This is a genomic window from Halomonas sp. YLB-10 (assembly GCF_003856855.1).
GTDB classification, from domain to species: Bacteria; Pseudomonadota; Gammaproteobacteria; order Pseudomonadales; family Halomonadaceae; genus Halomonas; species Halomonas litopenaei.
Genome location: NZ_RRCU01000005.1, coordinates 54673 through 110778, shown reverse-complemented (window position 1 = coordinate 110778; position 56106 = coordinate 54673). Strand labels below are relative to the sequence as shown.

General features: G+C 63.9%; 51 protein-coding genes and 1 other RNA gene (2 of these 52 cut by a window edge). 28 read left to right on the top strand and 24 right to left on the bottom strand.

Translation table 11 applies throughout. The features are described from left to right. On the bottom strand, window positions 1-213 hold the beginning of the coding sequence (locus tag EBB56_RS12565; RefSeq protein WP_124804523.1) for a LysR family transcriptional regulator. Its footprint begins 747 nt before the window's first position; only the first 213 of its 960 coding nucleotides appear in the window; the start codon lies at window positions 211-213; its stop codon lies beyond the left edge, outside the window. Window positions 214-574: 361 nt separating this feature from the next. On the opposite strand from EBB56_RS12565, the gene EBB56_RS12560 reads away from it, so the two are divergent. Next, the gene (locus tag EBB56_RS12560) at window positions 575-1741 is read left to right on the top strand and encodes an NAD(P)-dependent alcohol dehydrogenase (RefSeq protein WP_045990968.1); all 1167 of its coding nucleotides are present in this window, start codon (window positions 575-577) and stop codon (window positions 1739-1741) included. A 707-nt stretch (window positions 1742-2448) separates the two neighbouring features. Here the strand turns inward: EBB56_RS12560 and glyS are convergent. Beyond that, window positions 2449-4515, bottom strand: coding sequence for a glycine--tRNA ligase subunit beta (gene glyS, locus EBB56_RS12555; protein WP_045990969.1), 2067 nt, complete (start codon window positions 4513-4515; stop codon window positions 2449-2451). Window positions 4516-4517: 2 nt separating this feature from the next. Further along, a complete protein-coding gene (gene glyQ, locus EBB56_RS12550; RefSeq protein ID WP_045990970.1) occupies window positions 4518-5480 on the bottom strand; it encodes a glycine--tRNA ligase subunit alpha in 963 nt (320 codons plus the stop codon). 92 nt (window positions 5481-5572) lie between these two features. On the opposite strand from glyQ, the gene rfaD reads away from it, so the two are divergent. Both rfaD and waaF read left to right on the top strand, forming a co-directional pair. Next, window positions 5573-6529, top strand: a complete 957-nt coding sequence (gene rfaD, locus EBB56_RS12545) for an ADP-glyceromanno-heptose 6-epimerase (protein ID WP_045990971.1) — start codon at window positions 5573-5575, stop codon at window positions 6527-6529. Further along, entirely contained in the window at window positions 6522-7595 is a 1074-nt protein-coding gene (waaF, locus tag EBB56_RS12540; protein ID WP_409360211.1) for a lipopolysaccharide heptosyltransferase II, read from the top strand. The genes rfaD and waaF overlap by 8 nt, the downstream gene beginning before the upstream one ends. A 111-nt stretch (window positions 7596-7706) precedes the next feature. Here waaF and EBB56_RS12535 read toward each other — a convergent pair whose 3' ends face one another. From EBB56_RS12535 to EBB56_RS12525, 3 genes are all read right to left on the bottom strand, one after another. Further along, complete coding sequence (locus EBB56_RS12535; RefSeq protein ID WP_045990972.1) at window positions 7707-9341, bottom strand: sulfatase-like hydrolase/transferase; 1635 nt, start codon at window positions 9339-9341, stop codon at window positions 7707-7709. Between the two features lie 40 nt (window positions 9342-9381). Continuing rightward, complete coding sequence (locus tag EBB56_RS12530; protein WP_124804522.1) at window positions 9382-10140, bottom strand: glycosyltransferase family 2 protein; 759 nt, start codon at window positions 10138-10140, stop codon at window positions 9382-9384. An 87-nt stretch (window positions 10141-10227) separates the two neighbouring features. Continuing rightward, window positions 10228-11340, bottom strand: coding sequence for a glycosyltransferase family 9 protein (locus EBB56_RS12525; RefSeq protein ID WP_045990974.1), 1113 nt, complete (start codon window positions 11338-11340; stop codon window positions 10228-10230). 38 nt (window positions 11341-11378) lie between these two features. Here EBB56_RS12525 and EBB56_RS12520 point away from each other — a divergent pair, with 38 nt between their 5' ends. Beyond that, the gene (locus EBB56_RS12520) at window positions 11379-12524 is read left to right on the top strand and encodes a glycosyltransferase family 4 protein (protein ID WP_260425356.1); all 1146 of its coding nucleotides are present in this window, start codon (window positions 11379-11381) and stop codon (window positions 12522-12524) included. Window positions 12525-12636: 112 nt separating this feature from the next. Here EBB56_RS12520 and EBB56_RS12515 read toward each other — a convergent pair whose 3' ends face one another. Continuing rightward, window positions 12637-13359 carry a 3-deoxy-D-manno-octulosonic acid kinase gene (locus EBB56_RS12515; RefSeq protein ID WP_045990975.1) on the bottom strand — a complete coding sequence of 241 codons (723 nt, stop codon included), beginning with the start codon at window positions 13357-13359 and terminating at the stop codon, window positions 12637-12639. Here EBB56_RS12515 and EBB56_RS12510 point away from each other — a divergent pair. Genes EBB56_RS12510 through waaA form a run of 3 tightly spaced genes read left to right on the top strand, consistent with a single transcriptional unit; the run spans window position 13358 to window position 17188 of the window. Further along, window positions 13358-14467, top strand: coding sequence for a glycosyltransferase family 9 protein (locus EBB56_RS12510; RefSeq protein WP_045990976.1), 1110 nt, complete (start codon window positions 13358-13360; stop codon window positions 14465-14467). The two genes, EBB56_RS12515 and EBB56_RS12510, sit on opposite strands and share 2 nt — an antisense overlap. Then, the gene (hldE, locus tag EBB56_RS12505; RefSeq protein WP_045990977.1) at window positions 14457-15887 is read left to right on the top strand and encodes a bifunctional D-glycero-beta-D-manno-heptose-7-phosphate kinase/D-glycero-beta-D-manno-heptose 1-phosphate adenylyltransferase HldE; all 1431 of its coding nucleotides are present in this window, start codon (window positions 14457-14459) and stop codon (window positions 15885-15887) included. The genes EBB56_RS12510 and hldE overlap by 11 nt, the downstream gene beginning before the upstream one ends. A gap of 2 nt (window positions 15888-15889) precedes the next feature. Further along, the gene (gene waaA / locus EBB56_RS12500; RefSeq protein ID WP_124804521.1) at window positions 15890-17188 is read left to right on the top strand and encodes a lipid IV(A) 3-deoxy-D-manno-octulosonic acid transferase; all 1299 of its coding nucleotides are present in this window, start codon (window positions 15890-15892) and stop codon (window positions 17186-17188) included. 6 nt (window positions 17189-17194) lie between these two features. On the opposite strand, the gene rpiA is transcribed toward waaA, so the two are convergent. Beyond that, window positions 17195-17869 carry a ribose-5-phosphate isomerase RpiA gene (gene rpiA / locus EBB56_RS12495; protein WP_045990979.1) on the bottom strand — a complete coding sequence of 225 codons (675 nt, stop codon included), beginning with the start codon at window positions 17867-17869 and terminating at the stop codon, window positions 17195-17197. A gap of 204 nt (window positions 17870-18073) precedes the next feature. Between rpiA and ilvA the strand changes: the two genes are divergently transcribed. Beyond that, window positions 18074-19636: a threonine ammonia-lyase, biosynthetic gene (gene ilvA, locus EBB56_RS12490; RefSeq protein WP_260425355.1), complete on the top strand. Its 1563-nt coding sequence runs from the start codon at window positions 18074-18076 to the stop codon at window positions 19634-19636. Between the two features lie 387 nt (window positions 19637-20023). Here ilvA and EBB56_RS12485 read toward each other — a convergent pair whose 3' ends face one another. From EBB56_RS12485 to EBB56_RS12475, 3 genes are all read right to left on the bottom strand, one after another. Next, window positions 20024-20644: a 5-formyltetrahydrofolate cyclo-ligase gene (locus EBB56_RS12485; protein WP_260425354.1), complete on the bottom strand. Its 621-nt coding sequence runs from the start codon at window positions 20642-20644 to the stop codon at window positions 20024-20026. A 36-nt stretch (window positions 20645-20680) separates the two neighbouring features. Next, a non-coding RNA gene (gene ssrS, locus EBB56_RS12480) (6S RNA) lies at window positions 20681-20865 on the bottom strand. 210 nt (window positions 20866-21075) lie between these two features. After that, window positions 21076-21387: a cell division protein ZapA gene (locus EBB56_RS12475; protein ID WP_045990982.1), complete on the bottom strand. Its 312-nt coding sequence runs from the start codon at window positions 21385-21387 to the stop codon at window positions 21076-21078. A 232-nt stretch (window positions 21388-21619) separates the two neighbouring features. Here EBB56_RS12475 and EBB56_RS12470 point away from each other — a divergent pair, with 232 nt between their 5' ends. From EBB56_RS12470 to EBB56_RS12455, 4 genes are all read left to right on the top strand, one after another. Continuing rightward, window positions 21620-22204 (top strand): UPF0149 family protein, encoded by a 585-nt coding sequence (locus EBB56_RS12470; RefSeq protein WP_045990983.1) that lies wholly within the window; start codon window positions 21620-21622, stop codon window positions 22202-22204. Window positions 22205-22278: 74 nt separating this feature from the next. Continuing rightward, complete coding sequence (locus EBB56_RS12465; RefSeq protein WP_045990984.1) at window positions 22279-22467, top strand: hypothetical protein; 189 nt, start codon at window positions 22279-22281, stop codon at window positions 22465-22467. Window positions 22468-22689: 222 nt separating this feature from the next. Next, entirely contained in the window at window positions 22690-24018 is a 1329-nt protein-coding gene (gene ubiH, locus EBB56_RS12460) for a 2-octaprenyl-6-methoxyphenyl hydroxylase (RefSeq protein WP_083970168.1), read from the top strand. A 229-nt stretch (window positions 24019-24247) separates the two neighbouring features. After that, window positions 24248-25510, top strand: coding sequence for a UbiH/UbiF/VisC/COQ6 family ubiquinone biosynthesis hydroxylase (locus EBB56_RS12455; RefSeq protein WP_045990985.1), 1263 nt, complete (start codon window positions 24248-24250; stop codon window positions 25508-25510). A gap of 39 nt (window positions 25511-25549) precedes the next feature. Here the strand turns inward: EBB56_RS12455 and EBB56_RS12450 are convergent, their stop codons facing one another. The 3 genes from EBB56_RS12450 to gpmI all read right to left on the bottom strand — a co-directional run bounded on the left by EBB56_RS12450 (window position 25550) and on the right by gpmI (window position 29771). Continuing rightward, entirely contained in the window at window positions 25550-26854 is a 1305-nt protein-coding gene (locus EBB56_RS12450) for a S41 family peptidase (protein ID WP_083970169.1), read from the bottom strand. A 71-nt stretch (window positions 26855-26925) separates the two neighbouring features. Beyond that, on the bottom strand, window positions 26926-28032 hold the full coding sequence (locus EBB56_RS12445; protein ID WP_045990986.1) for a murein hydrolase activator EnvC: 1107 nt from the start codon (window positions 28030-28032) through the stop codon (window positions 26926-26928). A gap of 167 nt (window positions 28033-28199) precedes the next feature. After that, window positions 28200-29771 carry a 2,3-bisphosphoglycerate-independent phosphoglycerate mutase gene (gene gpmI, locus EBB56_RS12440; protein WP_045990987.1) on the bottom strand — a complete coding sequence of 524 codons (1572 nt, stop codon included), beginning with the start codon at window positions 29769-29771 and terminating at the stop codon, window positions 28200-28202. A gap of 494 nt (window positions 29772-30265) precedes the next feature. Here gpmI and EBB56_RS12435 point away from each other — a divergent pair, with 494 nt between their 5' ends. The 3 genes from EBB56_RS12435 to EBB56_RS12425 are packed head-to-tail and all read left to right on the top strand — an operon-like array spanning window position 30266 to window position 32014. Beyond that, on the top strand, window positions 30266-30688 hold the full coding sequence (locus EBB56_RS12435) for a rhodanese-like domain-containing protein (RefSeq protein ID WP_045990988.1): 423 nt from the start codon (window positions 30266-30268) through the stop codon (window positions 30686-30688). 43 nt (window positions 30689-30731) lie between these two features. Next, window positions 30732-31274: a protein-export chaperone SecB gene (gene secB, locus EBB56_RS12430; protein WP_045990989.1), complete on the top strand. Its 543-nt coding sequence runs from the start codon at window positions 30732-30734 to the stop codon at window positions 31272-31274. After that, a complete protein-coding gene (locus EBB56_RS12425) occupies window positions 31274-32014 on the top strand; it encodes a 16S rRNA (uracil(1498)-N(3))-methyltransferase (protein ID WP_045990990.1) in 741 nt (246 codons plus the stop codon). The genes secB and EBB56_RS12425 overlap by 1 nt, the downstream gene beginning before the upstream one ends. Window positions 32015-32141: 127 nt before the next feature. Here EBB56_RS12425 and EBB56_RS12420 read toward each other — a convergent pair whose 3' ends face one another. Beyond that, window positions 32142-32654 carry a helix-turn-helix domain-containing protein gene (locus tag EBB56_RS12420; protein WP_124804519.1) on the bottom strand — a complete coding sequence of 171 codons (513 nt, stop codon included), beginning with the start codon at window positions 32652-32654 and terminating at the stop codon, window positions 32142-32144. Between the two features lie 154 nt (window positions 32655-32808). Here EBB56_RS12420 and EBB56_RS12415 point away from each other — a divergent pair, with 154 nt between their 5' ends. After that, entirely contained in the window at window positions 32809-33297 is a 489-nt protein-coding gene (locus EBB56_RS12415; protein WP_239452491.1) for a DUF2938 domain-containing protein, read from the top strand. A gap of 402 nt (window positions 33298-33699) precedes the next feature. On the opposite strand, the gene EBB56_RS12410 is transcribed toward EBB56_RS12415, so the two are convergent. The 6 genes from EBB56_RS12410 to EBB56_RS12385 all read right to left on the bottom strand — a co-directional run bounded on the left by EBB56_RS12410 (window position 33700) and on the right by EBB56_RS12385 (window position 41288). Next, entirely contained in the window at window positions 33700-34752 is a 1053-nt protein-coding gene (locus tag EBB56_RS12410; RefSeq protein WP_124804518.1) for an Ldh family oxidoreductase, read from the bottom strand. Then, window positions 34749-36263: a tripartite tricarboxylate transporter permease gene (locus tag EBB56_RS12405; protein ID WP_045995208.1), complete on the bottom strand. Its 1515-nt coding sequence runs from the start codon at window positions 36261-36263 to the stop codon at window positions 34749-34751. The genes EBB56_RS12410 and EBB56_RS12405 overlap by 4 nt, the downstream gene beginning before the upstream one ends. A gap of 3 nt (window positions 36264-36266) precedes the next feature. Continuing rightward, window positions 36267-36737 carry a tripartite tricarboxylate transporter TctB family protein gene (locus EBB56_RS12400; RefSeq protein WP_045995209.1) on the bottom strand — a complete coding sequence of 157 codons (471 nt, stop codon included), beginning with the start codon at window positions 36735-36737 and terminating at the stop codon, window positions 36267-36269. Between the two features lie 10 nt (window positions 36738-36747). Further along, window positions 36748-37728 carry a tripartite tricarboxylate transporter substrate binding protein gene (locus tag EBB56_RS12395; protein WP_045995210.1) on the bottom strand — a complete coding sequence of 327 codons (981 nt, stop codon included), beginning with the start codon at window positions 37726-37728 and terminating at the stop codon, window positions 36748-36750. 600 nt (window positions 37729-38328) lie between these two features. After that, a complete protein-coding gene (locus EBB56_RS12390) occupies window positions 38329-39387 on the bottom strand; it encodes a GntR family transcriptional regulator (RefSeq protein ID WP_239452634.1) in 1059 nt (352 codons plus the stop codon). Window positions 39388-39758: 371 nt separating this feature from the next. Continuing rightward, the gene (locus tag EBB56_RS12385) at window positions 39759-41288 is read right to left on the bottom strand and encodes a UxaA family hydrolase (RefSeq protein ID WP_045995212.1); all 1530 of its coding nucleotides are present in this window, start codon (window positions 41286-41288) and stop codon (window positions 39759-39761) included. 187 nt (window positions 41289-41475) lie between these two features. Here EBB56_RS12385 and EBB56_RS12380 point away from each other — a divergent pair, with 187 nt between their 5' ends. From EBB56_RS12380 to ruvX, 10 genes are all read left to right on the top strand, one after another. After that, window positions 41476-42492 carry a TRAP transporter substrate-binding protein gene (locus EBB56_RS12380; protein ID WP_083970693.1) on the top strand — a complete coding sequence of 339 codons (1017 nt, stop codon included), beginning with the start codon at window positions 41476-41478 and terminating at the stop codon, window positions 42490-42492. A 72-nt stretch (window positions 42493-42564) separates the two neighbouring features. Beyond that, complete coding sequence (locus EBB56_RS12375; RefSeq protein ID WP_045995214.1) at window positions 42565-43068, top strand: TRAP transporter small permease; 504 nt, start codon at window positions 42565-42567, stop codon at window positions 43066-43068. Window positions 43069-43075: 7 nt separating this feature from the next. Further along, window positions 43076-44338 (top strand): TRAP transporter large permease, encoded by a 1263-nt coding sequence (locus tag EBB56_RS12370; protein ID WP_052704569.1) that lies wholly within the window; start codon window positions 43076-43078, stop codon window positions 44336-44338. A 14-nt stretch (window positions 44339-44352) separates the two neighbouring features. Next, a complete protein-coding gene (gene araD1 / locus EBB56_RS12365) occupies window positions 44353-45342 on the top strand; it encodes an AraD1 family protein (protein WP_045995215.1) in 990 nt (329 codons plus the stop codon). Between the two features lie 22 nt (window positions 45343-45364). Continuing rightward, on the top strand, window positions 45365-46945 hold the full coding sequence (locus tag EBB56_RS12360) for an aldehyde dehydrogenase (NADP(+)) (RefSeq protein WP_124804517.1): 1581 nt from the start codon (window positions 45365-45367) through the stop codon (window positions 46943-46945). Between the two features lie 146 nt (window positions 46946-47091). After that, window positions 47092-47436: a hypothetical protein gene (locus tag EBB56_RS12355; protein WP_083970522.1), complete on the top strand. Its 345-nt coding sequence runs from the start codon at window positions 47092-47094 to the stop codon at window positions 47434-47436. A 381-nt stretch (window positions 47437-47817) separates the two neighbouring features. Continuing rightward, window positions 47818-48477 (top strand): S1 RNA-binding domain-containing protein, encoded by a 660-nt coding sequence (locus EBB56_RS12350; RefSeq protein ID WP_045993845.1) that lies wholly within the window; start codon window positions 47818-47820, stop codon window positions 48475-48477. Between the two features lie 127 nt (window positions 48478-48604). Further along, entirely contained in the window at window positions 48605-49570 is a 966-nt protein-coding gene (gshB, locus tag EBB56_RS12345; RefSeq protein WP_045993846.1) for a glutathione synthase, read from the top strand. Window positions 49571-49721: 151 nt separating this feature from the next. After that, complete coding sequence (locus EBB56_RS12340) at window positions 49722-50279, top strand: YqgE/AlgH family protein (RefSeq protein WP_045993847.1); 558 nt, start codon at window positions 49722-49724, stop codon at window positions 50277-50279. Beyond that, entirely contained in the window at window positions 50279-50734 is a 456-nt protein-coding gene (gene ruvX, locus EBB56_RS12335; RefSeq protein WP_045993848.1) for a Holliday junction resolvase RuvX, read from the top strand. Before EBB56_RS12340 ends, ruvX begins: the two co-directional genes overlap by 1 nt. Window positions 50735-50826: 92 nt before the next feature. Here the strand turns inward: ruvX and EBB56_RS12330 are convergent, their stop codons facing one another. Both EBB56_RS12330 and EBB56_RS12325 read right to left on the bottom strand, forming a co-directional pair. Continuing rightward, the gene (locus tag EBB56_RS12330; protein WP_045993849.1) at window positions 50827-52149 is read right to left on the bottom strand and encodes an APC family permease; all 1323 of its coding nucleotides are present in this window, start codon (window positions 52147-52149) and stop codon (window positions 50827-50829) included. Window positions 52150-52246: 97 nt separating this feature from the next. Next, a complete protein-coding gene (locus EBB56_RS12325; RefSeq protein ID WP_045993850.1) occupies window positions 52247-53059 on the bottom strand; it encodes a carbon-nitrogen hydrolase family protein in 813 nt (270 codons plus the stop codon). A 116-nt stretch (window positions 53060-53175) separates the two neighbouring features. On the opposite strand from EBB56_RS12325, the gene EBB56_RS12320 reads away from it, so the two are divergent. After that, entirely contained in the window at window positions 53176-53982 is an 807-nt protein-coding gene (locus EBB56_RS12320) for a helix-turn-helix transcriptional regulator (protein WP_052704441.1), read from the top strand. Between the two features lie 43 nt (window positions 53983-54025). Here EBB56_RS12320 and pyrB read toward each other — a convergent pair whose 3' ends face one another. Continuing rightward, window positions 54026-55054, bottom strand: coding sequence for an aspartate carbamoyltransferase (gene pyrB, locus EBB56_RS12315; protein ID WP_124804516.1), 1029 nt, complete (start codon window positions 55052-55054; stop codon window positions 54026-54028). 273 nt (window positions 55055-55327) lie between these two features. Here pyrB and EBB56_RS12310 point away from each other — a divergent pair, with 273 nt between their 5' ends. Then, window positions 55328-56106: the 5' portion of a PhzF family phenazine biosynthesis protein gene (locus tag EBB56_RS12310; RefSeq protein ID WP_045993853.1), read on the top strand. 118 nt of this gene lie beyond the right edge of the window; 779 of the gene's 897 nt are visible here — the first part of the coding sequence; it begins with the start codon at window positions 55328-55330; its stop codon lies off the right edge, out of view.

Sequence of the window (56106 nt, the reverse complement as noted above, 5' to 3'; positions counted from 1 at the left end):
CAGGTAGGTGCGGCCCGCCAGGGTCAGGGAAACCTCACGGGTGGACCGGTGCAACAGCTTCGTCCCGAGCCGAGACTCCAGCGCATCGAGGCGACGGCTGACCGCGCCGCTGGTGAGGTTGAGTTGCTCGCCAGCCGCACGCAGTGAGCCATATCTTGCCACTTCAACCAGGGCAAGCAGTCCAGCGACCAGTGTGTCGTGATGGGATGGCATGGTACACCCTCGTCCAGAGGCAGGGGTCGGTCATTGCACGAGTCGCCATGGAGCCAGGGGCGATGGGCGCCGGTGCGGCGACAGATACTTCTTTCCAGCGCTTGTCACCACAAGGCCCATGCAGCGACTCACTCGGCAATCGATCGGAAGCTGCCAATGACTATGCTTCAGCGGATCTTGCCGTGGGGTTGGCGCGGGCAATGCCAGAGCCGGAGCCAGTGCCAGAGCAGCGCGGCGAGAGACGGCTCTGACTCGGGGCCTTATTGTTGAGTCTAGCGCAAGACAGTACTCCGTGAGCTTCGCTACTGCGCTGGTCTCGGACGGGCCAGGATAGGGGAAGACCAACGAGGAGGTTGTTCCCATGTTACTGGAAGCTCGTCTACGCCCATTGGTATCGCTACGTCACTTTCGTCAATTCCGCTCTGACAGGGTGGGGCCTGAAGGAATCAATGAGTACCAGGTAGCACGTCGCGATCTGGCCAGCGAAGAAGTGCGTGTCAGGGTCGCTGCAGTGGGGCTGAACTACCGCGACAGGGCGCTGCAGGACGGCAGCTATCTGCCGCAGATGCCACGCCCCTTCGTGCCGCTGTCAGAAGGCTCCGGGGTGGTGCTGGAAACGGGAAGGGATGTCGTTGATCTCGAGGTGGGACAACCGGTGCTCGGCCACTACACCATCGATTGGATATCTGGAGCTTTCAAGGAGTCGTATCACGCCTCAAAGCTGGGCGGCCCTGGTGATGGCTGGTTGTCGGAGGAGGTCATCGTTCCGCGTCGTGCGCTGGTTGCCGTGCCAACTGGCTGGCGGCTCGAGGAAGCCGCTGCATTGGCGATCTCCGGCGTCACGGCCTGGAAGTCGCTTGGCGACCTGGATGAGCTGAAAGGCCGTTACCTGCTGTTGGCGGGAACCGGCAACGTGTCGCTGCAGGCCCTGCAGATGGCGGCTGTGGCTGGTGCTCGGCCTATTGTGGTGACGTCGCGACCCGCTCTGGCATCACGGTTAAGGGATTTAGGCGCGGTAGCGGTGATCGGTCGGGAGGGCGGGGCGGCCGACGTGGCGTCCCAGGTGATGGCCATCACCGAGTCTGTGGGCGTAGGGCGTGCCATCGATGTGGTGGGCGGGCAGTTTCTGGTCGATGCCATTCTGCCGTCAATGGCTACCAATGGGCATATCGCCCTGGTGGGCTTTCTCGAGAGTGGCCGTGTCGAGGGTGATCTGGTGGGACCGGCGATTCGCAAGCTGCTGCATCTGGAAGGGCTCAGCGTCGGCAGCCGTGACGCCCTGGAGGCCATGCTCCGCTATATGGATCGCCACGGACTCAGGCCCGCTATCGGACGTCGCCTGAGCGCCGACGACTTGCCTGAGTGGCTCGCCAACGGCGCCGCGGTCAGTGGCTTGCGTTCGGGCACTATGGCCGACCGTCACCCGAGCGTGGGCCTGTCGGCAACTGACCCGCAAGACAATGATCTCGAACTGGGCAAGACGCTGGTGATCATGGATCAGCGGCTGGCGGAACGTATCGCTGAGTAAAGCGGCGGAGTCGGGGCTCAGAGTAAGGCGGTGGAGGCGGGGCGCAGAGTAAAGCGGCAGAGGCGGGGCGCTGAGTAGAGCGGTGGAGGCGGGGCGCTGAGTAAAGCGGCGGAGGCGGGGCGCTGAGTAAAGCGGCGGAGGCGGGGCGCTGAGTAAAGCGGCGGAGGCGGGGCGCAGAGTAAAGCGGCGGAGGCGGGGCGCTGAGTAGAGCGGCGGAGGCGGGGCTCAGAGTAAGGCGGTGGAGGCGGGGCGCAGAGTAAAGCGGCGGAGGCGGGGCGCTGAGTAGAGCGGTGGAGGCGGGGCGCTAAGTAAAGCAGCGGGCGTGAGGCTGTGGGAAGGCACCGGGTACAAGCTCCAGGCGGCGTACTGGGGGGAGATCAAGCAGGGCGGGTTTCACGTGAAACACGAGAGCCTGCCCTTGCTTGTACTCCTGTATGTTCCACGTGAAACATTGTCGCCGCCGGCGCCTTCTATCTGGGCAATGTTCCACGTGAAACGTCGGTGGCGAGTGCCAGTCTGCATCGCCAGGTTCGACTCTCCAGGCGACATCCCAACGGCTCTCTCCTGCGTTCGTAGCGGATGTGGCATCCGGGTGAAGGGTTCAGGAGCTTTGGCGCCGTGGGGTAGCGTGCCGGGCGGGCCCAGCCTGTCGATATAAAAAAGGCCGGCCCCTTGTGGGACCGGCCTCGTTGCCACCTGGGGCAGGATTACTGCTGCAGTTCGGCGATATCCGCTACTTCGAGGAACAGCGCCTGGAGGCTTGCCAGCAGGGCCAGACGATTGGCACGAACGGCTTCGTCTTCGGCCATGACCATCACCTGGTCAAAGAAGGCATCCACCGGTGCCCGAAGGCTTGCCAGCACGTCCAGGGCGTCGCTGTAGCGGGCTTGCTGGAACAGCGGAGCGACCTGCTCCTGGCAAGCTGCCACGGCGTTCTTGAGGGCCTTCTCGGCGTCCTCGGAGAGCAGGCTCTCATCAACCTCGGTGCGTCCATCGTGATCCTGCTTGGACAGGATGTTGCCGACACGCTTGTTGGCGGCGGCCAGGGCGGCGGCTTCATCACGCGTGGCGAATTGCGCCACGGCGCGCAGGCGACGGGCGAAGTCCAGCGGGCGGGTCACCGGGCGTGCACGCACCGCCAGGTAAACCTCGGCACCGATCCCTTCATCCTGGGCCCAGGCTCGGAAGCGATCGAGCATGTAGCCAAGGACGTCATCGACCAGGCCGTCTGCCTTGGGCAGCGCCTCATGCTGGGCCACGGCCAGCTCGAGCAGCTCGCGCAGGTCCAGATCCAGCTCACCCTTGACCACGATATTGAGCACGCCGATGGAAGCACGGCGCAGGGCGAAGGGGTCCTTGGTACCGCTGGGGCGCTGGCCGATGCCGAAGATCCCGGTAATGGTATCCAGGCGATCGGCGATGGCCAGGGCCTGTCCGGTCAGGGTCTGGGGGATGGCGTCGCTGGCAAACCGCGGCAGGTACTGTTCTTCCAGCGCGCGTGCGACCTCGGCGTCTTCGCCATCGTGCTCGGCGTAGTAGCGCCCCATGATGCCCTGAAGCTCCGGGAACTCGAGCACCATTTCGGTGACCAGATCACACTTGGCCAGGGCCGCAGCACGGCGAGCGCGGGACTCGTCACCGCCGGTGCGGCTGGCGATGTGCGCGGCCACGTTGGCACTGCGTCTGGCCTTGTCGGCGAGGGTCCCGAGCTGCTTCTGGAACACCACGCTCGAGAGGCCCTCGATGCGTTCGGCGAGCGGGCGCTTGCGGTCGGTCTCGTAGAAGAAGGCGGCATCGGCCAGACGAGGGCGAATCACCTTCTCGTTGCCGGCGATGACCTTGTCCGGCTCGCGGCTGTCGATATTGGACACGGTAATGAAGGCGGGCTTGAGCTTGCCGTCCGCATCCAGCAGGTGGAAGTACTTCTGGTTGGCCTTCATCGACGAGATCAGGCATTCCGCCGGCACCTCGAGGAAACGCTCGTCGAAGCTGCCGGTCAGCGCCACCGGCCACTCGACCAGACCGCTGACTTCTTCCAGGAGGTCCTCGTCGATGACGGCGGTGGCTTCGAGCAGTTCTGCCTCGGCCAGTACCTGTTCGCGAATGCGCTCGCGACGCTTGCTGCGATCGGCCAGCACCCAGGCATCCTCCAGGGCACCGAGGTAGTCGTCGGCATGTTTCAGGGCGATGGCCTCGGGGGCGTGGAAGCGGTGTCCGCGGGTCTCGCGGCCGGCCTCAAGGCCCAGCACCGTGGCGGGTACGATCTGGTCGCCGTAGAGCGCCGCCAGCCAGTGAACAGGGCGGGAGAACTCGATGCGGGAAGCGCCCCAGCGCATGTTCTTGGGCACCGGCAGGGCCGCCACAGCCTTGTCGATGATGGCGGGCAGCAGGGCGACGGTGGCCTCGCCCTGTTGCTGTTCGCGGTAGCCGAGCCAGGTGCCCTTGTCGGTCTCAAGATGGATCAGGTCGTCGACGCTGACGCCGCAGGAGCGAGCAAAACCCTGGGCTGCCTTGGTTGGCTCGCCATCCTTGAAGGCTGCCGCCAGGGCAGGACCGCGTTTCTCGACGTCGCGGTCGGGCTGCTTGTCGGCCAGTGCCTCGACGCGCACCGCCAGCCGGCGGGGGGAGGCGTAGGCGGTAACGCCCTGGAAGTCGACGCCGGCATCGGCGAGGCCGCGACGCACGCCCTCGGCGAAGGCGTCGGAGAGAGTGTCGATGGCTCCCGGCGGAAGTTCTTCCACGCCGAGTTCAAGCAAGAGGGTGTGGGCGGCCATGCTTATGCGTCTCCCTGTGCGGCAAGGGGTTCGTCGTCGAGAAGTTCACGTCGCAGCGCTTCCGGGGCCAGCGGGAAACCGGCCGCCTTGCGTGAGGCGTAGTAGGCGTGGGCCACGTCGCGGGCCATGGTGCGCACGCGCAGGATATAGCGCTGGCGTTCGGTGACCGAGATGGCGTGACGCGCGTCGAGCATATTGAAGGTGTGGGAGGCCTTGAGTACCTGCTCGTAGGCTGGCAGCGGCAGGTTGGCGGTGAGCAGCTTCTGGCACTCGCTTTCCTGGTGGTCGAAGTTGCCGAACAGGGCGTCCACGTCGGCATGCTCGAAGTTGTAGGTGGACTGCTCGCGCTCGTTCTGCAGGTAGACGTCACCGTAGGTAACGCGGGAGCCGTCGGGCGCGATGGTCCATACCAGGTCGTAGACGCTGTCCACGTCCTGAAGGTACATGGCGATACGCTCGAGGCCGTAGGTCAGCTCACCGGTGACCGGGAAGCACTCGATACCGCCGGCCTGCTGGAAGTAGGTGAACTGGGTCACCTCCATGCCGTTGAGCCAGACCTCCCAGCCGAGTCCCCAGGCACCCAGGGTCGGTGACTCCCAGTTGTCCTCGACGAATCGGATGTCGTGGACCAGCGGGTCGATGCCGAGACGCTCAAGCGACCCCAGATACAGTTCCTGGAGGTTGGCCGGGGAGGGCTTCATGACCACCTGGAACTGGTAGTAGTGCTGCAGGCGATTGGGGTTTTCGCCGTAGCGGCCATCGGTGGGACGGCGAGACGGCTGAACGTACGCCGAGTTCCAGGTTTCGGGTCCGATGGAGCGCAGGAAGGTGGCCGGGTGAAAGGTGCCCGCACCGACTTCCATGTCCAGCGGCTGCATGATCACGCAGCCCTGTTCGGCCCAGTACTGTTGCAGGGCGAGGATCAGGCCCTGGAAGGTTGCCACGTCTGGCGTCGACTGTGTCATTGGGAAGCACCGTTGGCCATGAATTCACGAGCCGTCAAGTATACAATCACAGGCAATTCGGTTATAGGCACAGCGCCAACAGAGGTTTTCCCATGATCGTAGTGACAGGCGGAGCCGGCTTCATCGGTTCAAATCTGGTCAAGGCCCTCAATGACCGGGGGCGCACCGACATCCTGGTGGTGGATGACCTGCGGGACGGCACCAAGTTCGTCAACCTGGCGGACCTGACCCTCGGGGACTACATGGACAAGGACGAGTTCCTGTCCCGGGTGAAGGCCCACATGCGCGGCGAGCCGAACCAGCTTCCGCCCATCGAGGCGATCTTCCACGAAGGTGCCTGCTCGGACACCACCGAGTGGGATGGACGCTTCATGCTGGAGAACAACTTCACCTACTCCAAGGAGCTTTTGCACTTCTGCGAGCAGGAGGGCATTCCCTTCCTCTACGCCTCGTCGGCGGCCACCTACGGCGGCAGCGAGGTGTTCGTGGAGTCCCCCGAGCACGAGAAGCCGCTCAACGTCTACGGCTACTCCAAGCTGCTGTTCGACCAGTACGTGCGCTCGCGCCAGGCCGAACTCAAGACCCAGGTGGTGGGCTTTCGCTACTTCAACGTCTACGGCCCCCGCGAGCAGCACAAGGGCAAGATGTCCAGCGTGGCCTTCCATCACCACACCCAGATCAGCGCCGGCGAGAACCTGCGCCTGTTCGGCGCCTGGGACGGCTACGACGCGGGCATGCAGAGCCGTGACTTTGTCTATGTCGGAGACGTGGTCGACGTCAATCTGTGGTTTCTGGACAACCCCGAGGTGTCGGGAATCTACAACCTCGGTACCGGCCGCGCCGAGCCGTTCAAGACCATCGGCGAGACGGTCATCGACTTCTACGGCAAGGGCCGCATCGACTACATCGACTTCCCGGAAGAGCTCAAGGGGCGCTACCAGAGCTACACCCGTGCCGATATCTCGCGGCTGCGCGAGGCCGGCTACGATAAGGAATTCCACACCGTGGCCGAGGGTGTGACCCGCTACCTGGAGTGGTTGAATGGCTGAAGCTGCGCCGGTCATGGCGCAGCCGCGGCTGGCGGGCCAGCGGCTGCTGGTGGTCGGTCCCAGCTGGGTCGGTGACATGGTCATGGCCCAGGGGTTGTTCAAGGCGCTGAAGCAGCAGGGCGCCGCCGCCCTGGCGGTGGTGGCACCTGCCTGGTCGAGGCCGATCCTCGAGCGCATGGATGAGGTCGACGAGGTCGTCGAGCTGGCCGTCGGACACGGCGTCTTCGGCTTTTCCGCCCGACGACGGCTGGCCAGGTCGCTCAAGGGACGCTTCGATCATGCCATCGTGCTGCCGCGTTCCTGGAAGTCGGCACTGGTGCCTTTTCTGGCGCGGATACCCAGGCGAACCGGCTTCACCGGGGAGCACCGTTTTGGCCTGTTGAGCGAGCGCCGTGAGCTGCAGCGCGACGTGCTCGACCAGACCGTCAAGCGCTTCGTCTCGCTGGGGCTGCCGGCGGACGCTGCCGCTGCCGGCGACTTCGAGATTCCCCAGCCACAGCTGCGTCAGGATGCGATCAACCTGGCGCGGTTGCATGATGAACATCGACTCGGCGTGCGTCCTGCCATTGGCCTGATGCCAGGGGCGGAATATGGCCCCGCCAAGCAGTGGCCGCTGGCCTACTTCCATCGCCTGGCCGGGGAGCTGATCGCTCAAGGCTTCGAGGTAAGGGTGCTGGGTGGGCCCAAGGATCACGCTGCGGGCGAGGAGATCGTGACCGGTCTCGAGCATGCCCACAACCTGTGTGGCGAGACCCGCCTGGAGGATGCCGTCGACCTGCTTGGCGACTGTCGCCAGGTGGTGACCAATGACTCCGGGTTGATGCATGTGGCCGCCGCGGTAGGGACGCGTATCCAGGCGATCTATGGCTCCTCGTCGCCGGCCTATACGCCGCCGCTGACCGACAACGCCCGGATTCACTATCTGGCTTTGTCCTGCTCGCCCTGCTTCGAGCGACATTGCCCGCTCGGGCATACCAACTGCCTCAAGCAGATCACTGTGGACAGCGTGCTGGAGGCGATCCTGACAGACGAGGCCCCGAACCGGATCGACGTCAGCAACGAGTGATCCGGGGCAAGGTGTCGTCGGTGAAGCCTTGTCCAGCCGTCCTGGTCGTCATCCAGGCGCCCTGTCGCCAGCTACTCTTCATATGGGCGCCCAGGCAGGTAGACGCCAAGGTCAAGGCTGCTGGGGCGCCTCGGGCGGGGCGTCGGGCTGTCCGTCGTTGCGATACGCCGGGGCCAGGCCTTGCCACAAGCGCTGCTGCAGCGCGGTTTCTTCACGCATGTACCCGTTGAGTGCTTCCAGGCCGTAGCGTTCGGCCAGGGTCGGATCGTTCGAGAACAGCGAGACGCCCAGTCCGGCGCGGTGCCAGTCGATGGTGAAGCCCATCGCCTCCAGCAGCGTCGGCAGGGTGTCCATGGTGGTGGCGGTGGTCGAGATGCGTTGGGGCGTCAGCGCATTGCCCATCATCATCAGGGTGTTGGTGCGTGGCGTCTGAATCAGCTGATCCCAGGCCGAGACACGCATGGTCAGATGGTCACTGGCAATCACCACCAGGGTGTCCTCCAGCAGACCCTGGTCGCCAAGGCGCTGGATCAGCCGGCGGGTCAGCCAGGCCGAGCATTTCACCGCGTACAGGATATCCACACCGTCGTGCTCACCCTGATTGGCCTGGCAGGCCCTGGCCGGATAGCCCGCCGGGGCGTGGGCGGTCAGATTGAGCACGGTCAGGTTCCAGGGACCGTCCTGACGATCCAGGCGCTTTGCTTCCTCTTCCGCCATGGCGTACAGACTGTCGTCGTAGAGGCCCCAGCTATTGAGATAGTCCGGGTCGTCGAGGCGGCCAGCGAGCTGCTCGCGCCCCAGCACGCGGTCGTAGGCGTGGTCTTCGTAGAACAGCCCCTTGCCGGCGAATTCAGTACTGGCGCCGCCCATGAAGGTCTGACGGTAGCCAAGCCCCGCGAGCAGATCTCCCAGGCAGGCGACTCCGGGTACCACGTGGTGCAGCGGCTCGAACTGGCTGTCGTGGAGCAGACCGGCGGGCATCAGCGGCGTGCCGCACTGGCTGGCGATCATGCCGGCCATGGTCCAGCCGGTGTTGTCGAGCTGGCGAACATTGTCGAACACCACTGCATCCGCTTCCAATGCGGCCAGGTCGGCGTAGGCGTCGCCGAAACGGGCCTCGTCGGCGTAGGTACGCTCGAGGCTCTCCAGGTAGATCAACAGCAGGTTGGGGGGCTGCGGTGGCGCCTTGAGGATCACCGGCTCGACGTAGCGACGCTCCAGCCAGGTGCCGGGGTCGGTGACCACCGCCGCGCCGCGCTGGCCCATGGAGTAGAACATCGGATTGGCGACCAGCAGCACGAAGGCCAGCCAGTGGTCCCAGCGTTGCCAGCGGTAGTCGGCTCGCACCAGCCAGGTGTAGGCCGCCAGAATCAGCAACATGGCTGCGGTGTACAGTATCGCCGCCACGCTGCGCTCACTGCCGCCGTGCTTGGCAATGCCCGCCTGCAGGTGGAAATAGACCGCGCCCATGTCCACCTGGCCGAAGCTGTTGGCCAGGTAGACGTAGATGCCCCAGAAGGCCAGTGGCGCCAGCGCCCAGGGGATCACCTGCACCCGCAGCCGTGGCGGAGGTGGCGCGCCCCAGCGTTTCCATCCGGCCAGGGCACACCACACCAGTGCCGGCAGCGGCAGGCACCAGCCGGGCAGTCGGGTGACCATGACCAGGGCATGGCCCACGGACAGGCCGAGAATCAGATGGACGGCCCAGCGAAGCCAGGTCGAGGTGGCGGGGCGGTGCAGGGGCATGATCGAGGCGCCAGGTGTCGTTCCGTGAAACCGATACGAATCAGCGATCGGCTCGCTCGTTCTCGTACAGTTCGTTCAGCTTTGCATACTTCATGTACGCATGGAATGCCGTCGTGATGGCGACGGTCATGCCATCCTGGCCCTGCAGCAGCCCGCCCTTGAGCACCAGCTTGCGCAGCATGGCGGTCATCGCGTGCAGCGTGGGACGAGTCGACGAGGGGGTGACACCACGTTCCTTCATCGCCCAGGCGTCGCGGGTCGACAGTTGATCGATGCGCTGAATCCAGTGGGACAGGTCACGGTAGGTGAAGTGACGCAGATGGGCGTCCACGTCGACCACCTCCGGTGCCTGGACCGAGGAGTGCGCCTTCTTGGGCAGATAGCCCGAGGTGGTGCGGTTGTACAGCCGGGTCACCGGGTCCGGGTAGAAACCCGCCGCGCGAATCCAGTGGCGGCCGGCGAAGTTGCGACGCTTGAAGCGGTAGGCCTTGCGCGGGTCGTCCAGCGACAGCTCGCGAATCGCCGCCACGGCGTCGTCGTCCAGGCGCTCGTCGGCATCCAGCGCCAGGATCCAGTCATGGGACGCCTGGGGGACGGCGAAGGCCTTTTGCGGGCCATCGCCCAGATAGGGCTGATGGATCACTCTAGCGCCGGCGGCCTCGGCCAGGGCAACGGTGTCATCGCTGCTGCCGGAATCGACCACGATCACCTCGTCGCACACCGGGGCCAGCGAAGCGATGGCCTCCTCGACGTTGTCCTGCTCGTTGAGGGTAATGATGATGCCGGTAATCGGGGTCATGGGGCCTGCCTATACGAAGGGCTTTATGGGGTGCTGGTGCCAACAACCGATGCGCTGTGGCGAGTGGGATGCGCCGATACGCTGTTGCTATGCCGTCGACCGATGGTGGTTGACCTTCCTCAGGCGCGCTGCAGTGGCGGCGGCGGCGGCCTCCAGGTCGATGGCCGACATGTCCTGGTGAGCTGCATCCGTCGGTGGATGAAACGCCAGTCGCCGATCGGCGTCGTTGCAGGTCTGCCAGCGCAGCGGGGTGGCCGAGCGATGGGACGGGTAGAAGCCGACGGTGATCAGGTTGAGACAGCCTGCCACGTGCAGCGGGCCGGTGGAACCCGCGATAAAGGCGTCGCCCGCCGCCAGACTGCGGGCGAAGTCGGCGAGTCCTGCGCAGGCCGGCTGTCGGTAAGCACTGAGCCCAGCCTCGTCCAGCGTCTTGACCAGGGCCTCGGCCACGGCTTCTTCGCCGGGGCCGGCGGTAAGTATCCAGTGGGGCGGACGCTCACCCGACTCGGCCAGGCGCCGATCGATACCCTGTGCAAGCCCGGCGTAAGCCTCGGGAGTCAGGTTGACCGCCGAGCCGCCGCTGCCCGGGTGCAGGAACACCCAAGGGCGCGTGTCGTCGAGTCCCAGCGCCTGGCCCAGCGCGCTACGCTGAGCGTCACGTTGTTGCGGGGCCAGGGGCCAGTAGGGGGGCGCGGGGTGCTGTTGCGACGGCTGTCCTGACGAGAGTCCCAGCGCCTGAATCATGGCCTCGGCCAGTTCCAGGTTGTAGATGTATTCAGGCTTGGCCGAACGGGATCTGCGCTGGGTGACGCGACGGTTGTAGAATAGCTGGGCCCACTTGGTGGCTGGCGCCATGCGCAGGGGGATCCCCGAGCGAAGGCCGAGCCAGCCGATGCGGGTGGTGGAGTAGAGCGTCAGCATCGCCGTGAAACCGCCCTGGCGCAGCGTCGCCAGCAGGGCGCGCTGGGCATCCTTCGGCGCCTGTTCACCCGGGTCGATGACGACGTCGTCGATCCACGGACAGAGCCTTGCCATCGGCGCCGTATAGGCGGGTACCAGCACGCTGACATGAGGGGCGGGCTTGGCCTTCTTGAGGGCGGCGAGTGCTGGCCAGGCGAGCATGAAATCGCCAAGCTTGTCGTTGCGTACCACCAGCAGTCGAGGGGCACGAGCGTCGGCCGAGGCCGTCGTTGCTGTCATTTGGGCTCCCGAGCCCCGCTATCGGAAAGGAGACCACCTTGAGTCACAAGGTCATGCACATCTGCCTGTCGGACGGCTGGGGCGGACTGGAAATGTATCCTTCGAGGATTATACCGGAGCTTGCCGCTCAGGGGTGGCAGGTGCATGCCCTGGCACTGGGCGACTCGCGGGTGGCCAGGAGCCTCGATGATGCCGGGGTGGCGACGCTGACTACCCGCTCCAGAGGCTCGGCGCTTTTCGGTGTGCGCCGGTGGCTTGAGTACCTGGCCCGTCACGACATCCGCCTGTTGCACTGCCACAAGTCCAGCGACCTGCGCCTGGCAGCCCTGCTGGCGACCTTGCGGCCGCGGCTAAAGGTGGTGTTCACCGACCATATGGGGGTCACCCGGCCGAAGAAGGACCTGTATCACCGCTGGGCCTACGGACGGGTGTCGCGGCTGTTGTCCATCAGCGAGGCGACCCGGCGACGTAACGTCAAGGCCTTCGCCCTGCCGGCCGAGCGTATCCAGCGGCTGTATCTGGGGATCGACCCGGCGCCGCTGGCGCCGCGTCTGGACGCCGGCGAGCGGCGCGCCCTGCGCACAAGCCTCGGGCTGCCGGCGTCGGCCACCACCATCGGGGTGGCGGGGCGACTGACGCCTGGCAAGGGCCAGCGGGTGTTCGTCGAGGCCCTGGCGAGGCTGATCGCCGAGCATCCGACGCTCGATGTCCATGGGGTCATCATCGGTGGACTCAGCGCCGAGGAGGGCAGTCGTGAGGAGTACGTGGCCGAGCTCGAGGCGCTGGTCGCCGAGCAGGGACTGTCGCAGCGCATCACCTTTACCGGCTTTCGGCGTGACCTGGCGCGGTTGTTCGAGGTGCTCGACGTGGTCTGTGTGCCGTCGCGCAACGAGGCCTTCGGCCTGACCGTGATCGAGGCCATGGCCGCCGGCAAGGCGGTGATCGGTTCGCGTAGTGGCGCCATCCCCGAGTTGATCGACGCTCACAGTGGCCGCCTGGCAGACCCCGAATCCGCCTCCGAGTGGGCCGCCGCCATGCTGGAATTGGCGCAAGATGGCGAGCTCAGGCGACGTCTGGGCGAAGAGGCGCGACGTCGGGTCAAGCAGCACTTCCTGCTGTCGCAGCATGTTGAGGGGCTGACTCAGGTCTATGACGACGTGCTCGCTGGCCGGCCTGCCGTCTGACGAGTGACACCGCTTGCTCAGAGAGGTGAGTAAGCGGCCGCTATCGCTGTAGACGTTGCTGTAAAAGTGTTCTGGAGCCGAGAATCGATTACAGGCCGCTATCGGTCACAGGCTAGGCGTCGCTATAGCCGCGGCGGATCTCTTCGAGTGCCTGCTGGGCCGACCTCTCGTCGACGCAGAAGCGGGCCAGCGAACGTCCCAGTCGCGCCAGATTGCCCTCGCGCCATTTGCCAGGGGCGCGCAGGCGACAGCGGTCCAGGTCGATCAGCCAGACCCGGTCGCTGTCGTCGACCAGCAGGTTGCGGGCGTTGAGGTCGACATGGTCGAGGCCATGATCGTGGAAGCGTCGGATGACCTGGCCCACTTCATGGAGCAGGCCCGGGGCCAGATCACCGCTGCCGAGATGCTCTGCCAACGCTCGGGTGGCCGGCAGGCGCTCGGTGATCAGCGCGGCCTCGTAGCTTGGGCCATGGCGAACGACGCCTCCCAGCACCGGCCGCGGCACCGGCAGGCCGGCCTGGTAAAGCCGCGCCGTCAGACGCACTTCGCGAAAGGCGCGACTGCGTTCGAGCCCGGTCCACAGGTAACGGGAGGTCGATAGCCGGGCGACGAGACCGCCGCGGCGGTAGGGTCTCAGCACCCACTGACGATCGCCCACCTCGAGAAACAGACTCTGGCCGCGACCCGGCGCCTGTCCGGTCACCAGGCCTGCCTCGCGCCAGTATTCTGGCGCCAGCAGAGCGGGTCCGATTTGTGGCCGTGGTACAGCGTCACATAAACTGGTGGCATCGTATAAAATGCCCACCTTTCCTGACTGATACGTTGCCAACCGCATGAAGCATCCTCTGCCCGCTCGACCTGCCCACATCGGCGTGCTGCGTCTCTCTGCCCTGGGAGACGTGTGCAATCTGGTGCCCACGGTTCGAGCCCTGCAGCGCCAATGGCCCGAGGCGCGGATCACCTGGATCGTCGGCAAGGGCGAATACAGTCTACTGACCGGCCTGTCAGGGGTCGAGTTCGTCGTCTATGACAAGTCCACCGGCCTCAAGGGCATGCGGGCGCTGTGGCGCGAGCTGGCCGATACCCGCTTCGACGTGTTGCTGCACATGCAGCAGGCGCTCAGAGCCAGCGTGCTGTCGCTGGGACTCAAGGCCAAGGTGCGGGTGGGCTTCGATCCGGCCCGGGCCAAGGACCGCCAGTACTGGTTCACCCATCGTCAGCTGGCCCCGCGTGAGCGAGCCCACGTGCTGGAGTCGTTCATGGACTTCGCGCGCCTGCTGGGGGTCGAGGATACGTCGCTGGAGTGGCGACTGCCGGTGCCGGACAGCGCCTACGCCGAGGCCAGGGAGCTCACCGGCGACAGCGCCTATCTGTTGATCAGTCCTTGTGCCAATCCGCGCCTGCGCAACTTTCGCAACTGGTCGGCGGAAGGCTACGCCGCCGTGGTGGAGCACGCCTGGACCCAGTTTGGCCTGAAGACGGTGATGACCGGGGGCGGCAGTACCCAGGAGCGCGAGATGGGCTCGCGCATTCAGTCGCTGTGTCACCCCGAGGCGGTGATCGACGCCATCGGCGCCACCTCGCTCAAGGGTCTGCTGGCGCTGATCGATCGCGCCCGGCTGGTGATCGCCCCGGATTCTGGCCCGGTGCACATGGCCAACGCCCTGGCTACCCCGGTGGTGGGCCTGTTTGCCACCACCAACCCCGATCGCGCCGCGCCCTACCTGTGGCGCGACTACGTGGTCAATCGCTACCCTGACGCCGTCCGGGAGTTCCTCCAGGCGGATCCCGACACCATCACCTGGGGCCAGCGGGTCCGCCATCCCGATGCGATGTCGCTGATTCGCGCCGACGACGTGATCGAGCGACTCGATACCCTGCTCGCCGACACCGCCTCGCAACACCGCTCCGACCTCGATAGGGAGTCACCCGATGAAGCTTGATCTGACCGCGCTTGAGCGCTCCCGCGTGCTGGTGGTGGGCGACGTCATGCTGGACCGCTACTGGCACGGCGGCACCTCCCGGATATCGCCGGAGGCCCCGGTGCCGGTGGTGCGCGTGGAAGAGTGCGAGGATCGTCCGGGCGGCGCCGCCAACGTGGCGTTGAACATCGCCTCCCTGGGTGCCCACGCGGCGTTGGCCGGACTGGTCGGTGACGACGACAATGCCGACCGTCTGACCGCGCGCCTGGAGGAGGTGGGGGTGAGCACTCACTTTCACCGTACTCCCGGCATGCCCACGATTACCAAGCTCAGGGTGATGAGCCGTAACCAGCAGTTGATCCGGCTGGACTTCGAGGATGGACTCGACAAGATCGACACCTCGGAGCTGGCGCCCAGGCTGATCGAGGCCACCGACAACTTCGACCTGATCATCCTGTCCGACTACGGCAAGGGCACCCTGGCCAACGTCGAGATGGTGATCCCGGAAATGCGCCGGGCCGGCAAGCGGGTGCTGGTGGACCCCAAGGGCAGCGATTTCCGGCGCTATCGTGGCGCCAGCGTAATCACCCCCAACCTGGCCGAGTTCGAGGCGGTGGTCGGGCCCTGCCCCAGCGACGACATCCTGGCCACCAAGGGCGAGGCGCTGCGCGAGGAGCTCGAGCTCGAGGCGCTGTTGATCACCCGCAGCGAGAAGGGCATGACGCTGATTCGCGAAGGCCATGACCCCTTGCACCTGCCGACCCGGGCCCGTGAGGTCTACGACGTCACCGGCGCCGGCGACACCGTGATCGCGGTGCTCGGCCTGGCGCTGGCCGCCGGCCACGGCTTCGCCGAGGCCATGACCCTGTCCAATCTGGCGGCGGGTCTGGTGGTGGCCAAGCCCGGCACCGCAACGCTGTCCATCGCCGAGCTCTACACCGCGCTGCACGGCGACAAGCTGGCCGAATTCGGCGTCATCGAGGAATCACCGCTGGTGCTGGCGGTGCGCGCCGCCCAGGCCCGTGGCGAGCGGGTGGTGATGACCAACGGCTGCTTCGACATTCTTCATGCCGGCCACGTGGCCTACCTGGAGCACGCCCGCCAGCTCGGTGACCGGCTGATCGTGGCGGTCAACGACGACGCCTCGATCCGTCGGCTCAAGGGCCCCAAGCGGCCGATCAATCCGCTCAATCGCCGCATGCAGGTGCTGGCCGGGCTCGGCGCGGTGGACTGGGTGGTGCCCTTCGCCGAGGATACGCCGGCTCGCTTGATCGAATCGGTGCTGCCGGACGTGCTGGTCAAGGGCGGGGACTACCGGCCCGAGGATATCGCCGGCGGCGAAGCGGTGCGTGACGCCGGGGGCGAGGTCAAGGTGCTCGGCTTCGAGGATGGCGTCTCCACCACCGCCATGATCTCGACCATCCTCGATCGCGAGAGTTGAGGGTGAGCTGGCCACGGCTCGCCTATTCAGGTGCCATCGGACTGCTGTCGCCGCTGATCTGGCGACGGGTCTGGCGCGAACAGCTGCCGGATCGCGCTCGTGGCGAGCGGATGGGCTGTCTGCGGCCCTTCGCCGACGAGCGTCCGCGGCTATGGCTGCACTGCGCCTCGGTGGGCGAGGTGGTGGCGGCACGCCCGCTGATACGCGCCCTGCGCCTGCGCCATCCTGATCACCGACTGGTGGTCAGCACCATGACCGCCACCGGTGCCGAACGAGTGCTCTCGCTGGTGGACGACGTTCCCGAGGCGGAGGCGGCCGCTCCCCTGAGCCATGTCTTCGTGGCGCTCGACTTTCCCGGCGCCGCGCGCCGCTTTGTCCAGCGTCTGGCCCCTCGCCAGGCGATCTTCTTCGAGACCGAGCTGTGGCCGAACCTGCTGAGAGCCTGCGCCAGGCGGGGTATCCCGGTGGCGGTGGTCAATGGCCGCCTGTCACCCCGTGCCTTTCGTGGCTACCGGCGCCTGAGACCGCTGATGGCCGAGTCGCTGGCCTATGTCGACTGGCTGGCGGCCAAGTCCGGTGAGGATGCCGAGCGTTTCGTCGAACTGGGCATGGCGTCCGACCACATCCAGGTCGTCGGTTCGATGAAGTTCGATATGGCCCTTGATGATGCTTCTCTAAAGGTGAGTGAGCGCTTGCACGCAGCCATCGGGCATCGCCCGATCTGGGTCGCCGGGTCCACCCATCCCGGTGAGGATGAGCTGCTGCTCGGGGTCCAGCGCCGCCTTCAGGCGCGCTTTCCCGATATCCTGCTGGTGCTGGTGCCGCGCCATCCGCAGCGCTTCGAAGAGGTCGCCAGGCTGTGCCAGGAGGCCGGCTTCGAGACCGTCAGGCGCTCCCGGGGACGCGTCCCCAGCGCCAGGGCAGAGATCTATCTTGGCGACAGCATGGGTGAGCTGCAGGCGCTTTACGGTACCGCGGACCTGGCCTTCGTCGGCGGCAGTCTGGTGCCCATCGGCGGCCACAATCTGCTCGAACCCGCGCTGATGGGTGTGCCGGTGGTGACCGGCCCGCATCTCGACAATTTCGAGGACGTGGCCCAGCTGCTGAGAGACGCCGGCGCCCTGGTCGAGATCGCCGACGCCGACGAGCTGGTCGAGCGTGTCGCCGCGCTGCTCGAGGATGCAGAACAGCGCAAGCGGCTGAGCGAGGCCGGGCAAGGTGTCATCGACACCCACCGGGGTGCGCTGGAGGCCACCCTCGCTGGCCTGGACCGGCTGCTTGGCCACAGCCAAGGCAGGTGACCGGGCTCAGGCGGGTAGATGCCGGCTGATGCCGTCGGCGCCGCCGATCAGCAGGATATCCGCCGGACGAGCGGCGAACAGGCCGTTGGTCACCACCCCGACGATCGCGTTGATGCGGGTCTCCAGGGCGACGGGGTCATCGATGTCGAGGCCGTAGCAGTCGATGATCTGATTGCCGTTGTCGGTGACCACGCCCTCGCGATAGACCGGATCGGCGCCAAGCTTGACCAGTTCCCGGGCGACGTAGGAACGGGCCATGGGAATCACCTCGATGGGCAGCGGGAAGTCGCCCAGTCGCTCGACCCGCTTGGAGGCGTCGGCGATGCAGATGAAGGTCTTGCAGCAGGCCGCCACGATCTTCTCGCGGGTCAGCGCGGCACCCCCACCCTTGATCATCTGTAGGTGAGCGTTCACTTCGTCTGCGCCGTCGACGTAGACCGGCATGGTGCCGACTTCATTGAGCTCGTAGACGTCGATGCCGTGCCCCTTCAATCGTTGGGCGCTGGCCTCGCTGCTGGCCACCGCTCCGCGGAAGTCCCCGCGCAGCTCTGCCAGGCGGTCGATGAAGCAGTTGGCGGTGGAGCCGGTACCGACACCGATCACGATGTCACGGCCGAGCATCGGGCGGACCTCGTCGATGGCGGCGGCAGCGACGGCGTCCTTGAGTTCGTCCTGGGTCATGGAATACCTGCGATGGGGAGCGTGAGAAGAGGAAAGCTGCGGCCATTATAGGGCATCGCGAAAGGCGGAAGAAACGCTGTGTGGCGTGTCACTGTGGTGCCTGGGCTCCGCCCGTTTCCGCCTTCATCGCGGTCGCGGCAGCTCGGCACTGAGGCAAGCAATGTCTGCCTGGGGTGGCTGGCGCTGGACGTTGGGCGTGAGGCGATGCTAACAATAGGGGTTTTGCCCGCCTCCCTCACGCTGGATACCAGAATGCTCGAAGCTACCGTCAAGAAGATTCTCCAGGCCCGGGTCTACGAAGCCGCCCGAGAAACGCCGATCTCACCTGCGCCCATGCTGTCGCGACGGTTCAACAACCAGATTCTGATCAAGCGTGAAGACCTTCAGCCGGTGCACTCCTTCAAGGTGCGCGGTGCCTACAATCGCATGGCTCACCTGACCGATGAGCAGAAAGCCAAGGGCGTGATCGCCGCCTCCGCCGGGAACCATGCCCAGGGCCTGGCGCTGGCGGCCAAGCAGATGGGCGTCAAGGCGGTGATCGTGATGCCGCGCATCACCCCGGAGATCAAGGTGGCTGCGGTACGCGGCTGGGGCGCCAAGGTCATCCTCAAGGGCGACGCCTTCGCCGCCGCCGCAGAGCACGCCCAGGAGCTGGTCGAGGCCCACGGCTACACCTATATCCCGCCGTTTGACGATATCGATGTGGTCGCCGGACAGGGCACCGTGGCCATGGAGATCCTGCGTCAGCACAGCGGCCCCATCGATGCGGTGTTTATTCCGGTGGGCGGTGGTGGCCTGATCGCCGGCATGGCGGCCTACATCAAGTACCTGCGCCCGGAGATCAAGGTGATCGGGGTGGAAGCCGAGGACAGCGCCTGCCTGAAGGCCGCGCTGGAGGCCGGTGAGAGGGTCATCCTTGAACAGGTCGGCGTGTTCGCCGAGGGCGTGGCGGTAGCGCAGATCGGCGAGATTCCCTTTTCCCTGATGCGTGACCTGGTGGACCAGGTGATCACCGTCAACACCGACGAGATGTGTGCGGCGGTGAAGGATATCTTCGAGGATACCCGGGCGGTGTCCGAGACCTCCGGCGCGCTGTCGCTGGCCGGTCTCAAGAAGTATATCCAGGAGACCGGGGCCGAGGGCCAGACCCTGATATGCATCAACTCTGGCGCCAACACCAACTTCGATCGGCTCCAGCACATCGCCGAGCGCACCGAACTCGGCGAGCAGCGCGAGGCGATCCTGGCGGTGACCATTCCCGAGCGACCTGGCAGTTTCAAGAAGTTCTGCCGCACCATCGGCAAGCGCATGGTCACCGAATTCAACTATCGCTACGCCGATGCCGACCAGGCCCACATCTTCGTCGGCATACAGGTCAAGCCGGGCGGCGAGGATCGCCAGGCGCTGATCGGCAAACTGATCGAGGCGGGCTACCCGGTCGAGGATCTGACCGACAACGAATTGGCCAAGCTGCATATCCGTCATCTGGGCGGTGGCCGGCCCCGTACCGAGTTCACCGAGGAAGTCTATCGCTTCGAGTTTCCCGAGCGCCCCGGCGCGCTGATGAACTTCCTGACCCACCTCCCCCAGGACTGGAATATCTCGCTGTTTCACTACCGCAACCACGGTGCTGCCTATGGTCGGGTGCTGGTCGGCATGCAGATTCCCAACGGGGATCGTTCCCACGTCGAGGAACATTTTGACGCCATTGGCTATCGCTATTGGAAGGAAAGTGACAATCCCGCCTACCAACTGTTTATGGCATAGCCATGGCGGGATGACGTCTTGGAAGTCGAGGCAAAGCGGCGTATCCTGCGCGCGCAAGCGCTGACTTACTTGCTGGGCATGATGACGCCTGGCTGACGGGCTTCATCGTGGAAGCGTGATGATTGCCATACATGGGTGATCACCCTATAGTCTGAGTCAGTCGCTTTGACCACAACATCAAGACAATACGGCAAGCGGCCGTATGAAGGGAGTCAGGAATGAAACGCAAGCCCGATCTGATCATGTCACTGGTGCTGGTGTTCGGCCTGGGAGTCGTGGCAACCGGCTACGCCCAGGCGCTGGTGGGAGGTTGAGGCACCAGGCACCATGGTCACGACATCGGCATAGATCCAACTCCGGCCGCCCTCAGGGGCGGCCGGAGGCGTTTCAGGCAGGGCGGATCACTCTGCGATCACTGACGATGGCGTTCAGCGGCACGTCCCAGGAGGCCACCGGCAGGCGTTCGACGCGCTGGACGTCATGGGCCAGGCCGATCAGGCGTGGCCTGGGGCCGCCCTGCCCGCTGTCGGGATGGGCGAAGGCCAGGGTGCGATCGTAGAAGCCTCCACCCATGCCCAGGCGCTGGCCGGCGTCGTCGAAGCCCACCAGCGGTAGAAGGATGGCGTCCAGCGCCCAGGGCGGCAGACGACGCGACGGATGGGCGCCGTGACGGCTGCAGGGTTCGCTGATGCCGAAGCGATTGGCGACCATGGGGGTGTGCTCGTCGTAGCGGACGAACCACAGGCGATTGTCGCTCAGGGGGCGCAGCACCGGAAGATAGGCCTGGGCGCGGCGCTGGCGTAGCCAGTCGAGCAGGGGGCGAGGATCGATCTCCCCGTCATTGGGCAGGTAGAGCGCCACGCGACGGGCACTCAGCAGTTCTGGAAGGCGACGCAGGCGAGCCAATAGTGACTGGCTGGCGGCCTGCTGCTGGCGCGGGCTCAGGGCCCGGCGGCGGCGTCGCAGTTCGCGTCGAAGCTCGGTACGTGACAAGTGTCCGAGCGTCATCTGTGCGTCAATGGAAGAGCGCAGATCGTTCATTCGAGGTTCCCCAGAGTGCCGCTGTCGTTCTGGCCCTTGAACCCATAGGTTCAAGGTGGGTGGCCGCAGCCGAGCCGTCAGGCTTTCCGTCGCACGGACTTGCACACGGGCCCGGCTAGCATTTGGCCCCCTGGGTACTGCGCATAGGCTCGAGGGACTGTAACGACTGGCGCACACCCCAGGGAACTCCTCCATGCTACCAGACCGGGGCCTGGCGCCAAAGTGAAGATGCCTTCGAGTGCTTGGGGAGGCAGTGTCGACCAGGCGCGCTGGTCGCGAGACAGCAGCAAGGGGATGAGGTGCTGGCACGGCTCTCGCAGATGAGGCGGGGCGCGGACCACCGGGGCGGTACGGGACGTGATGCGGGCTCAGGTACCGAAAGCCCTGATCAGCCTTGATCAGACGTCGGAATCGCGACTCGGCGCCTTGGCGAGCGCCTGTTCCAGGCGGGTGTTCAGCTCGCTCAGACTGGCTTCGCCTGCACGCTTCTCGTCACGCAGGCCCAGCAGTTCGTGGGCTAGGTTGAGTGCAGCCATGATGGCGATCTTCTCCCGATCCACCACCTTGCCCTGGGCGTGGATCCCCTGCATGGCCTGGTCCAGATAGCGGGCAGCACGCTCCAGTCCCTCCTGCTCCTCGGGGGCACAGGCGATGGTGTAGGGGCGTTCTAGCAGCGTAATGTCGGTGGTATGCCGCTTGGTGTCATTCATGGGCCTGGCTCCGGGGCGGGCCTTGGCTAACGCAGCGCCGAACGGGCAGGATGCGTTACCATCGGGGATCGATTGCGAGTCACTATAAGAGAGCCTTCAGCGGGGGGTCAACGCGACACCTCAAGACGGGAGCACCGACGGCGCTTGCCGATGCCATGGGCAAGCGGCTTCTGGTCACCCCGGGGGCGCCGCGGTATTGCCACCCTGAACCTCTTCTTCAGCGGATATCATCATGTCTTTGATCAACGAACGCCAGGACTTCTCCACCATCGCCGACACCTTTTTGCTGCATGGCAGCATGCAGTCGCCGGCCTTTCTCGACGGGCGCCTGTGCGCGGCACTCGGCCTGCACGACCTCACCGCCGAGGCCTGGCTCGAGGAGGTCTGCCTGACCCTCGGGGTCGACCAGCCCAGAGACGAGCCCAGCGCCGAACGCCTGCTCGGCTGGCGCCGCCAGACCCTGGACGCCCTGGCCAGCACTGAGCTGAACTTCGAACCGCTGCTGCCTGACGAGATGTTCTCGCTGGCCGAGCGTGCCCAGGGCCTCAAGGAATGGACCCTCGGCTTTCTCGAAGTGGTGGAGGATGCAGGCGACGCGCCCAGAAAGAAGTGGTCCGAGCCGCTCAGGGAGGCCATCGAGGATCTCGCGGGTTTGGCCGCCATCGAGACCGATATCGACGACAGCGCCGAGAACGAAAACGACCTCTTTGCCCTGACCGAACACGCCCGCATGGCGGCGATGCTGCTCTATACCGAACAGCACCCTGGCACCCCGCAGGTCGAGCAGGTCGACGAGACGCCTCCCACCACCCACTGACGCTTGCCAAAGTCCCGAACGATGCCTGCAAAGTTCGGGATTTTTCCCTCCTTTTCCCGTCGCCAGAGCCTGCTATGCTGGATGGTGTGATCGATCCGGCAGCGCGCTTCTGGGCTCGGGTCGCCGGCGAATCGGCCGCCTACCTGTCCTTGGCGATCATGCCTTTCTCGGCGATCACACCTTTCTCATCGGTGCGTGCCTCTGGTGTGGTGGACTCTTCTCGCCGCCGCCCGGGGCGCCGCCGCTGGTCGACGACCGGGTAGTCGAGGATCGGGTCGTTGTGGACCGGATGATCGTCGGATTACCGCGCACATGGGTGCGCCAATTTTCCAGAAGAGTGTCGTGTCACAGGTCCTGTAAGGGAGGGATGCTGGTGGTTGAGGTATAAATCAGGGTGCTGTTTCGCCAGGGCAGTTGGTGGTTTTATAGCCAACTAGCACGCTAATAAATGTTTGATTACGTAAAGTTATTACAGGAATACAGTAATGCCGCAAGACACCCCCGAGAGCACTGTGGAACCAACGGCAAGCCGCCTTTCAGCGAACGCCCCTCAGGCGTCTTGCCAGGAAGGTGGCCATGCGGTCGAGCGGGTCGACGTGGCGATCATCGGCGGGGGGCTGGTGGGGGCGAGCCTGGGGGCGGCCCTGGCGGAATTGATCGAACACTCCGGCCTCAAGGTCGCGGTGGTCGAGGCCGCACCGATGGCACCGCTCGCACCGTCGCCGCAGGAAGCGGCGCCTTCGGCGGGAGAAGACGACGCCTGGCAGCCAAGCTTCGACGCCCGCGCCAGCGCCATTGCGGCGGGGTCCGCCGCGCACTTTTCGCGCCTCGGGGTGTGGTCGGCCATGGCCGCGAAGGCCAGCGCGATCTCGCTGATCCATGTCAGTGAGAAGGGGCGCCTTGGTGCGACGCGCCTGCGTGCCGACGAAATGGGCGTCGAGGCGCTCGGCTACGTGGTACCCAACGCCTGGATGGGGCGGGTGCTGCATCGCCGCCTGGCCGAGCTGCCGCTCGACTGGCACTGTCCGGCTCGGGTGGAGCGTATCGAACCCGTGGCCGCAGGCCATCGTCTGTGGTTGTCCAGCGGCAGCGTGCTGGAGGCCGGCCTGACCGTGCTGGCCGACGGCGGTCGCTCTGGCCTCAAGGAGGCGCTGGGGATCGAGAGCGACGCGGCCCCCTACGATCAGGTGGCAATGATCGCCAATGTCGCGGTCGGGCGCCCCCACCAGGGCGTTGCCTACGAGCGCTTCACACGGCAAGGCCCGATGGCGCTGCTGCCGCTGCCGGGACAGGCCATGGAGCTGGTGTGGACCCATGAAAAGGGCAGCGAACAGCGCCGACTGGCATTGTCGGACCGCGCCTTTCTCGAAGAGCTGCAGGCCGCCTTTGGCGATCGAGCCGGCGCCTTCGTCAAGGTCGGCCAGCGTCACGTTTACCCGCTGTCGCTGGTCACCGCGCGGGAGACGACACGGCCGGGGCTGGCGGTGCTGGGCAACGCCGCACATGCCCTGCACCCGGTGGCGGGCCAGGGCTTCAACCTCGCGCTGCGAGGGGTGATCGACCTGGTCGAGGCCATCGAGCAAGGGCTCGAGGCCGGCCAGGCGCCTGGCAGCGCGGCGACCCTGGCCTCCTTCGAGCGACGCCGCGAAGCGGACCAGCGCAATGTGGTGCGCTTCAGCGACGGCCTGATTCGGCTGTTCGGCATCGACCAGCCACTGCTGTCCCACGCCCGCGCCGCGGGACTGATTGGCCTGAACCTCGCAGGGCCGCTGAGGCGGGGCCTCGCCAGGCGGGCCATGGGCAGCGAACGATAACTGGGTAGGGGCAACCCTGGCCCGTTGGTGTCATCTGGCCCACAGGGCCTTCCCATGGCGTCAGGCAGACTTCAGGCACTGCCTCTGAAACTCTGGCGGTCGAGCATAGGATTGCCCTTGGCGGTACACTGGGTGCGCTGCGTTGCCGGGACCCTGAGGGCGAATCCGCAAAGGCACGTGGTGCAAGCGAGTCAGTGATTGTCAGGAAGACTGGGAGAGCGAGACGCCGATGAAGGAGCAGGCAGAGGGTTCAGCCGCCAAGGCAGCGCCGACGGGAGTCGATGTGGTGATCGCCGGTATCGGCATGGTAGGTGCCGTACTGGCCGTGCTGCTGGCACGGGAAGGCTGGACGGTCGCCATGGTGGACCCGCGTCCGGGCCCGCTGGACTCGGATGACCTGCCGGGCAGTGTGCCGGCCCCCCGCGTCAGCGCCCTGACCCCGGTGTCTCGACGGTTGCTGGAAGGCCTCGGTGCCTGGCCGCGCATCGACGCCTGGCGCGCCACGCCCTACACCGCCATGCAGGTGTGGGACGCCGACGGCTCCGGCGAGGTCGGCTTCCGCGCCGATCAGGCCGGGGTGCCGGTGCTTGGCCATATCGTCGAAAATGATGTGATTCTGGCGGCGCTGGAAGCCGAACTGTCGAGGCTGCCGCAGGTGCAGCGCCTGCATGGTCGCAAGGTGGTGGCGCTGGACGACGGCGCCGTTCGTCGGCGGGTGACCCTGGATGATGGCAGCGTGCTGGCGGCCCCGCTGGTGGTCGGCGCCGACGGTGCACGTTCACCGCTGCGCGAGCTGGCCGGGATAGCGGTACGTGAACAGGACACCGGGCAGTGCGCGCTGGTGACCACGGTGAAGACCGAGCGGCGTCATGGCGGTGTAGCCCGTCAGGCCTTTCTGGCCACCGGCCCCCTGGCCTTCCTGCCGCTGACGGTGGCGGGAGACAGCCACTACTGCTCGATCGTCTGGTCCACCACCCCGCAGGAAGCCGAACGTCTTGCGACACTCTCGCCAGCAGCGCTGGGCCAGGCCATGGCCGAGGCGCTGGATCATCGCCTGGGGGCGGTGGAGGTGCTGGATGAGGCCAGGAGTTTCCCGCTCAGCCAGCGCCACGCCGAGCGCTACCACCTGCCGGGGCTTGCGCTGATCGGCGACGCCGCTCACAGCATTCACCCCCTGGCCGGCCAGGGGGTGAATCTGGGCTTTCTCGATGCGGCGGTACTGGCCGAAGAGTTGCTGAACGGGCGCAGTCGCGGTGTGGCACCTGGTGGCTTGAGCCTGCTGGCCCGCTATGAGCGACGTCGGCGTGGTGATAACGCCATGATGCTGGTGCTGATGGAAGGCTTTCGGCGTCTGTTCGGCAGCCGCCACCCGGGCCTGACGCTGGCGCGCAACCTGGGGCTTTCCGGCGTCGACCGGCTGTCTCCGATCAAGCGCCTGATCATGCAGCAGGCCACCGGCTCACGCGGACGCCTGCCGCTTAGCTGTCGCTAGGGGGCAGGCCGAGTGCGGGCCAGGGCCTAGTCGCCCGGCCTAGCGCGTGTCGCGCTGACTGATCACGTTCAGCGCCTTCAGCAGATTCAGTGCCTCGCCCAGCTGGTAGTCGCCGTCCAGCCGATCGCTGCGGCGGCTGCCGGCGCGATCTCCACCATCGCCAAGATGTCCTTCCAGATCAGACTCGCGAATGCGCAGGTTGCTGGTATCGGCGACCTCGAGCCGGCCGCGCACGACCTCGACGTCGGGCTCGATACCCTGGGCCTGGATCGAGCGACCGTTAGGGGTGTAGTAGAGCGCGGTGGTCAGCTTGAGCCCTTCACCATTGCCCAGCGGCATGATCTGCTGCACCGAGCCCTTGCCGAAGCTTTCGGTACCCATCACCACGCCACGGCGCTGGTCCTGCAGGGCGCCGGCGACGATTTCTGCGGCGGAGGCGCTGCCGCCGTTGATCAACACCACCAGCGGCACGTCCGGCGCCGCGGTGCGTTGGGTCGCCGAAAAGCGCATGTCGCTATCGGACAGGCGCCCCTCGGTGTAGACGATCAGGCCACGGTCGAGGAAGGCGTCGGCCACGTCCACCGCCGACTGCAGTACGCCGCCGGGGTTGTTGCGCAGGTCCAGCACGATGCCTGACAGGGCCCCCTGGTCGCGCAATTCGGTCAGGGCATCCTCTACCTGCTCGCCGGTGCGGGCCTGAAACTGACTGACGCGCAGATAGCCGTAGCCGGGCTCGAGGATGTCGCTCTTCACGCTGTCGGTACGGATGATTTCCCGGGCCAGGGTGACCTCACGTGGAGCACCATCGCCGGCGCCGACCACGGTCAGGCGAATCTCGGTGCCTGGCTCGCCACGCATCATGTCCACCGCTTCCTGCAGGGATAGCCGATCGGTGGGGGTCTCGTCGATGCGCAGGATGGCGTCCTGAGCCTGTAGTCCCGCGCGCTCGGCCGGGGTGTCGTCGATCGGCGAGATCACCGTCAGCTGGCCGTCGTCGAGCCCGACCTCGATGCCGATCCCGCCAAACTCGCCTTCGGTGGTCTCCCGCAGGTTGCGATAGGCTTCGGCGTCGAGGTAACTGGAGTGGGGGTCCAGCTCCGAGAGCATGCCGCGCATGGCGTTCTTGAGCAGGGTCGCATCATCGACCTCTTCCACGTAGCCGCGCTTGATCCGCTCGAACACCTCGGAGAAGGCCTGGATCTCGCTGATCGGCAGATCATCGTCGGTCGCCTGGGCGCTGGCCAGCGAAGGCCAGGCCAGGGTCGCGGCGAGGCACCACGCAAGGCAAGTCCCGGTCAGTGTCTTGAGGCGCGAGGGACGGTGGGCGGCTCGGGGTTCGGTCATGCGGTCTCCGCTCGACGTAGGGGCAAGGTTCAAGCATAGCCTTAGGCCGGATGGTTGAAAATGGCGTGTGCTCAGCGCCGCGCGATCCAGCCACCAGGATCGATGGGGTCTCCGCCTCGGCGTACCTCGAAATACAGCCCCGGAGCGTCGCGGCCTCCGCTGACGCCGACGCGGCCCAGTGTCTGGCCACGCTCCACACGGCTGCCGACCTCCGTCTCGAAGCGTTGCAGGTGGGCGTAGAGGGTCATCACCTGGTCGCCGTGGTCGACGATCAGCAGATTGCCGAAGCCGCGCATCCAGTCGGCGAACACCACCCGGCCGGGGTGAACCGCTTCGACCGAAGTCCCGGATGGCGCCTGAATCAGGATGCCGTTGCGGTGGACGCCGCGGGATTCGCGAAAGCGCGACAGCATCATGCCCTGCACCGGCCACGGCAGGTCGCCTCGGGTGCGCTCGATGGCGGTGGACGGCGGCGGGCGCTCGAGCCGTGCCATGGTTTCCTGCACTTCGCGCAGCACCCGCTCGGCGTGGGCCCGGTCCTGGTCCAGCGAGGCCAGCTTCGAGGCCTCGGTGTCGTAGCGTTGGTCGAGCTGCGCCACCAGCGCCTGGCGCTCGCGGCTCTGCCTGGCCAGGGCCTGGCTACGGGCCGCCACATCGGCCTCCAGGGAAGCCAGCTCCTCGCTGCGGTGTTCGAGCTCGCGGCGGTTGTCATCCAGACGCTGGTCCAGTTCAGCGAGCAGATCGAGGCGCTCGTTGCGGGCGTCGGCAAGATGGTTGAGATAGGCCTGCAGGCGGTCCAGTCGTGCAGGGTCGTCCTGATTCAGCAGCAGCTTCAACTGTGGTGTCAGGCCCATGCGATAGAGCGCATCGAGTTGACGACCCAGGGCTGCCCGCTGCTCCCGGCGTTCGGCTTCCATCAGTTCTCGGCGATGCGCAAGCTCGGCCATCTCCTGATCGAGCCGGCGGCGTTCGGCCTGCAGCGTATCCAGGCGCTGGTGGGTCTCGGCCAGTGCCGTTTCCACCTCGCGCAGGGCCTCGCTGGCCTGGTCGCGGGCGCTATCGGTGCTGGCCAGGCGCTGACTGGCCTCTTGAATACGCTCGCCGATGGCGTCGAGCCTTTGCCTGGCCTGCTGCTCGCTGGGACTGGCCTGAGCGAGCGGCAGGCCGGCCTGTGTCACAGGAGTGAGCGGCAGGCCACCCAGCCACAGGACCGCTGCGCCCAGGGCGACAGCCGCGCGGACAAACCCACAACGCCGCCCCGGGCGGGGCGGCGTCGTACGTGGTGGTGGGCAGCTGCCGGGCTGGCGCCTCGATGGCGCGACTGGGGCTGCGGTGCGCAGAGGTCTCACGACAGCTCGATCAGTACCTCGCCGGTCATCTCCTCCGGCACCGACTCGCCCATCATGGTCAGCAGGGTCGGCGCCAGGTCGCACAGGCGACCGCCGTCCTTTAGCCGGGCCTCGCGGCTGCCCACGTACACCAGCGGCACCGGGAAGGTGGTATGCGCAGTCTGGGGGTTGCCGGTCTCGGGGTGCACCATCTGCTCGGCGTTGCCGTGATCTGCGGTGATCAGGCAGGCACCGCCGGCGCGCTCGATCGCTTCGACCACCCGACCCACGCACTTGTCTACCGCCTCGATGGCTGCCTTGGCGGCGTTGAAGTCACCGGTATGGCCGACCATGTCGCCGTTGGCGTAGTTGCAGATGATCAGGTCGAAGCTGCCGCCGTCGATGGCGTCGACCAGGGTGTCGGTGAGCTCGAAGGCGCTCATCTCGGGCTTCTCGTCGTAGGTCTTGACGTCCTGGGGTGAAGGAATCAGCTCGCGCTCCTCGCCCTCGAATTCCTTCTCGCGGCCGCCGGAGAAGAAGAAGGTGACGTGGGCGTACTTCTCGGTCTCGGCGATGCGCAGCTGGGTCTTGCCGCGCTTCTCCATGACCTCGCCCAGGGTGTTGTTCAGGTCGGCAGGCGGGAAGGCCGAGGGCGCGGGAATATCCGCGGCGTACTGGGTCAGCATGACCAGGCCGTCGGCGGCCAGCGTCGGCTGTACTTGACGGTTGAAGCCGTCGAAGTCCTCGAGCACGAAGGCACGGGTCAGCTCGCGGGCGCGGTCGGCGCGGAAATTCAGGAACAGCACGGCATCGCCGTCTTCGGCAGCGACCGGCTTGCCGTTCGGGCGCACGCTGGTGGCGGCGACGAATTCGTCGGTCTCGCCACGCTCATAAGCGGCGTCGAGGCCGGCTTCGGCGCTTTCGGCCTGGTGCTCGCCATGGCCCTCGGTGATCAGGCGATAGGCCTTCTCGACGCGGTCCCAGCGGTTGTCGCGGTCCATGGCGAAGTAGCGGCCGATGATCGAGGCGACGAAGCCATTGTCCTGACCCACCAGCTCGGCAAGCTTGGCGTTGGCGCGCTCGATGGAGGCTCTGGCGCTCTTGGGCGCGGTGTCGCGGCCGTCGAGGAAACCGTGCAGGTAGATGCGCTTGGCGCCACGCCGTGCGGCCATCTCGGCCACCGCCAGCAGGTGATCCTCGTGGCTGTGAACGCCACCGGGGGACAGCAGGCCGAGCAGGTGGACCGCCTTGTCCGCCTTCACCGCCGCGTCGATGGGCGCGGTCAGCACGGCATTGTCGTCGATCTCGCCGTCTTCGATGGCCTTGGTGATGCGGGTGAAGTCCTGGTAGACGATGCGCCCGGCGCCGAGGTTCATGTGACCGACCTCGGAGTTGCCCATCTGACCGTCCGGCAGGCCCACGTGGCGGCCATCGGTGTGGATCAGGGTGTGCGGGCGTTGCTGCCACAGGCGGTCCATGTTGGGGGTGTCGGCGGCGGCGACGGCGTTGGACGCGGCGTCTTCATTGTGTCCATAGCCGTCGAGGATGATCAGCGCCACCGGGCGCGGTGCGGTCGCAGTATCCGTCATGAGGAATTGCCTCTAGCTCAAGATGACCTCGCCCGGCATCCTTTTGTTGGCGCTCGACGCCTGGCGTCGTCGCCGGATGTCCTGGGGTGTCGTGGGTAAACGCTGGTGCCTGGCGGTTCGGGAAGCGCGCCCGACAATAGAATCGGCGCGTCTTCGTGAGTCTCGTGGCTTGCGGTTTCAGGCTCGCGACACGATCCTCCTTGCGGCATCATATCGCACGCTGGCAGCGGTCGTCATTGACCCGACGAGGCAGTGCCCGGAGGCAGGCGGCATCGCCCCCGAGTCGTGTATACTGGCCGCCCTGCGGCGGGTAGCGGTGATCGAGCGCGGGCAACGTACCTGCGTCTCGCGTCGTCCGGTCTGTAGACTGGACTCGCAACACCGGCCTTGAGGCACAGGTCTTGTGACATAGATCTTGTAACAAAGGCCCTGGACGCCGATTTCGCCACCCAGGCCACCACCATTTTTGCATCCGACGAGAGTTAGCCGACCCCATGATCGATCAGCTGTTCGAATTTGTGCAGAATCACCCGTTGCTGGTGGCTGCCTTCCTTGCCGTGCTGACGGCCTGGCTGCTGTATGAGCTGCGCAACGCCAACGCCGGTGGCGTCACCACCAGCGAAGCGACCCAGATGGTCAACCGTGAAGACGCGGTGATTCTGGACGTTCGCGACAAGAACGACTTCAAGGCGGGACACATCGCCGGCGCTCGCAACATTCCCCAGAGCAGCCTCGATTCCCGCATCAACGAGCTCGACAAGGTCAAGGCTTCGCCCATTGTGGTGGTGTGCAAGCACGGCCAGAGCTCCGGCGCCGTGGCGGCCAAGCTCAAGAAGGCCGGCTTCGAGCGCGTGTTCAAGCTCAAGGGTGGCATGACCCAGTGGCAGACCGATAACCTGCCCATCGTCAAGAAGTGACCGTCCGCACGATTTCTGATTACCCGATTCAAGGATCTTTCTCATGGCAGACGACAACAACCAGAACGCTGGCGCCCAGGCCGCCGGTCAGCAGGATCAGGAAAAGCCGCAGGTGCAGTTCTCGCTGCAGCGCATCTACGTCAAGGACATCTCCTTCGAGGCGCCGAACTCACCTGGCGTCTTCGGTCAGCCGTTCAAGCCCAAGGTCGGCCTCGACCTGGACACCCGCAGCACCAAGGTCGCCGACGGCCTTTTCGAGGTGGTGATCAAGGTCACCGCCCAGGTCACCCACAGCGAGAGCGGCACCACCTGCTTCCTGGCCGAGATCGAACAGGCCGGCCTGTTCCGCATCACCGGCATCGAAGGTGACCAGCTCGACCACACCCTGGGTGCCTTCTGCCCCAACGTGCTGTTCCCGTACGCCCGCGAGTGTGTCGACAGCCTGGTCAATCGTGGCGGCTTCCCGCCGCTGATGCTGGCACCGGTCAACTTCGAGGCGCTCTACGCCCAGAAGAAGCGCCGCGAGGCCGAGCAGGGCGATGCTCAGGGCACTGCTCAGGGCGAGCAGGCGCCGACCGCCCACTGATGAGCGACGCCGCCTTCCAGGGCCCCCGCATCCACGTCGCCGCCGCGCTTGTCGCCGGCGGCGACGTCGTTCTGCCCGAAGGAGCCGCGCGACATGTGGGGCGCGTGCTGCGGCTCAAGCCCGGTGATCCCCTGGTGCTGTTCGACGGTCAGGGTCGCGAAGCCCGCGCCGACATCGCCGAGTCCGATCGCAAGAAAGTAAGCGTTCACATACTCGAGGTGCGCGATGGTAAGGGCGAATCGCCCTTGTCCGTCCATCTCGGGCAGGCGATCTCCAAGGGCGATCGCATGGACTACGCCATCCAGAAGGCGGTGGAGCTCGGCGTCGCCGCGATTACGCCGTTGTACACCGAGCACGGCGATGTGCGCCTCAAGGGCGAGCGTGAGGCAAAGAAGCTGGCCCACTGGCAGGCGGTGGCGGTGAGCGCCTGCGAGCAGTGCGGCCGCGCCACGGTGCCCGAGGTCAAGGCCCCGCAGTCGCTGAGCGAGTGGCTGGGCCAGCGTGACGAGGCGCTCAGGCTGGTGCTCCACCCGGGTACGCCAGGCGTGCTCGAGCGCGCCGAGCATGTCGCCAGCGCCTGCGTGCTGATCGGCCCCGAGGGTGGCCTGTCCCCACGCGAGGTCGAGGCGGCGACGGCACAAGGGTTTGCGGCGCTGACCCTGGGACCACGGGTCCTGCGTACCGAAACCGCCCCGGTGGTCGCGCTGACGCTTCTGCAATCACGCTTCGGGGATGTGTAAGTGCTTACTATTGGCGCTCAGCGTCGTCCCGGCTGACCCGATCCGGCATCCTGATCCGCGTGTTGAAAAAGGCCCGGCTCCTGTTTCGAGGAGTCGGGCCTTTTTTGCGCTAGTGGCAGAGATCCGTTCAGCCATCTCGTTTCAGTCTTGTTTGTCCATGCTGGGTTCTCGCCTCTCTCGCCTCTCTCGCCCCTCTCGCCCCTCTCGCTGCTTTTGCCCCTTTCGCCCCTTGTCGCCCAGGCCCCCGCGCTGACTGTTTGGCAAGCGCGATGCGCATCAGGCGCTGAAAGGTGGGGCATTCAAGGTGGCGAGGTGCGGTGCAGGTCATGGCATGGCGCAGGCCATCGCGGATCGCGCTCAATTGCTTGATGCGCCGGTCCAGGGCGTCCGCCTTGGCACCCAGTCTTTCGCGGTCGATGTCGGGTTTGCCTTCCTGGCCAAGCATGTCGCCTATCTCGGCCAGCGAGAACCCGGCTGCCTGTCCCAGGGCTATCAGCGACAGGCGTGACAGCACGTCCGGCGCAAAGACCCGCCGCAGCCCACTACGTCCGATCGAACGGATCAGCCCGATCTCTTCGTAATAGCGCAGTTTCGACGCGGCGACGCCGCTTTGCCGGGAGACCTCGGAGATGTCGAGCATAGCGCTTGACCTCAAGTTGACTTGAGGTCGTAAGCTACTTCGGCTTTGCCTGAATCTGCAAGAGAGCGCGCGACGTTGCCGTCTCTTGATCCTCAGGATGCGTTTCTCTTCGATCGGCTCGGCAGCGGGCTCTCTTTGCTGAAGGAGTAGTGCAGTGGCAGAACTTCTGGTTGATGCCCTTTGGCTTGGCGTGGGGGCGACCGCCTTCATGGATGTCGTCGCGCTGGTGCAGCGCCGGGTACTCGGCATTCCCTCCCTGGACTACGCCCTGGTGGGGCGCTGGCTGGGTCACCTGGCGGGAGGCACTGTCGTCCATCGCCCCATCTCGGGAAGCGCGCCGATACGCGCAGAGGCGGCGCTGGGGTGGGCGTTTCACTATCTGACGGGCGTGGTGTTCGCCCTGGTGTTTCTGGTACTTGTCGGATCGGATTGGCAGCAACGACCGGCGCTCGTGCCCGCGCTGGTGTTCGGTGTGGTGACGGTGCTCGCTCCTTTTCTGGTACTGCAACCGGGGCTGGGCGCAGGCATCGCCGCGCGCAGGACGCCTCGGCCAAACATCGCCAGGCTTCGCAGCCTGACGGCGCACGCAAGCTTCGGTATCGGCCTGTGGGTATCCGGGCTTGGGGGCATGCTCGCCTTCTAGGGCTTGTCTGAAAAGTGCCTGCGCTCGGTAATACGGCGTTAAAAATCGGCTGGTGCGCCAGCCCGGTCAAAATGCTCATTTACACCCCGTAAACTGCGCTTTCTCACCGATTTTTGCCTTGTCTAACCTTCGCTCGTCGACTTTTCGGACAGCGCCTAGGGCGCGTACGACGAGCGCCTGAGCTCTGCAATACCGGCGTGTAAATTCGTGCTAGTGAGCGCTTACATGCTGGCTGGGCGTGGTTGTCCAGCCTTTCCCCCGCAGGACGCCAATAGCCTCTCGTAAATAGCCCGGCTCATGTGAGCCGGGCTTATGTGAGCCGGGCTATCCAGGATGCCGGGACGAGGGACAATGCCCTGGTTCATTCGTCCCTGGCGCAGCATTGCGGTCAGCCTTGATGGCTCAAACGTCCAGGGTTCCTTTCAATGACGAATCCTCGATGGCGCTGCGAAGCTCTGCGACCACTTCGCCGGGAAGCGGGATGCCCTGATCGAGAAACTCGGTGCGACGCCTGAGCCCCGATTGGCCTGGCAGCCGCACAGGACGTTCGGGGTCAACGGGCTTGGCTTGCAGACAGGCTTCGACCAGGTGGTCGGTTTCGTCGAGGAAGTCGCTGCTCCCTGCAAATAGTGCCGGATCGATCACCATGACGGTCACCGAGGCCCCCCACCCACTTGGATCGTCCTTGCGTCCGAAGCCACCAAGGGCCGAGGTCAGTGCCTCGACCATCAATCCCATGGCAAAGCCCTTGTGGCCAAACTCGCGCCCACCAAGCGGGAGAATGCTGCCCAGAGGATCCGTGAAGTAGTCTTCAGGGTTGTCGCTGACGACCCCTTGGTTGCTGAGAATGACCGGATGATCGAGCCTTGAGCCCTCGGCCCTGGCCTTGGCCACGCTGCCGTTGGTGACGGTGGACATGCTGACGTCCAGCATGATCGGCTGGATTCGGCTCGGGATTCCCATGGCGATCGGGTTGGGTGTGTAGACCGGATCGAGCCCCCCATACGGCGCCACCGACTTTACCGCCGGGTCAGACGTCATGATGATCGGCATCAGCCCCTGGTCGACGAAGGGCTTCAGATAGGAGGCCAGGCAGGCAATGTGGTGGGATCGCTTGATGCTGACGATACCGATCCCCGACGTCCTGGCCGCATCAGCACTTTGCTCAAGCGCCTTCTGGACCAGGTAAGGGCCGAGGATATAGTGTCCGTCGTAGGCCGCCGCCACAGGGCTGATCTGGCGGGATTCGAGCAGCGACGCATCACCACGTGCATGGCCGGACTTCAAGTCCTTGAGGTAGCCGTTGGCCAGTTTTACCCCATGGGTATGGTGTCCCAGCAGGTCCCCCTCGATGAGGATGCTGCTGGTCGTCCGACTGACTTCTTCGGATGCGCCGGCTTCTCTGAAAAGTGTCACCAGGACATCTTCCAACCACGGTGTCGTATAGCGTCTCATGATAATTCCTGTGCCTTGTTGGAGTTGGCGTGCTTGAACTTCTTGTAGGCCATGGTCAGCAACGGCGATAGCCACAGCAGAATGACGAGGGCGCCCAGCCCTGCGCTGATCGGGCGTGAAAAGAAGGCCAGCAGGTCGCCATTGCTCTTGAGCATGGAGCTCATGAAGTTGTTTTCCAGGGTAGTGCCCAACACCAGCCCCAGGATGGCGGGCGCCATCGGGAAATCGCACCTCGCCAGGATCGATGCCACCGCGCCGATAATAAGCATGATCCAGACATCGGTAATTGAATTGTTGATCGAAAATGCGCCAACGATGCAGAAGCAAAGGATAATCGGCATAAGTACCTTCCTTGGCGTCAGGATAAATACTTTTGCCGACCGTATTGCGGCGTATCCAATGGGCAGCATCACCAGGTTAGCCAGGAAAAAGACGACAAAAAGTGCATAGATCAACCCACTGCCATCCATGAAGATGGTGGGGCCGGGGTTCATGCCCTTCATGTACAGCACCCCGATGACGATGGCCGTGATAGAGTCTCCCGGGATGCCGAACACCAAAGCCGGCACCCAGGCGCCGCTGATGCCAGAGTTGTTGGCGGAGCTGGCATCGACAATCCCTTCAATATGGCCCGTCCCGTATGCCTCCTTTTGCTTTGAGCGACCTTTGCCCACGGCGTAGGAAATCCAGGCGGCTATGTCGGCACCGGCGCCAGGGAGCGCCCCGATCAGGGTACCGATCGATCCTCCGCGAAACATGTTGGGCCAGTAGGCCTTCAGGTGTCCTGGAACTTGGCTGAAGACGCTATCCTTGGAGAGCGACGGCATTGCTCTACCATCGCCACGTGAACCATAGAAGAGCATCAACTCGTTGAGCGCGAACATGCCGATCATGACCGGTATGAAGTTGATCCCGGCCATGAGGTCCGGGATGCCGAAGGTAAAACGAGGAGCACCACTCATCATGTCCAGCCCGACAGTGGACAAGAGAAGGCCGATCATCAATGACAGGAAGGCCTTTACCCTGGAGCCGATAGCGATAAAGATCGAGCAGCTCAAACCCAGCAAGGCCAGCCAGAAATACTCAAATGAACTGAACTGAAGAGCGACCTCCGCCAGTGACGGAGAAACGAAGACAAGAATAATGGTGCCGAAGATTCCACCAAATACCGAGCAAACCAGGTTGACGCCAAGGGTTTCCCGGGCCCGTCCGGACCGCGCCAGAAGGTGGGAGTCACCTACATAGGCAGCGGAGGATGGTGTGCCAGGAATGTTCAGATAGGTCGCAGGAATGTCGCCGGAGAATATCGCCATGGCAGATGTGGTCACGATCGCCGCGATAGCCGGAACCGGATCCATGTAAAAGGTGATCGGGACCAGCAAGGCCACCGCCATGGTAGCCGTAAGACCTGGTACAGCACCGACGAAAACACCAAAGACGGAGGCGGCTAGAATGACGAGCAATGTCTCGACATTGAAGACTAGCTGTAACCCTAGAAGAATGGTATCCATGACTTATCCCCAGAATCTCATCAACCCTTCGGGAAGGGGAATCATTAGGTAGGTGGAGAAAATAAAATATATGGTTAGCGATGCGAGTATGGATACAGCCAGGGATAGAAGAAGTGAAGCCTTACGGGAAAGCATAAGAACGAAAATACCAATGGCGAGGCTAACCGCTGCGCCCAGGAATTCACTGGTGAGGATATAGAAGATAATCATCACGCAGGGAAGAAGTGACGCCAGGAGCGACCGGATAGGAAGCGGCCGGTTATTGCCCGGAGTGTTACTGGCATACTGGGTCTTTAAAATGGGGACCTGCTTTACCGATAGGAACAAACCACCTATAAGAAACCCTCCCCCAATGAGGGAGGGAAACAGAGATGGCCCAAATTGCAGGCTAGCCATCGTCGGGTACTGTTGGGCTACATAGATGACGATGCAGCCCGACAGCATGAAGGCTAGCCCCAAGATGAAATCTCTCATCTAGCAATCCTTACTTGCCCAGACCGACGTTCTCGATGATCTCACCGTAGACCGCGTCCATCTCGACCATCAGCTGGCCGAACTCTTCCGCGTTACGCCACTCGGTGCCGAACCCCTGCTGGGACATGAAGTCCTGATAGGTATCGCTGTTGTAAGCTGCTTCCAGTGCGGTCTCCAGCGTAGCGACGACCTCGGGATCCATTCCCTTTGGCCCAGCAATGCCGCGCCATTCGCCGACAAGATAGTCGCTGCCGATCGCCTCCTGGATAGTCGGAACGTCAGGGAAGCTCTCGATGCGCTCCGGTCCCATCACGCCCAGGCTCTTGGCACGTCCCGCTTCGATCATCGAACGTGCTTCAGGAACAGAGCTCGGAACGATCTCCAGGCCGCCAGCGGCAAGTTCGGTCATGGCCGGTGCGGCGCCCTGACTGGGAATCCAGGTGACGCGGTCAGCTTCCATACCCTGATCCATCAGGAAACCGGCGAAGGCCAGGTGCCAGACGCCCCCCAGACCGGTACCGGATGCCTGGAAGGTTCCCTTGGGTTCTTCCCGGATGGCTGCTACCAGGTCTTCCAGAGACTCATAGGGAGCATCTGCGCGGACCTGAATCCCCGGGTAGTCGAAGTTGATCTGCCCGATCGGGGTGTAGTCTTCGTAAGTCAGGTTGGTCAGCCCCTGCCAGTGCATCATGTTGAGCTCGCCAGTCACCAGGCCCAGCGTGTAGCCATCGGGGCGAGCCGTGGCCATGGCGCTATGACCGACGACGCCGCTGCCGCCTGTGCGGTTGACGACGTTGACCGTCTGGCCAAGCTCTTCTTCGAGTGCGGTGGCAATGGTCCGCGCGGTGGCGTCTGTGCCTCCACCGGCCGCCCAGGGGACGATGATGGTGATGGGCTTTTCCGGATAGGCAGCAAAGGCAGAACTGGAGGCTGCGAGCAACAGCGTTGCGGTGACGGTCTTGACGGTTTTTGTGTTGATTATGGCTTTCATTGGCATGCCTGGATCGTCTAATTATGGATTGTAGGGAGTAACGAATCTAGCACGCTGTGTTCATTGCGTACAATGAACGTTTTTTAGACTTTAGTTTAGTTCCCGGCCGAAAAATGGCTCTTTTGTGAGCCACGGATTCACGCGGAAGAAAAGGCGATAAGCGCTCGGGTCGGCCAAGCAAAAGATTCCCGTGGCGAGGCCGCAGAGAGGCAGAAAAGACTATAAAACCATTCAATAACAGATGGTTGCTAGCCGTCTCAATTGGCGGTGGACCATTGCTCTACCCTGGCCGACAGACACAATGGTGGACTCTTGTTGGCCACCAGCGGCTCAGATCGCCAGAAAGATGACGGCTATAAGGGAGGGTAGGCAAGAGTCATCGCCGTCTAGAAATTGGCTTTGTTAATGCAAATCCGGAATAAAAAGACGCCCCGATGCATGGCGAACCTGGTTGGAGAAGCATGGTGGTAGCAAGTCTACAAGGAGGTCCCCCAGGTGCGCGAGAGCCAGGCGCCGGTTGGGGCAGGGCACCTGGCATTGGTAGACTCTGCTTGTCGAAGACAATTCGTCGTCGTCCAAGCCCCGATAGCAATGACTTCTCTATCCGCCGGGGCTGCGAAGATATTCCGGGATATCGACTTCCGGGTTATCGCGAAACTGCTCCAAACGATGCTGTACCTTGGACTCTGACGCCGTGAGATGCCTGAACAGGGAATGGCGAGCCTGAGTCGGCTTCCGCGAAAGCATCAAACTGAAAACTTCGCGATGCTCGTCAAAGAAGGGATCGCTCTGAGGAAAGTCGATCTTGCTCCCGAGAAGGTGCTTGCTTATCAAGAGTATGGGGCGGGTACGTTGAAGCATGGTAACGATTTCATCGTTACCCCCCGCTATCATGGCATGTTGATGCAGGTCGTTTTCCAGTTCGTCGAGAAGCTCTCCCCGGATGTTCGGGTATTGGTTTTCTGCGCTATCGAGCCGGTCAATGTAGCGTTTGATATCGGCACTGGGCAGTTTTTCGGTGGCTTGGGCGATCATGAAGGGCTCAAGCTGTTGTCGAGCCTCGTATAGCTGATGCAGTCTGTCATCATCCAGTGGTACCACTGTCCAGCTACTGTACTTGTTGTTTTCAACAACACCCAGGGACTGAAGGTGAAGGAGAATCTTTTGAGTCGTGGTTCGGCTAACATCGAGAAACTTTGCCAGTTTTAGTTCGTTTAGCTCCATACGACCTAGCATGGAGCAGAGAACGATATCGCGTTCGATTTCTTCGGCAAACTTTCGCCAGGAGTCGGTCCGGCGGACCGCCATCTTTCCGCTGGATTGTGCGAAGTCCTTCTCGGTGAGTTGGCGTCTGATAACGTCAGAAGGCTGACTCCCCACCAGGTAGCCCCTGCCATCAAAGCGGCTGATCTTTCCTTCGTTGTGAAGCCGTTCCAGCGTCTGACGCACAGGGGAACGACTAATCTTGAAAAGCTCGGAAATATTGCTTTCCAGCAGAACAAGCCCCGTTTCGAGGCTACCGCTTTCCATGCTCTCGGTTAATATGTGGTAGAGCTGATCCTTTAGCGTACCCATCTCGACTCTCCAATACCGTGTCGCAACAATTCTTTTTAGCTTTTGTTGTGGTGGTTTTCCGGCCTTGCGCTTGAAGCTTGCCATGATGAGATGGCGATAGTGTCAATGGAGGGGTCTACCCTTCAAGAAACCGTATTCGCTTGGCTCAGATCATTGTTCGTCGGCTTGCCTACCGCTAGCGCCAAAGGGCCTGAAGCCGAGCGCTGTAAGACTGATCGCCTGGCATCGGGCCTCGCAGGGGCGGTCTTTTCGTCGTCGGACAGACTGTCCTCGACCCATTTGGCCTTGGCCCCCCGGGGCCCGCAATACCCTGGCCGGCTAGCCCAAAGGACTGCATCGGCGAGACGTGCATCCCCTGCCTGCTGCGTACCGCCGTCACGCGCAGGGGGCACTCGCGGCAAGCTTTCGTTGCGCTGGTGTCCGTGACCCATGGCCGCTGCAGTCAAGGCGGCGGCCTAGGTCACGGCGCCGACCATCCACGGGACGAACTCATTGTTGCCATACCCCAGGGTTTCGCTAGCGCTGGATTCGCCCGATGCGACCGCGATGATCCGCTCGAAGATCATCTCGCCGACCTCTTCGACACTCGCCATGCCGTCAGCGATAACGCCACAGTTGATATCCATGTCTTCGGACATGCGTTCATACATGGCGGTATTTGTCGCGAGTTTGATGGACGGTGCTGGCTTGTAGCCTGATACCGAACCTCGCCCCGTCGTGAAGCACACCATATTGGAACCGGATGCGATCTGCCCTGTCACCGATACCGGGTCGTAGCCGGGGCTGTCCATGAAATTGAACCCCGGCTGCGTGCGCGGCTGGGCATACTCAAGTACGTCGTTGAGACTGGTCGATCCGCCCTTGGCGACGGCACCCAGCGATTTTTCCAGGATCGTCGACAGACCTCCGGCCTTGTTTCCCGGAGACGGGTTGTTATTCAGCTCGGCGCCATTGATCTCTGTGTAGTGCTTCCACCAGGCGATGCGATCCAGGAGCTTGCTTGCCACGTCCTTGCTGATGGCTCGATCCAGGAGAAGATGCTCGGCGCCATAGATTTCGGGAGTTTCGCTGAGGATCACGCTCCCACCATGCTTGACGATGAGGTCCGCAGCGTGCCCGAGGGCTGGGTTCGCGGTGATGCCCGAGTAGCCGTCTGAACCGCCGCACTGAAGCGCTACGGTAAGGTTGCTGAGAGGACTGGGTTGGCGCTCGGCTCTTGGATGGCTACGGGCCATATCGAGGATCTTCTCGCGCGCCAGTTCGATGCTTGCCCTGGTGCCGCCAACATCCTGGATGTTGAAGTAGTAGAGACGAGATGTATCGGTCAATCCCGATTTTTCCACTAATTGCTTGACCTGATTGGTCTCGCAGCCGAGACCAATGATCAATACGAAGGCGAAGTTCGGGTGTCTTGCATAGCCTGCGATGACGCGCTCCAGAAAGGCGAAGCCTTCTGTTTCGGTATTCATGGCACAGCCGGAGCCATGGGTTACCGGAACGACTCCGTCATAGCCCAGGGCTTCGACCTCTCCGGATGCATTGAGCTGTTCTGCGGCCATTTTTGCGACCGTTGCCGAGCAGTTCACCGTGGAGAGGATGCCAATATAGTTTCTTGTTCCTGTCTGGCCGTCCGAGCGTAGATAACCATTGAAATGCCGCTCGCTCTCGTCGGCGTTGGTCATCGCTGCCGGCGAAAATCCTTCCAGAGAAGTGGTCCGCTCGAGCATCGAAACGTTGTGCGTATGCACATGCTCGCCCTGAGCAATGTCACTGCTGGCGTTGCCGATGACCTGGCCATATTTGGTGATGCTGTCGCCAGCAGCGATTGCCTTCAAGGCAACCTTGTGGCCCGCGTCAATATTCTGCAAGGACAGGTTCGAATCGTCGTCAATCGGCATACCTTTCGGCAGGGCACGAGTGGCGACCCCGACATTGTCCTGGGGATGCAAACGAATGACAGCAGGCGTGTTGTTAATTAGCTGCATGGACGGCCTCTGGAAGAGAAATCACAAACTGGCGGAAAGCCTATCAGCTTTGGCAATCGTGGCGATTAGACTATAGTCTCACAAAATGGTCATTGCGCGCAATGAGCATTTGCTTTAGCTTTGGCCCCGCATGCTGCCCGGTCGCCCTCACCAGGGCCGATAAAAAACAGCGACAACAGGTGACTCGATGAAACAAGCAAAAGCATTATTGACCGCTGCAACCTTTACGCTTTCAACAGGCGCCATGGTGTTTGCCGCTGGTACCGCTCACGCAGCGACCACGCTGCGACTTGGCCACACTTTCAATCCTGGTGAAGCTAGCTATGAATTGCTGGGTGAGCTGGGCGAACGGGTAGAAGAAAGGACCGATGGCGAGCTCAAGATTCAGGTCTTCCCGAGTGAGCAGCTAGGTTCCGAGGTACAGCTGCTCCAGCAGTCCAAGAACGGCTCCATCGACATTGTCGTGCCAGGGTACTCCGGTGCCAGTACGCTTCTCCCCGCCATGGAGATTTCAAACGCGCCTTTCATCTTCCAGAGCTGGGATGAAGCAAGACATATCCTCGAGGGGGAGGCCTATCAGCCGATCTTTGACGAGCTGAAGGAGCAGCATAACCTGGTACCTCTGGCAAAGACCTGGTACTGGGGCTGGCGCAACCTCACCTTCAACGGTGATGAGGTGCATAGCGTCGAGGATATGAAGGGCCTCAAGGTGCGCGTGCCCGAGTCGCCGGCGTGGGTAGAAATGGTAAAAGCCTTCGACGCCTCACCCACCCCGATTCCGTTCAGCGAGGTCTACCTGGCGCTCCAGCAGGGGACTGTCGATGGACAGGAGAATCCGATTCCCACCATCTATTCCCGCAAGTTCTATGAAGTTCAGGATCAACTGGTCATGAGCAGGCATATGCTGCAGAGCCAGGTTGTCCTGATGAACTCGCAGAAGTTCGAGTCACTGTCGGAAAGCCATCAGGAAATTCTCCAAGAGGTCGTTCAAGAGCTTGCCCAGGAGAACTACGAGCTGCAGACCGAGCGTGAAGGTTCCATGCTCGAAGAGCTTCGTGCGGGTGGCAACATCAACGTCATCGAAGATATCGACCGTGCCTCCTTCGAGGAAGCCGCAGTGCAAGCCAGGGAAAACCTGGTCGATCGCTGGGGTGAAGAAGACTATCGTCGCGTCATGACCGCGATTGAAAACTATCGCAACTAACTACTGCTACCTCCCGCCTTGCCTCGCCGAGTTGACGCGCAGGGCAAGGCGGCGATTGGTCAATGGTGATACATGACTAGTTTTCTCGTAAAAGTGAACAGCGGTCTGCTTGCGACCGAGAAGGTGTCCATCGGCGTGATCCTCGGTGTGATGGCACTGCTTCTCACACTGGGGGTGGCATTTCGATACATTCTTGGTGCTCCCTTTGTATGGAGCGAAAGTGTGTCGAAACTATTGATTGTCTGGCTGACATTTGTCGGAACCAGTGTGGCTTTTGCTGAAAAGCAGCATATCACCGTAGATTCAGTGGTAGCTGCGATGCCGAGAAGCATAAGAAGTGTGGTACATACCCTGGTGCTCGTCCTTTCTATCGTGATTCTTGGCGCCATGGCGTTCCTCGGATACGAGTACTGTCAGACGGTTGCCAGCAGTACCTCTCCTATTCTGGGTATCTCGCTTGCCTGGTTCGCCTATGCGATGCCGATATTCTTTGTGTTCAGTGTTTTTCATTTAATGGTGAACGCTGTGGTCGAATGCTCTTTCAATGCATTCGAAACCGACATGGAAAATGTATAGGTGTGAAATGCTGATTATTATACTCGCTATACTTTTTTCCCTGATCCTCCTTGGTATGCCGATCGCCCTGGCGATGCTCGGCGCCTCTGTCGTATCCATTATTTCTCTGGATATTCCGCTGAATGTTCTGGCTCAGCGGGTTTCTTCCGGGGTCGAATCCTTTCCACTGTTGGCAATACCGCTGTTCATGCTCGCCGGCGGCATCATGAACAAGAGTGGCATCAGCGAACGGCTTTTTGACTTTACACGGTCGCTGGTAGGCCACTTGAGAGGCGGGCTCGCCCACGTCAACGTTCTTTCCAGCGTCTTGATGGCGGGCATTTCCGGGTCTTCTCTTGCCGACTGTGCAGCCACCACGCGGGTCATGGTCCCGCAGATGGAGCGAAACGGCTACGATCGGGGGTTCTCGGTTGCGCTGACCGCCTCTTCTGCCACGCTGTCGCCGATCATTCCGCCTTCGATCCTGATGGTGGTGTACGGCTGGCAGGCCAATATCTCCATCGGCGATCTTTTCATTGCGGGCATCTTGCCAGGCCTTCTGATCGCCCTGCTGCTGACCCTTCTTATCACCGGTATCAGCGTCGTCAAGCAATACCCGAAGGATGAAGGCTTCCAACGTTCTCGCGTGGCCAGCTACTTCAAGAAGTCGGTATGGGCGCTACTGATGCCCGTGCTGATCATCGTCGGCTTTCGGATGGGGATCTTTACGGTTACCGAAGTTGCCGCTGTCGCTGTCGCGTATTCCTTCTTCGTCGGAAAGTTTGTCTACAAGACATTAAGCTGGAAGGATATGGGCGGGCTTCTTGTTTCAACATCTCGTGAAGCTGCTTCCATCCTGATTATTATCGCTGCCTCGGCCCCCTTGGCCTGGTCGCTGAGCATTCTGCAAGCGCCGCAGGAGGTGGTTACATGGATTACAGGGCTGACTGACGATCCGTTGATGGTGCTGTTGCTGCTTAACCTTGCATTGCTGGTTATCGGCATGTTCATGGAAACCATCGCCGTGATCATCGTCCTCGTTCCGATCTTGATTCCGCTGCTGAACGCTCTGGATATCAGTCTCGTCCATTTCGGCGTCATCATGCTCTTCAATCTCTTGATCGGGCAGATCACTCCGCCTCTCGGGGTGCTGATGTTCGTGAGCTGTAATATCGCCAGGCTGAACACCTTGCAATTCCTGAGGTCCTCGCTTCCCTTCTTCCTGGTGCTGCTGCTTGCGCTGCTGGTTATTACTTATATTCCTGGCTTGTCCCTTGCGTTTATTAATTAACAAGGTAGATATTCATGCATATTGTACAAGTGGTAAACGATAGTAATGAGGGCGTTGCGGCTATCGTCAACGGCGATGAGCTTGAACTGCTGGCACAGCCTCTCTACACCATTGCGCTTCATGCGGCGAACCAGGAGCGTAAGCTGGACGCTGTGCTGTCCGAATTTCGCACGGATGCCACCCTGTCCTACGACAAGGCCATCAGCGAGGGCCGTCTTCGCGCACCGATCACCCACCCCGAGCCTGCCAACCTGCTGTTGACCGGGACCGGTCTGACCCATCTTGGCAGCGCGGCTCCGCGTAGCCAGATGCATGAAGGCGAGAACGTCGAGGCGAAGACGGCACAGCCCACCGATACTCAGCGCATGTTTGACCTGGGTGTCGCCGGAGGGAAGCCCGCAGCAGGCGAGGTCGGTGCGCAGCCTGAATGGTTCTACAAGGGCACGGGTCATACGCTACGCGCCCCTTTTGCCGAGATCACGATGCCGGACTTCGCCCTGGATGGTGGGGAAGAAGCCGAGCTTGCCGGGATTTACATCGTCAATGACCAAGGCCGAATCTTCAGAGTCGGCTTCTCCCTGGCAAACGAGTTTTCCGATCATGTAACGGAAAAACAGAACTACCTGTATCTGGCGCATTCAAAACTGCGCGATTGCAGCATCGGTCCCGAGATTTTCGTTGGCGAACTCCCCGAGGAGATCAAGGGAAATGTGTCATTGCATCGGGGTGGCGAACAGCTTTGGCATCGCCCCTTCATGAGCGGTGAAAAGCACATGTGTCATTCGGTGAGTAACCTTGAATACCACCACTTCAAGTATGCAACCTTTTGTCAGCCGAACCAGTTGCATGTTCACTTCTTTGGCGCCGCGGTACTGAGCTTCGGTGATGATATTGCCCTTGAAGATGGTGATGAAATGCGTATCGAGTGTGATATCACCACGCGCCCGTTGAGCAATGTGCTGAAGCGCGTGTCAGCTTCAAAGCCGGTAATCGATTCGCTTTAAGGCAAATTTTCAAGGAGTTTTTATGTATTCATTGGAAGGAAAGCAGCTGATCGGCAGCCAGGCCATCGAGGCCAAGGGCGAGCCCATCCACGCCGTCAATCCGGCCACCGGCGAGACCCTCGAGCCTGGCTACAAGGCAGGTTCCAAGGCTGAGGTCGAGCGCGCCTGCGAACTGGCCTGGGCGGCCTTCGATAGCTACCGCGAAACCGGCCTCGAGGCCCGTGCGACCTTTCTCGAGACCATTGCCGAGGAGATCGAGGCGCTCGGTGATGCCCTGATCGAGCGGGCCATGCAGGAGTCCGGCCTGCCCCAGGCACGTCTGCAGGGCGAGCGCGGCCGTACCTGCGGCCAGCTGCGCCTGTTCGCCTCGGTGGTGCGCGCCGGCGAATGGCTCGACGTGCGGCACGATCCGGCCCTGCCGGACCGTGAACCGATGCCGCGGGTCGACCTGCGCCAGCGCCACATCGCGCTGGGTCCGGTGGCGGTGTTCGGCGCCTCCAACTTCCCGCTGGCGTTCTCGGTGGCCGGCGGCGACACTGCCTCAGCTCTGGCCGCCGGCTGCCCGGTGGTGGTCAAGGCCCACTCGGCCCACCCCGGCACCTCGGAGCTGGTCGGCCGTGCGCTGCAGAAGGCGGTGGCTCGCTGCGAACTGCCGGAAGGCGTGTTCTCGCTGCTGTTCGGCTCTGGTCGCGAGGTCGGCCAGGGCCTGGTCAGCGACGCGCGGATCAAGGCGGTGGGCTTCACCGGCTCGCGCAGCGGTGGCACCGCCCTGATGAAGACAGCCCAGGCGCGTCCCGAGCCGATCCCGGTGTACGCCGAGATGAGCTCGATCAATCCGGTGTTCCTGCTGCCCGAGGCGCTCAAGGCCCGTGGCAAGGAACTGGGCGAGGCCTTCGTCGGCTCGCTGACCATGGGGGCCGGTCAGTTCTGCACCAACCCGGGGCTGGTGATCGCGGTCAAGGGCGAGGCGCTCGACGGCTTCGTCGAGGCCGCCGCCGAAGCGGTCAAGGGTGCCGGCGCACAGACCATGCTGACGCCGGGCATCCACGACGCCTACACCCAGGGCGTCAACACCCTGGGCGGCAGCGACAAGGCCCGTGAAGTGGCGCGCGGCCCCCAGGGCGACGGACCCAACCAGTGCCAGGCCGGCCTGTTCGTGGCCAAGGCCAGCGACTTCCTCAATGATGAGGCGCTGCAGGCCGAAGTGTTCGGTTCGACCTCGCTGGTGGTCGAGTGTGCCGACCTGGACGAGGTCAAGGCACTGGCCGAGGGTCTCGAGGGGCAGCTGACCGCGACCCTGCAGATGGACGACGGCGACATCGACGCGGCCCGTGGCCTGCTGCCGATCCTCGAGCGGCGTGCCGGTCGGGTGATGGCCAACGGCTGGCCCACCGGGGTCGAGGTGTGCCACGCCATGGTCCACGGTGGCCCCTATCCGGCCACCTCGGACTCGCGCACCACCTCGGTCGGCAGCGCCGCCATTTACCGCTTCCTGCGCCCGGTGTGCTATCAGAACCTGCCGGACGCCCTGCTGCCGCAGGCGCTCAAGGACGGCAATCCGCTGAACGTCAGCCGCCTGGTGGATGGCAAGCGCGAGAGCTGAGCCTTTCCCATCAGTCGCTGTCGATGAAGAAAATCACCGTCATTGAGGTGAGCGCTGGGCACGCAGATCGAGTAGCTTGTAAGGGATAGCGTCTACCCCACTACCCTGAAATGGGTATTCCTGCCCGCTGATGAAGGAGAAGGATGATGGCGAGACGTCGTGCAGCCTCCCCGATGGCTCAATGGGGTACGCCCCTTGGCTACTGGATGATGGGGATGAAGATGACCCAGATGCTGGTCGAGGCCCAGATGGTGATCGGCATGCGACTGATGGGGATGAAAGGGTTCTGGTCGGTGGCTCCCGGCGAGGACCTGCGCATGGTCACCGAGAAGATGACGGCCTTTACCCAGGCCGCCATGGCCGCCCAGCGGGCGGCGATCAGTGGCCGCAGCCCCGACCAGGTGCTGACGGCGGCGATCAAACCCTTGGGGCGCAAGACATCCTCCAACACCCGGCGGTTGAGCAAGCGAGGGCCGAGCTGGCCGACCTGAGCGTCGTTTCACCGGCGTTCGTCCCAAAGGCAGGGTACAGGCCGTCTGTGGACCTGACCTTGTGGGTGTGAGCTTGCGGGTGTGGGCTTGCATGCGTCAGCTTGCAGGCGTCAGCAAGGCAAGTGCCGCGGGCTGTATCATATGCCCGCGGCAGTCGCCATAATGGGGCTGCACATTCTTGTGGAACCCCTCCCCATGTCAGATTCCCGCCGTCGTGGTACACCACCGCGCTCCAGCAATGACAAGCCGTCTTCGCATCGCTCTTCGAACAGCGCCTCGAACGACGCTGCGAACAGCCGTTCTCGAAGTGCTGCCGGCAAGTCCTCGCGGTCGACCTCGTCGGGACGATCTCGTCAGGGCCACGGCTCACCCAAGGTCGCCATGGGCGAGGTGGCGGATCTGCGGGTGGTGCAGGTCACCGACTTCGGCGCCTTTCTCGACTGGGGCCACGAGCGTGACCTGCTGCTGCCACTCAGCGAACAGCGCCTGACGCCGGCCGTGGGCCGGCGCGTACTGGTCAAGGTCAGCGAGGACCGCAGTGGACGGCCGGTGGCTTCCCAGCGTCTCGAGCGCTACATCACCGATCACAGCGATGATCATCGCGCCGGCGATGAGGTCGCCCTGGTCATCGCCGACACCACCGACCTGGGGGTCAAGGCGGTGGTCGATCACCGCTGCTGGGGGCTGATCTATCACGATGAGATCAGCCGCCCGCTGCGCCGCGGCCAGCGCCTGACCGGCTACGTCAAGCGGGTGCGCGAGGATGGCCGGCTGGACTTGTCGCTGCTGCCGCCGGGCTCGGCCCGTCTGGACGTGGTCGGCGAACAGGTGCTCAAGGCACTGCGCGACGCTGGCGGCTACCTGCCGCTGTCGGACAAGAGTCAGGCCGCCGAGATCAAGGCGCGCCTGGGCGTCAGCAAGAATGCCTACAAGCAGGCCATCGGTCGGCTCTACAAGCGACGCCTGATCATCATCGAGGACAGCGGGGTGCGCCTGGCGCCCAGGGACGCTGGCACCACCACGACCGATGACAGCGCTTGAGGTAGTGCGCTGGACGGCGGAAAGGCGCCTTGCAGGTTTAAGAGGAGTGTCGACAGCGACTGACCTTGGTGGTGCCTGGGGTGTCGGGCATACTTGACGGCATCAACCGCTAGCGGACGACCCCCGAATGACCAATCGCCCCCTTCGTGTCGGCGTGGTGATGGACCCCATCGACCAGCTGACCTACAAGAAAGACACCAGTCTCGCCATGCTGTGGTCCGCTCAGGATCGCGGCTGGTCGCTTTCCTACATGGAACAGGAAGACCTGTTCCTCAAGGAAGGCCGTGCCTATGCCCACCAGCGCCCGCTGCAGGTCCACCGCGACCCGCAGCACTGGTTCGACCTGGGCGAGGTCGAGTCGCGGCCGCTGGCGGAGCTCGACGTCATCCTGATGCGCAAGGACCCGCCGGTGGATGGCCACTTCCTCAACGCCGTGCATCTGCTGGCCTTCGCCGAGCGCGAGGGCGTGCTGGTGGTCAACCCGACCCGGCCGCTGTTCGAGTGCAACGAAAAGCTGTTCGCCCAGCAGTTCCCGCAGTGCTGCACACCGACCCTGGTGTCCTGTCGCGACAGCGAGATCCGCGCCTTCCAGGCCGAGCACGGCGACGTCATCTTGAAGCCGCTGGACGGCATGGGTGGCAGCGGCATCTTCCACATCGGCCCCGAGGGGCGGAACCTGGGGGCGGTGATCGAGACCCTGACCGAACGCGGCCGGCGCCAGATCATGGCTCAGCGCTTTCTGCCGGAGATCAAGGACGGCGACACCCGTATCCTGCTGGTGGACGGCGAGCCGGTGCCCTTTGGTCTGGCGCGGATCCCGTCCGCCGGCGAGACCCGCGGCAACCTGGCCGCCGGCGGTCGCGGCGTCAGCCGCGAGCTGACCGATCGCGACTACTGGCTGGTCGAGCAGGTCAAGCCGGTGATCAAGGAGAAGGGCCTGATGTTCGTCGGGCTCGACGTGATCGGTGACTACATCACCGAGATCAATGTCACCAGCCCGACCTGCGTGCGCGAGATCGATGACCAGCGCGGCACAGACATCGCCGGCCTGCTGATGGACGCCATCGAGCGTCGCCTGGCGGCGCGTGGCTAGACCGTCGATCACGTCGAGTTTTCCCCACAGTCACTGAGCGCCATGCCCCCGGATGGTACACTGGGGGCATCCTGCCGGGCCGTCGGGGCGACGACTCGCCCTGAGGCCTGGCCACGCATCTGGACGGCGCGCAAGACCGCCTGGGAGTCACATGCAAAGCTTGAAGAACCATTTCCTGATGGCCATGCCCCATCTGGAAGACCCGAACTTCGCCGGGACGCTCAGCTACCTGTGCGACCACGACGAGAACGGCACCATGGGCGTGATCGTCAACAAGCCCACCGATCTGACCCTCGACGCCCTGTTCGAACAGCTCGAGATCAGCGTGGAAGAAGCGGCCAACGCCCAGGCCCCGGTGTACTACGGTGGCCCGGTGCACAAGGATCGCGGCTTTATCCTGCACTCGGGCTCCGCTGAACCCTGGGACTCGAGCATCCAGGTCACCGACGATATCGCCTTGACCACCTCCATGGACATGCTCCAGGCGCTGGCCAAGGGCGAGGGCCCCGAGCGCTTTCTGGTGTGCCTGGGGTGTGCCGGCTGGGAGTCCGGTCAGCTCGAGAACGAGCTGATGGACAACGCCTGGCTGACCGTGGAAGGCCGCGCCAACGTGCTGTTCGAGACGCCGCCGGAGCAGCGCCTGTCAGCCAGCGCCGGGATCCTCGGGATCGATCTCAACCTGATGACCCGCGAGGCCGGGCACGGCTGATGGCCAGTCGCAAGCGTGAGCCGGGAGAGCGCCTGATCCTGGCCTTCGACTTCGGCACCCGGCGCATCGGCGTATCGGTGGGCAACGAGCTGTTGCGCAGCGCCAGGGAGCTCGAGCCGCTGCCGGCCCGGGATGGCATTCCCGATTGGCAACGGGTGAGCGCGCTGGTCGAGGAGTGGCAGCCCGACCGTTTTGTGGTCGGCCTGCCGCTCAACATGGACGGCAGCGAGAGCGAGATGAGCACCCGCGCGCGCAAGTTCGGCAAGCGGCTGTTTGGCCGCTACGGGGTCGAGTGCGAGATGTTCGACGAGCGCGGCACCACCCGGGAGGCCAAGGCCATCGCCCGGGAGCAGGGACACGGGGGAAATTACCGCAAGGAAAGCGTCGATGGCATCGCCGCGGTGCTGATCCTGGAAGGCTTCTTTGCCCGGGAGGAAGGGTTGCCGAGCCGCTGAGCTCGCCACTGTTGCACCGAACTTGTGAAGCACCAAAAAAAGCCCGAGGCCATGGCCTCGGGCTTTTTTTGGTGCAATCGACCCAGGCAGGTTCAACCCTCCAGGCTTAGCTCCGGTGTCGCCTGGCGGAAGCCGCGGGTCAGCCAGGCCAGCCACGCCAGGCCGCAGGCCAGCCAGATCCCGCCCAGCATCAGCGCGGAGCGGTCCAGGCTGGCCATCAGCCACAGGATCGCCAGCAGACCGATGGTCGGCGCGACGAGGAAGTACAGGCTGTCGGCCAGGCCGCGTCGGCCCTGCTTGATGTAGTAGTGGGCGATTACCGACAGGTTGACCAGGGCGAAGGCCAGGAAGGCCCCGAAGTTGATGAAGGAAGCCGCCGAGAGCACGTCCATGGTCAACGCCAGCAGCGCCACCACGCCGCTGAGTATCAGGCCACCGGTAGGCGTGCCGAAGCGTCCCAGGCGCCCAAGCAGGCGGGTCGACAGGACGCCGTCGCGGCCCATGGCGTAAAGCAGTCGCGAGCCGCTGGCCTGGGCCGCGATGCCGGAGGCAAACTGGCCGACGACCAGGCCGATCAGAAAGATCGAGACGAAGACGTCTCCGCCGATATTGCGGGCGATCTCGTAGGCGGCGGCGTCGGCATTGGCGAACTCGTAGCCCGGCGCGGCGAGCTGCACGAAGTAGGACACCAGGATGAAGATCAGGCCGCCCAGCAGGGTGATCAGCAGGATGGCGCGGGGCAGGGTCCGCTCGGCGTCGCGGGTCTCCTCGGTCAGGGTGGTCACCGCGTCAAAGCCGAGAAAGGAGTAGCAGGCGACGGCGGCGCCCGCCATCAGCAGTGGCATCTGGGGGCTGTCGGCGCTGCCGAGGAAGGGCGTCAGGCTCCACAGCGGCTGGCTGGGGTCGCCGAGCACGTAGTGCACCGCCAGGGCGACGAAGGCGGCGATCACCAGCACCTGAACCAGCATCAGCACGCTGTTGACCAGGCTTGCTAGTTTGAGGCCGATGATGTTGATGAAGGTGGTGACCGCGATAAAGGCGATCAGCCACACCGGCACCGGCACGGACGGAAAGGCCGAGTGCAGATAGGCGGCACCGATCAGCCAGATCACCATGGGCAAAAACAGGTAGTCCAGCAGGATGGCCCAGCCGGCCATGAAACCCAGTCGATCGTTGATGGCGTGGCGCACATAGGCGTAGGCGGAGCCGGCCACCGGGTAGGCGCTGGCCATGCGGCCATAGCTGTGGGCGGTGAACAGCATGGCGATCAGTGCCGCCGCGTAGGCGCCGGATACCGCGCCTTCGGAGACCACCGCCAGCACGCCGAAGGTGCCGAGGACGATGATCGGTGTCATGTAGGCAAGGCCGAATAGAACGACCTGCCACAGGCCGAGTTGGGGCTTGGAGTGAGACATCTTGGGGCTCGCGTTATGGTTGTTGGTGATGGACAGTCGGGTCAGGCAACCATGGTCAGGCAATCATGGTCAGGCAAACATGGTCAGGAAAGCCGGGTCAGATGAGGCGGAAACCGGGGCCTCGTGAGTCGTCGTCGCGCTGAAGGTCCAGCGAGACGCGTCGATCGGCCAGGTAGTCATAGTCCCGCCGGGCACGATTCAATAGCTCGAGGTCGAGCGATACCAGGTGTACCCCCGCGTCGCGATCGGCCTCGAACAGGGTCTCGCCAAGCGGCGAATACGCCGCGCTGTGGCCGGCGAAGGTCAGGCCGGCGCCCTCACCGCAGCGGTTGGCCATGGCGACAAAGCACTGGTTGTCCTGGGCGCGGGCCTGGGCGGCGCGGGCGTGTACCGGCCCGTAGGGGTCCATGTTGCCGTTGGTCACCAGCATCAGGTCGGTGCCCAGCGCGCCCAGGGCCCGTGCGGTCTCGGGGAATTCGATGTCGTAGCAGATCATCAGCCCCAGGGTCAGCCCGCGCCAGCGGGTGACACCGATGCGCTGGCCCAGGCCGACCAGCTCCCGCTCATCGGGCCACAGGTGGGTCTTGCGATAGGTGAGGGCGATGCCATCTTCCGGGGTGATCAGTAGCGTGGTGTTGTAGACACCATCGGCGGCCCGCTCGAGCAGGCCGATGGCCAGGGCGCAGTCGTGGTCACGGCTGGCCTGGATCAGACGAGCCACCTCCGGGCCATCGAGCGCCAGGGCACGATCGTCGACGTGGTCTTGTTCGGCAAAGCCGCTGAGATGCGTCTCGGGAAAGACCACCAGCGACACCTGGTCGCCGTGTCGTTCCAGGGTGCTCAGGGCGGCGTCCAGGTTGGCCTCGATGTTTCCCTCGATGCCGGGAAGTTGTGCCAGGGCTATCTGCATGGAAGACTCCACAGCCGTTGTTGTCGGTTGGCGTTTTATAGAATGTCAGTATCCTCTATTCACCGAGGCTGCCTATTCCATGGCAGGGTTACCCCCATAGGGTGAGGCGCCGTCAGATGTCGCAGAACAGTGAGGAAGGAACCACGGGAATGCTCGAGGCGATGGGCTGGCATCGCGACTTCGCGCGCCTGCTGGCACGCCTGGAAAGTGAAGACTTCTGGGAGGCCGTCAGCCGCACCCTGGCGCGCCACATCGTCTACAACACCTGGGTGGCGCTGGTCTTCCACGCCGACCAGCCGCCGACCATCCTGGCCGAAAGCGACGAGGACGACGGCGCCGATGAAAGCCTGTTCGAGGACTACCAGCGCGGCCTGTATCTGCTGGATCCTTTCTACGTCGCCGCCCGCGACAATGGTCTCGATGGCCTGGTAACGCTGGATGACGTAGCCCCGGCACGGTTCACCGCGACCGAGTACTACCAGCGCTACTTCCGGCGCAATATCGTCAGTGACGAGGTGCAGATCAATCGGTCACTGGGCGCTGGTCGTACCCTGTGCCTGTCGCTGGGTTCCACCCGAACCTTCCTGCACAGCGAAATCGGCCTGCTGCATCTGGTCGAGCCCTGGCTCGGTGAGCTGATGCGACTGCGCATGCACTTCGAGCGCTGCGGCGAGACGCCCGGCCCCCATCCCTGGCATCCGCACCGAGGTGGCGTCGAAGAGACGGCGACCCGCTTCGGGCTGACCGATCGCGAGCGCGAGGTGAGCCAGTTGATGCTGGGCGGCGGGTCGACCAAGGAGATCGCCCGACGCCTGTCCATCTCGGTGGAGACCGTCAGGGTCCACAAGAAGCACCTGTACGCCAAGCTCGGGATCAACACCCAGGCCGAGCTGTTCTCGCGCTTCTGGCAGGAGCGCCCCTGAACCTGTGGCGCCGGTGCCAGGCTCCCGCCCGGCACCGCTGCAGCTAGAACTTGGCGTCGTCGACACCGACGCTGCCCGGCACAAACCAGGGCACGTCGCGCAGGTCGCGTTCGATCAGGTGCTCGACCTTGAGCAGGGTGGCGAAGATCGCCATGCGCACCGGAATGCCGTTGTCGGTCTGGCGGAAGATCGCCAAGCGCGGGTCGCCGTTGAGGTCGACGTCCAGATCATTGGCCTCCGGACGGCTGTCCCGGGGCAGCGGGTGCATGATGATGGTGGACGGGTTGCAGCGGCTGTCCATGAAGGCGCGGTGGACGGTGAAGTCCCGCGACAGGTTGAAGCCTTCGCTCATCTCGGCGGTGAAGCGCTCCTTCTGGATGCGGGTGGTGTAGACCACGTCGACATCGGAGAAGTCACCGGCCAGGCTCTCGCGTACCTCCACGTCCAGGCCCTGGCGGCTGACCCGCTCGATCAGGTGGTTGGGCATCTCGAGTCCCGGCGGGGCCACCAGGGTCACGCGCATGGGCGCGTAGAGCGCCAGCAGCTTGATCAACGAGTGCACCGTACGGCCGTACTTCAGATCGCCGGTCATCAGCACGTGGGCACCCTTGAGGGTCTTGCCCTGGCGGCTGAATTCCTTGTCGATGGTGTAGAAGTCCAGCAGCGCCTGGCTCGGGTGCTCGCCGGGGCCGTCACCGGCGTTGATCACCGGCACATGGGTGGCGCTGGCGAACTCGGCCACCGAGCCCTGGTCCGGGTGGCGCATGACGATGGCGTCGCAGTAGCCGGCCATCACGCGGCTGGTGTCGTAGAGCGATTCGCCCTTGGCCATCGACGAGAAGGTGAAGCCGGTGGTGTCGCAGACGCTGCCGCCGAGCCGCGAGAAGGCGGTGTGGAAGCTGACGCGGGTACGGGTGCTGGCCTCGAAGAACAGGTTGCCGAGCACTGCGCCTTCCAGCACCCGGGTGACCTTGCGTCGTTGGGCGACGGGTTCCATGGCGGCCGCCACTCGCATCAGGTGATCGATATCGTCGCGGGACAGGGAGTCGATGGAGAGCAGGTGGGACATCACGGCGGCCTCGGCAGTGGGAACGGGCGCTAGTGTACCGCTGGTGCACACTGAGTTCAGCCTCGAAGAGCGCTTGCCGTGCCCCTCATCAGATTAGGGAGGCCGTAAAGGCGGTGACGGATGCTTGCCAACGCTCTAGCGTTGACTTTGCCGTAGAGGGGTTTGCTCGTTCGCGCGCTGGCAAGGTGGACGCCGGGGCCTCTATGCTGGAAGGCGCCACCGGTGTCGGGCGCATGTAGCCTGGCCCTGGTCTACCAAGTCCAAGTGGAGCCGCCTATGCTGCCGTCCCTGACCCGCTACTACCTGCTCGATGTGTTCACCGACCAACCGTTCGCCGGGAATCCACTGGCGGTGTTTCTCGACGCCGACGGTATCGCGGGGGAGCGCATGCAGGCCATCGCCAACGAGCTGAACCTGGCCGAGACGGCCTTCGTCGGGCGGGCCCAGGCGAGCCGGCATTTTCCGGTACGTATCTTCACTCCTCACCGCGAGCTGCCGTTTGCCGGCCATCCGAGCATTGGCGTGGCCCATCTGATCGCCGCCCAGGGGCTGGTGCATGCTGGCGAGGTCAGCGCCGATAGCCCGGTCATTCTGGATCTGGCTGGCGGGCCGCTCAAGGTGACCTATGAGGGCGACCTGGCACGCTTCAAGATGGCGCGCGCGCCGGAGGTCGGCACCAGCACGCTGGGCCAGTCCAGCGCAGCGGAGCTGGCCGGGCTCGAGCTCGATGACGTCGCCGCGGACCCGGTCCAGGCCTCCTGCGGGCTACCGTTTCATCTGGTCGAACTGGTCAACGTCCAGGCGCTGGCGCGGCTGGCGCTCGATGGCGAAGCCTGGCAGCGCCACGTGTCACCCAGCGCCGTGGAGCAGGTCTACTTCTATGTGCGCGAGGCCAAGGAATCCGGCGAGATTCACGCACGCATGTTCTCGCGCCACGCCGGCAGCTTTGTCGAGGACCCCGCCACCGGCAGCGCGGCGGCGGCGCTGGCGGGATTTCTGGGACAGCAGTCGAAGAGCCAGGGCAACAACTGGCGCATCCACCAGGGCGAGGCGAT

What these genes read in the sequence shown, in the direction of transcription:
- ruvX (WP_045993848.1), top strand. Translation starts at nt 50,279, where the DNA reads ATGGCCAGTCGCAAGCGTGAGCCGGGAGAGCGCCTGATCCTGGCCTTC.
- EBB56_RS12340 (WP_045993847.1), top strand. Translation starts at nt 49,722, where the DNA reads ATGCAAAGCTTGAAGAACCATTTCCTGATGGCCATGCCCCATCTGGAA.
- EBB56_RS12420 (WP_124804519.1), bottom strand. Translation starts at nt 32,654, where the DNA reads ATGCTCGACATCTCCGAGGTCTCCCGGCAAAGCGGCGTCGCCGCGTCG.
- EBB56_RS12535 (WP_045990972.1), bottom strand. Translation starts at nt 9,341, where the DNA reads ATGCCCCTGCACCGCCCCGCCACCTCGACCTGGCTTCGCTGGGCCGTC.
- EBB56_RS12470 (WP_045990983.1), top strand. Translation starts at nt 21,620, where the DNA reads ATGTCTTTGATCAACGAACGCCAGGACTTCTCCACCATCGCCGACACC.
- secB (WP_045990989.1), top strand. Translation starts at nt 30,732, where the DNA reads ATGGCAGACGACAACAACCAGAACGCTGGCGCCCAGGCCGCCGGTCAG.
- gshB (WP_045993846.1), top strand. Translation starts at nt 48,605, where the DNA reads ATGACCAATCGCCCCCTTCGTGTCGGCGTGGTGATGGACCCCATCGAC.
- glyS (WP_045990969.1), bottom strand. Translation starts at nt 4,515, where the DNA reads ATGGCCGCCCACACCCTCTTGCTTGAACTCGGCGTGGAAGAACTTCCG.
- rpiA (WP_045990979.1), bottom strand. Translation starts at nt 17,869, where the DNA reads ATGACCCAGGACGAACTCAAGGACGCCGTCGCTGCCGCCGCCATCGAC.
- EBB56_RS12375 (WP_045995214.1), top strand. Translation starts at nt 42,565, where the DNA reads ATGACTAGTTTTCTCGTAAAAGTGAACAGCGGTCTGCTTGCGACCGAG.
- ilvA (WP_260425355.1), top strand. Translation starts at nt 18,074, where the DNA reads ATGCTAACAATAGGGGTTTTGCCCGCCTCCCTCACGCTGGATACCAGA.
- EBB56_RS12325 (WP_045993850.1), bottom strand. Translation starts at nt 53,059, where the DNA reads ATGCAGATAGCCCTGGCACAACTTCCCGGCATCGAGGGAAACATCGAG.
- araD1 (WP_045995215.1), top strand. Translation starts at nt 44,353, where the DNA reads ATGCATATTGTACAAGTGGTAAACGATAGTAATGAGGGCGTTGCGGCT.
- EBB56_RS12385 (WP_045995212.1), bottom strand. Translation starts at nt 41,288, where the DNA reads ATGCAGCTAATTAACAACACGCCTGCTGTCATTCGTTTGCATCCCCAG.
- EBB56_RS12360 (WP_124804517.1), top strand. Translation starts at nt 45,365, where the DNA reads ATGTATTCATTGGAAGGAAAGCAGCTGATCGGCAGCCAGGCCATCGAG.
- EBB56_RS12405 (WP_045995208.1), bottom strand. Translation starts at nt 36,263, where the DNA reads ATGGATACCATTCTTCTAGGGTTACAGCTAGTCTTCAATGTCGAGACA.
- EBB56_RS12400 (WP_045995209.1), bottom strand. Translation starts at nt 36,737, where the DNA reads ATGAGAGATTTCATCTTGGGGCTAGCCTTCATGCTGTCGGGCTGCATC.
- EBB56_RS12320 (WP_052704441.1), top strand. Translation starts at nt 53,176, where the DNA reads ATGTCGCAGAACAGTGAGGAAGGAACCACGGGAATGCTCGAGGCGATG.
- EBB56_RS12455 (WP_045990985.1), top strand. Translation starts at nt 24,248, where the DNA reads ATGAAGGAGCAGGCAGAGGGTTCAGCCGCCAAGGCAGCGCCGACGGGA.
- EBB56_RS12390 (WP_239452634.1), bottom strand. Translation starts at nt 39,387, where the DNA reads ATGGCAAGCTTCAAGCGCAAGGCCGGAAAACCACCACAACAAAAGCTA.
- EBB56_RS12485 (WP_260425354.1), bottom strand. Translation starts at nt 20,644, where the DNA reads ATGACGCTCGGACACTTGTCACGTACCGAGCTTCGACGCGAACTGCGA.
- EBB56_RS12395 (WP_045995210.1), bottom strand. Translation starts at nt 37,728, where the DNA reads ATGAAAGCCATAATCAACACAAAAACCGTCAAGACCGTCACCGCAACG.
- EBB56_RS12475 (WP_045990982.1), bottom strand. Translation starts at nt 21,387, where the DNA reads ATGAATGACACCAAGCGGCATACCACCGACATTACGCTGCTAGAACGC.
- EBB56_RS12380 (WP_083970693.1), top strand. Translation starts at nt 41,476, where the DNA reads ATGAAACAAGCAAAAGCATTATTGACCGCTGCAACCTTTACGCTTTCA.
- EBB56_RS12515 (WP_045990975.1), bottom strand. Translation starts at nt 13,359, where the DNA reads ATGCGGTTGGCAACGTATCAGTCAGGAAAGGTGGGCATTTTATACGAT.
- EBB56_RS12330 (WP_045993849.1), bottom strand. Translation starts at nt 52,149, where the DNA reads ATGTCTCACTCCAAGCCCCAACTCGGCCTGTGGCAGGTCGTTCTATTC.
- EBB56_RS12425 (WP_045990990.1), top strand. Translation starts at nt 31,274, where the DNA reads ATGAGCGACGCCGCCTTCCAGGGCCCCCGCATCCACGTCGCCGCCGCG.
- EBB56_RS12510 (WP_045990976.1), top strand. Translation starts at nt 13,358, where the DNA reads ATGAAGCATCCTCTGCCCGCTCGACCTGCCCACATCGGCGTGCTGCGT.
- EBB56_RS12355 (WP_083970522.1), top strand. Translation starts at nt 47,092, where the DNA reads ATGGCGAGACGTCGTGCAGCCTCCCCGATGGCTCAATGGGGTACGCCC.
- glyQ (WP_045990970.1), bottom strand. Translation starts at nt 5,480, where the DNA reads ATGACACAGTCGACGCCAGACGTGGCAACCTTCCAGGGCCTGATCCTC.
- EBB56_RS12560 (WP_045990968.1), top strand. Translation starts at nt 575, where the DNA reads ATGTTACTGGAAGCTCGTCTACGCCCATTGGTATCGCTACGTCACTTT.
- EBB56_RS12350 (WP_045993845.1), top strand. Translation starts at nt 47,818, where the DNA reads ATGGGCGAGGTGGCGGATCTGCGGGTGGTGCAGGTCACCGACTTCGGC.
- EBB56_RS12410 (WP_124804518.1), bottom strand. Translation starts at nt 34,752, where the DNA reads ATGAGACGCTATACGACACCGTGGTTGGAAGATGTCCTGGTGACACTT.
- EBB56_RS12450 (WP_083970169.1), bottom strand. Translation starts at nt 26,854, where the DNA reads ATGACCGAACCCCGAGCCGCCCACCGTCCCTCGCGCCTCAAGACACTG.
- hldE (WP_045990977.1), top strand. Translation starts at nt 14,457, where the DNA reads ATGAAGCTTGATCTGACCGCGCTTGAGCGCTCCCGCGTGCTGGTGGTG.
- rfaD (WP_045990971.1), top strand. Translation starts at nt 5,573, where the DNA reads ATGATCGTAGTGACAGGCGGAGCCGGCTTCATCGGTTCAAATCTGGTC.
- EBB56_RS12465 (WP_045990984.1), top strand. Translation starts at nt 22,279, where the DNA reads ATGCTGGATGGTGTGATCGATCCGGCAGCGCGCTTCTGGGCTCGGGTC.
- EBB56_RS12435 (WP_045990988.1), top strand. Translation starts at nt 30,266, where the DNA reads ATGATCGATCAGCTGTTCGAATTTGTGCAGAATCACCCGTTGCTGGTG.
- EBB56_RS12525 (WP_045990974.1), bottom strand. Translation starts at nt 11,340, where the DNA reads ATGACAGCAACGACGGCCTCGGCCGACGCTCGTGCCCCTCGACTGCTG.
- gpmI (WP_045990987.1), bottom strand. Translation starts at nt 29,771, where the DNA reads ATGACGGATACTGCGACCGCACCGCGCCCGGTGGCGCTGATCATCCTC.
- EBB56_RS12530 (WP_124804522.1), bottom strand. Translation starts at nt 10,140, where the DNA reads ATGACCCCGATTACCGGCATCATCATTACCCTCAACGAGCAGGACAAC.
- waaF (WP_409360211.1), top strand. Translation starts at nt 6,522, where the DNA reads ATGGCTGAAGCTGCGCCGGTCATGGCGCAGCCGCGGCTGGCGGGCCAG.
- ubiH (WP_083970168.1), top strand. Translation starts at nt 22,690, where the DNA reads ATGCCGCAAGACACCCCCGAGAGCACTGTGGAACCAACGGCAAGCCGC.
- EBB56_RS12370 (WP_052704569.1), top strand. Translation starts at nt 43,076, where the DNA reads ATGCTGATTATTATACTCGCTATACTTTTTTCCCTGATCCTCCTTGGT.